At 50.1% G+C, this 57,523-nt stretch carries 57 protein-coding genes, 1 tRNA gene, 2 pseudogenes and 1 other annotated feature (1 of these 61 cut by a window edge); of the genes and pseudogenes, 10 read left to right on the top strand and 50 right to left on the bottom strand.

Annotation, left to right across the window (positions count from 1 at the left end):
* On the top strand, window positions 1-562 hold the 3' portion of the coding sequence (locus WMO41_RS03310; RefSeq protein ID WP_349228552.1) for a GntR family transcriptional regulator. The gene continues 95 nt to the left of window position 1, outside the view; only the last 562 of its 657 coding nucleotides appear in the window; its start codon lies off the left edge, out of view; it ends in the stop codon at window positions 560-562.
* Between the two features lie 77 nt (window positions 563-639).
* On the opposite strand, the gene WMO41_RS03305 is transcribed toward WMO41_RS03310, so the two are convergent.
* Window positions 640-2,013 carry an MATE family efflux transporter gene (locus WMO41_RS03305; protein ID WP_349228551.1) on the bottom strand — a complete coding sequence of 458 codons (1,374 nt, stop codon included), beginning with the start codon at window positions 2,011-2,013 and terminating at the stop codon, window positions 640-642.
* 218 nt (window positions 2,014-2,231) lie between these two features.
* Here WMO41_RS03305 and WMO41_RS03300 point away from each other — a divergent pair, with 218 nt between their 5' ends.
* Together WMO41_RS03300 and WMO41_RS03295 are read left to right on the top strand one after the other, a co-directional pair.
* Complete coding sequence (locus WMO41_RS03300; RefSeq protein ID WP_349228550.1) at window positions 2,232-3,029, top strand: SDR family NAD(P)-dependent oxidoreductase; 798 nt, start codon at window positions 2,232-2,234, stop codon at window positions 3,027-3,029.
* A 37-nt stretch (window positions 3,030-3,066) separates the two neighbouring features.
* Window positions 3,067-4,314, top strand: a complete 1,248-nt coding sequence (locus WMO41_RS03295; RefSeq protein WP_349228549.1) for a nucleotidyltransferase — start codon at window positions 3,067-3,069, stop codon at window positions 4,312-4,314.
* Window positions 4,315-4,467: 153 nt separating this feature from the next.
* On the opposite strand, the gene WMO41_RS03290 is transcribed toward WMO41_RS03295, so the two are convergent.
* The 8 genes from WMO41_RS03290 to WMO41_RS03255 form a co-directional block, all read right to left on the bottom strand.
* The gene (locus WMO41_RS03290) at window positions 4,468-5,652 is read right to left on the bottom strand and encodes a class I SAM-dependent methyltransferase (protein WP_349228548.1); all 1,185 of its coding nucleotides are present in this window, start codon (window positions 5,650-5,652) and stop codon (window positions 4,468-4,470) included.
* 21 nt (window positions 5,653-5,673) lie between these two features.
* On the bottom strand, window positions 5,674-7,038 hold the full coding sequence (locus tag WMO41_RS03285) for a PFL family protein (RefSeq protein ID WP_349228547.1): 1,365 nt from the start codon (window positions 7,036-7,038) through the stop codon (window positions 5,674-5,676).
* 30 nt (window positions 7,039-7,068) lie between these two features.
* Window positions 7,069-7,341 carry an ACT domain-containing protein gene (locus tag WMO41_RS03280; protein WP_349228546.1) on the bottom strand — a complete coding sequence of 91 codons (273 nt, stop codon included), beginning with the start codon at window positions 7,339-7,341 and terminating at the stop codon, window positions 7,069-7,071.
* Between the two features lie 36 nt (window positions 7,342-7,377).
* A complete protein-coding gene (locus WMO41_RS03275) occupies window positions 7,378-8,175 on the bottom strand; it encodes an MBL fold metallo-hydrolase (protein ID WP_349228545.1) in 798 nt (265 codons plus the stop codon).
* A 13-nt stretch (window positions 8,176-8,188) separates the two neighbouring features.
* Complete coding sequence (coaE, locus tag WMO41_RS03270) at window positions 8,189-8,794, bottom strand: dephospho-CoA kinase (RefSeq protein WP_349228544.1); 606 nt, start codon at window positions 8,792-8,794, stop codon at window positions 8,189-8,191.
* A gap of 1 nt (window position 8,795) precedes the next feature.
* Window positions 8,796-9,251: an SseB family protein gene (locus WMO41_RS03265; protein WP_349228543.1), complete on the bottom strand. Its 456-nt coding sequence runs from the start codon at window positions 9,249-9,251 to the stop codon at window positions 8,796-8,798.
* A gap of 104 nt (window positions 9,252-9,355) precedes the next feature.
* On the bottom strand, window positions 9,356-12,004 hold the full coding sequence (gene polA, locus WMO41_RS03260) for a DNA polymerase I (protein WP_349228542.1): 2,649 nt from the start codon (window positions 12,002-12,004) through the stop codon (window positions 9,356-9,358).
* Window positions 12,005-12,028: 24 nt separating this feature from the next.
* On the bottom strand, window positions 12,029-12,370 hold the full coding sequence (locus tag WMO41_RS03255) for a zf-HC2 domain-containing protein (protein WP_177292225.1): 342 nt from the start codon (window positions 12,368-12,370) through the stop codon (window positions 12,029-12,031).
* A 251-nt stretch (window positions 12,371-12,621) separates the two neighbouring features.
* On the opposite strand from WMO41_RS03255, the gene WMO41_RS03250 reads away from it, so the two are divergent.
* From WMO41_RS03250 to upp, 4 genes are all read left to right on the top strand, one after another.
* Window positions 12,622-13,818, top strand: a complete 1,197-nt coding sequence (locus WMO41_RS03250; protein WP_349228541.1) for an LL-diaminopimelate aminotransferase — start codon at window positions 12,622-12,624, stop codon at window positions 13,816-13,818.
* Between the two features lie 83 nt (window positions 13,819-13,901).
* Window positions 13,902-13,984, top strand: a tRNA-Leu gene (locus tag WMO41_RS03245).
* A gap of 200 nt (window positions 13,985-14,184) precedes the next feature.
* Complete coding sequence (locus tag WMO41_RS03240) at window positions 14,185-15,033, top strand: hypothetical protein (protein WP_349228540.1); 849 nt, start codon at window positions 14,185-14,187, stop codon at window positions 15,031-15,033.
* A gap of 23 nt (window positions 15,034-15,056) precedes the next feature.
* The gene (gene upp / locus WMO41_RS03235) at window positions 15,057-15,686 is read left to right on the top strand and encodes a uracil phosphoribosyltransferase (RefSeq protein WP_177292228.1); all 630 of its coding nucleotides are present in this window, start codon (window positions 15,057-15,059) and stop codon (window positions 15,684-15,686) included.
* A gap of 81 nt (window positions 15,687-15,767) precedes the next feature.
* Here upp and WMO41_RS03230 read toward each other — a convergent pair whose 3' ends face one another.
* The 17 genes from WMO41_RS03230 to WMO41_RS03150 form a co-directional block, all read right to left on the bottom strand.
* The gene (locus WMO41_RS03230; RefSeq protein WP_349228539.1) at window positions 15,768-16,439 is read right to left on the bottom strand and encodes an acyltransferase; all 672 of its coding nucleotides are present in this window, start codon (window positions 16,437-16,439) and stop codon (window positions 15,768-15,770) included.
* 101 nt (window positions 16,440-16,540) lie between these two features.
* Window positions 16,541-18,592, bottom strand: coding sequence for a DNA topoisomerase (locus WMO41_RS03225; RefSeq protein ID WP_349228538.1), 2,052 nt, complete (start codon window positions 18,590-18,592; stop codon window positions 16,541-16,543).
* Between the two features lie 20 nt (window positions 18,593-18,612).
* Complete coding sequence (locus tag WMO41_RS03220) at window positions 18,613-19,356, bottom strand: peptidoglycan recognition protein family protein (RefSeq protein WP_349228537.1); 744 nt, start codon at window positions 19,354-19,356, stop codon at window positions 18,613-18,615.
* 126 nt (window positions 19,357-19,482) lie between these two features.
* Complete coding sequence (gene xerA / locus WMO41_RS03215; RefSeq protein ID WP_494338423.1) at window positions 19,483-20,334, bottom strand: site-specific tyrosine recombinase/integron integrase; 852 nt, start codon at window positions 20,332-20,334, stop codon at window positions 19,483-19,485.
* A 262-nt stretch (window positions 20,335-20,596) separates the two neighbouring features.
* Entirely contained in the window at window positions 20,597-21,121 is a 525-nt protein-coding gene (locus WMO41_RS03210; protein WP_349228535.1) for a hypothetical protein, read from the bottom strand.
* Window positions 21,122-21,190: 69 nt separating this feature from the next.
* The gene (locus WMO41_RS03205) at window positions 21,191-21,781 is read right to left on the bottom strand and encodes an NUDIX hydrolase (RefSeq protein WP_349228534.1); all 591 of its coding nucleotides are present in this window, start codon (window positions 21,779-21,781) and stop codon (window positions 21,191-21,193) included.
* A 27-nt stretch (window positions 21,782-21,808) separates the two neighbouring features.
* Complete coding sequence (proC, locus tag WMO41_RS03200; protein WP_349228533.1) at window positions 21,809-22,606, bottom strand: pyrroline-5-carboxylate reductase; 798 nt, start codon at window positions 22,604-22,606, stop codon at window positions 21,809-21,811.
* Between the two features lie 115 nt (window positions 22,607-22,721).
* Entirely contained in the window at window positions 22,722-24,410 is a 1,689-nt protein-coding gene (locus tag WMO41_RS03195) for a DEAD/DEAH box helicase (RefSeq protein ID WP_349228532.1), read from the bottom strand.
* A gap of 268 nt (window positions 24,411-24,678) precedes the next feature.
* Window positions 24,679-25,515 (bottom strand): hypothetical protein, encoded by an 837-nt coding sequence (locus tag WMO41_RS03190; RefSeq protein ID WP_349228531.1) that lies wholly within the window; start codon window positions 25,513-25,515, stop codon window positions 24,679-24,681.
* 21 nt (window positions 25,516-25,536) lie between these two features.
* Window positions 25,537-26,229: a response regulator transcription factor gene (locus tag WMO41_RS03185; RefSeq protein ID WP_118533675.1), complete on the bottom strand. Its 693-nt coding sequence runs from the start codon at window positions 26,227-26,229 to the stop codon at window positions 25,537-25,539.
* Complete coding sequence (locus WMO41_RS03180; protein ID WP_349228530.1) at window positions 26,204-27,319, bottom strand: sensor histidine kinase; 1,116 nt, start codon at window positions 27,317-27,319, stop codon at window positions 26,204-26,206. Before WMO41_RS03180 ends, WMO41_RS03185 begins: the two co-directional genes overlap by 26 nt.
* A gap of 74 nt (window positions 27,320-27,393) precedes the next feature.
* Entirely contained in the window at window positions 27,394-28,167 is a 774-nt protein-coding gene (locus WMO41_RS03175) for an ATP-binding cassette domain-containing protein (protein ID WP_177292156.1), read from the bottom strand.
* Window positions 28,160-29,044 carry an ABC transporter permease gene (locus WMO41_RS03170; protein WP_349228529.1) on the bottom strand — a complete coding sequence of 295 codons (885 nt, stop codon included), beginning with the start codon at window positions 29,042-29,044 and terminating at the stop codon, window positions 28,160-28,162. Before WMO41_RS03170 ends, WMO41_RS03175 begins: the two co-directional genes overlap by 8 nt.
* A 44-nt stretch (window positions 29,045-29,088) precedes the next feature.
* Window positions 29,089-30,180: an ABC transporter substrate-binding protein gene (locus tag WMO41_RS03165; protein ID WP_349228528.1), complete on the bottom strand. Its 1,092-nt coding sequence runs from the start codon at window positions 30,178-30,180 to the stop codon at window positions 29,089-29,091.
* Window positions 30,181-30,330: 150 nt separating this feature from the next.
* Window positions 30,331-30,583, bottom strand: a binding site (T-box leader).
* A 95-nt stretch (window positions 30,584-30,678) separates the two neighbouring features.
* Window positions 30,679-32,754 carry an ATP-dependent DNA helicase RecG gene (recG, locus tag WMO41_RS03160; RefSeq protein WP_349228614.1) on the bottom strand — a complete coding sequence of 692 codons (2,076 nt, stop codon included), beginning with the start codon at window positions 32,752-32,754 and terminating at the stop codon, window positions 30,679-30,681.
* Window positions 32,755-32,832: 78 nt separating this feature from the next.
* Window positions 32,833-34,530 (bottom strand): DAK2 domain-containing protein, encoded by a 1,698-nt coding sequence (locus tag WMO41_RS03155; protein ID WP_349228527.1) that lies wholly within the window; start codon window positions 34,528-34,530, stop codon window positions 32,833-32,835.
* 13 nt (window positions 34,531-34,543) lie between these two features.
* Window positions 34,544-34,900, bottom strand: coding sequence for an Asp23/Gls24 family envelope stress response protein (locus tag WMO41_RS03150; protein ID WP_118732281.1), 357 nt, complete (start codon window positions 34,898-34,900; stop codon window positions 34,544-34,546).
* A 317-nt stretch (window positions 34,901-35,217) separates the two neighbouring features.
* On the opposite strand from WMO41_RS03150, the gene rpmB reads away from it, so the two are divergent.
* On the top strand, window positions 35,218-35,403 hold the full coding sequence (gene rpmB, locus WMO41_RS03145; RefSeq protein ID WP_118533668.1) for a 50S ribosomal protein L28: 186 nt from the start codon (window positions 35,218-35,220) through the stop codon (window positions 35,401-35,403).
* A 107-nt stretch (window positions 35,404-35,510) separates the two neighbouring features.
* Here the strand turns inward: rpmB and WMO41_RS03140 are convergent, their stop codons facing one another.
* From WMO41_RS03140 to WMO41_RS03095, 10 genes are all read right to left on the bottom strand, one after another.
* Window positions 35,511-35,723, bottom strand: coding sequence for a hypothetical protein (locus WMO41_RS03140; protein WP_349228526.1), 213 nt, complete (start codon window positions 35,721-35,723; stop codon window positions 35,511-35,513).
* A 102-nt stretch (window positions 35,724-35,825) separates the two neighbouring features.
* A complete protein-coding gene (locus WMO41_RS03135; RefSeq protein WP_349228525.1) occupies window positions 35,826-36,254 on the bottom strand; it encodes a GerW family sporulation protein in 429 nt (142 codons plus the stop codon).
* A 39-nt stretch (window positions 36,255-36,293) separates the two neighbouring features.
* A complete protein-coding gene (locus WMO41_RS03130) occupies window positions 36,294-37,289 on the bottom strand; it encodes a hypothetical protein (RefSeq protein WP_349228524.1) in 996 nt (331 codons plus the stop codon).
* The gene (locus tag WMO41_RS03125) at window positions 37,283-37,609 is read right to left on the bottom strand and encodes a hypothetical protein (protein ID WP_349228523.1); all 327 of its coding nucleotides are present in this window, start codon (window positions 37,607-37,609) and stop codon (window positions 37,283-37,285) included. The genes WMO41_RS03130 and WMO41_RS03125 overlap by 7 nt, the downstream gene beginning before the upstream one ends.
* Window positions 37,610-37,650: 41 nt before the next feature.
* A complete protein-coding gene (locus WMO41_RS03120) occupies window positions 37,651-38,898 on the bottom strand; it encodes a competence/damage-inducible protein A (protein ID WP_177292149.1) in 1,248 nt (415 codons plus the stop codon).
* Entirely contained in the window at window positions 38,899-39,441 is a 543-nt protein-coding gene (gene pgsA / locus WMO41_RS03115) for a CDP-diacylglycerol--glycerol-3-phosphate 3-phosphatidyltransferase (RefSeq protein WP_177292148.1), read from the bottom strand.
* Window positions 39,425-40,765, bottom strand: coding sequence for a 30S ribosomal protein S12 methylthiotransferase RimO (rimO, locus tag WMO41_RS03110; protein ID WP_349228522.1), 1,341 nt, complete (start codon window positions 40,763-40,765; stop codon window positions 39,425-39,427). Before rimO ends, pgsA begins: the two co-directional genes overlap by 17 nt.
* A gap of 85 nt (window positions 40,766-40,850) precedes the next feature.
* Entirely contained in the window at window positions 40,851-41,183 is a 333-nt protein-coding gene (gene rpoZ / locus WMO41_RS03105) for a DNA-directed RNA polymerase subunit omega (protein ID WP_349228521.1), read from the bottom strand.
* Between the two features lie 70 nt (window positions 41,184-41,253).
* Window positions 41,254-41,877 (bottom strand): guanylate kinase, encoded by a 624-nt coding sequence (gene gmk / locus WMO41_RS03100; protein WP_349228613.1) that lies wholly within the window; start codon window positions 41,875-41,877, stop codon window positions 41,254-41,256.
* A 20-nt stretch (window positions 41,878-41,897) separates the two neighbouring features.
* On the bottom strand, window positions 41,898-42,776 hold the full coding sequence (locus WMO41_RS03095; RefSeq protein WP_349228520.1) for a YicC/YloC family endoribonuclease: 879 nt from the start codon (window positions 42,774-42,776) through the stop codon (window positions 41,898-41,900).
* A 223-nt stretch (window positions 42,777-42,999) separates the two neighbouring features.
* Here WMO41_RS03095 and WMO41_RS03090 point away from each other — a divergent pair, with 223 nt between their 5' ends.
* Entirely contained in the window at window positions 43,000-44,745 is a 1,746-nt protein-coding gene (locus WMO41_RS03090; protein ID WP_349228519.1) for an Rqc2 family fibronectin-binding protein, read from the top strand.
* An 84-nt stretch (window positions 44,746-44,829) separates the two neighbouring features.
* Here the strand turns inward: WMO41_RS03090 and WMO41_RS03085 are convergent, their stop codons facing one another.
* The 5 genes and pseudogenes from WMO41_RS03085 to WMO41_RS03065 all read right to left on the bottom strand — a co-directional run bounded on the left by WMO41_RS03085 (window position 44,830) and on the right by WMO41_RS03065 (window position 50,953).
* Window positions 44,830-45,363, bottom strand: coding sequence for a methylated-DNA--[protein]-cysteine S-methyltransferase (locus WMO41_RS03085; RefSeq protein WP_349228518.1), 534 nt, complete (start codon window positions 45,361-45,363; stop codon window positions 44,830-44,832).
* 116 nt (window positions 45,364-45,479) lie between these two features.
* The gene (locus WMO41_RS03080; protein ID WP_494338420.1) at window positions 45,480-47,072 is read right to left on the bottom strand and encodes an AAA family ATPase; all 1,593 of its coding nucleotides are present in this window, start codon (window positions 47,070-47,072) and stop codon (window positions 45,480-45,482) included.
* A gap of 182 nt (window positions 47,073-47,254) precedes the next feature.
* A pseudogene (locus tag WMO41_RS03075) lies at window positions 47,255-47,529 on the bottom strand (metal-sensing transcriptional repressor).
* Between the two features lie 32 nt (window positions 47,530-47,561).
* Window positions 47,562-49,226 carry a thiol reductant ABC exporter subunit CydC gene (gene cydC / locus WMO41_RS03070; protein WP_349228517.1) on the bottom strand — a complete coding sequence of 555 codons (1,665 nt, stop codon included), beginning with the start codon at window positions 49,224-49,226 and terminating at the stop codon, window positions 47,562-47,564.
* On the bottom strand, window positions 49,223-50,953 hold the full coding sequence (locus WMO41_RS03065; RefSeq protein ID WP_349228516.1) for an ABC transporter ATP-binding protein/permease: 1,731 nt from the start codon (window positions 50,951-50,953) through the stop codon (window positions 49,223-49,225). The genes cydC and WMO41_RS03065 overlap by 4 nt, the downstream gene beginning before the upstream one ends.
* A 248-nt stretch (window positions 50,954-51,201) precedes the next feature.
* Between WMO41_RS03065 and WMO41_RS03060 the strand changes: the two genes are divergently transcribed.
* On the top strand, window positions 51,202-51,738 hold the full coding sequence (locus WMO41_RS03060; protein ID WP_349228515.1) for an HD domain-containing protein: 537 nt from the start codon (window positions 51,202-51,204) through the stop codon (window positions 51,736-51,738).
* A 32-nt stretch (window positions 51,739-51,770) separates the two neighbouring features.
* Here the strand turns inward: WMO41_RS03060 and WMO41_RS03055 are convergent, their stop codons facing one another.
* The 9 genes and pseudogenes from WMO41_RS03055 to WMO41_RS03015 all read right to left on the bottom strand — a co-directional run bounded on the left by WMO41_RS03055 (window position 51,771) and on the right by WMO41_RS03015 (window position 57,415).
* Window positions 51,771-52,145, bottom strand: coding sequence for a sensor histidine kinase (locus WMO41_RS03055; RefSeq protein WP_349228514.1), 375 nt, complete (start codon window positions 52,143-52,145; stop codon window positions 51,771-51,773).
* Window positions 52,146-52,204: 59 nt separating this feature from the next.
* A complete protein-coding gene (locus WMO41_RS03050) occupies window positions 52,205-52,777 on the bottom strand; it encodes an NUDIX hydrolase (RefSeq protein ID WP_349228611.1) in 573 nt (190 codons plus the stop codon).
* Between the two features lie 28 nt (window positions 52,778-52,805).
* Window positions 52,806-53,243 carry a GNAT family N-acetyltransferase gene (locus tag WMO41_RS03045; protein WP_349228513.1) on the bottom strand — a complete coding sequence of 146 codons (438 nt, stop codon included), beginning with the start codon at window positions 53,241-53,243 and terminating at the stop codon, window positions 52,806-52,808.
* A gap of 48 nt (window positions 53,244-53,291) precedes the next feature.
* A complete protein-coding gene (locus WMO41_RS03040) occupies window positions 53,292-54,266 on the bottom strand; it encodes a Gfo/Idh/MocA family protein (RefSeq protein ID WP_349228512.1) in 975 nt (324 codons plus the stop codon).
* A 269-nt stretch (window positions 54,267-54,535) separates the two neighbouring features.
* Window positions 54,536-54,604, bottom strand: a pseudogene (locus WMO41_RS03035) (IS200/IS605 family transposase); the annotation flags it as partial.
* 185 nt (window positions 54,605-54,789) lie between these two features.
* On the bottom strand, window positions 54,790-55,314 hold the full coding sequence (locus tag WMO41_RS03030) for a hypothetical protein (RefSeq protein WP_349228511.1): 525 nt from the start codon (window positions 55,312-55,314) through the stop codon (window positions 54,790-54,792).
* A gap of 84 nt (window positions 55,315-55,398) precedes the next feature.
* Window positions 55,399-56,352, bottom strand: a complete 954-nt coding sequence (locus WMO41_RS03025; protein ID WP_349228510.1) for a DUF1848 domain-containing protein — start codon at window positions 56,350-56,352, stop codon at window positions 55,399-55,401.
* An 18-nt stretch (window positions 56,353-56,370) separates the two neighbouring features.
* A complete protein-coding gene (locus tag WMO41_RS03020; RefSeq protein ID WP_349228509.1) occupies window positions 56,371-56,955 on the bottom strand; it encodes an L-2-amino-thiazoline-4-carboxylic acid hydrolase in 585 nt (194 codons plus the stop codon).
* Between the two features lie 58 nt (window positions 56,956-57,013).
* Window positions 57,014-57,415: an HAD family hydrolase gene (locus WMO41_RS03015; RefSeq protein WP_349228508.1), complete on the bottom strand. Its 402-nt coding sequence runs from the start codon at window positions 57,413-57,415 to the stop codon at window positions 57,014-57,016.
* Between the last annotated feature and the right edge of the window lie 108 nt (window positions 57,416-57,523).

Here is a 57,523-nt window from a genome sequence, read left to right as displayed (position 1 = left end):
GCCCAATATGATCCTCCATGAGAAAAAACTCATGGAGCAGTATGGCGTCAGCCGTTCTCCTGTACGGGAAGCCCTGATCCAGCTCTGCAGCGAAAGTATCCTCTGCAATTATCCCAAACGCGGATACGAAGTCTCCACCATCAGCGAGAAAGAGATCCAGGATATCGTGCAATTCCGCATTGCGGTAGAATGCACCTTTCTCATGCAGTACGGTCCCAGCATCACAGACGAAACTCTGCAGAAGTTGGAGGAACACATCGCCGAGCACGCGGCACTTCAGGTCAACGGCCTGACTGCCCTGCAGTACTGGACTGCCAACATGAGATTCCATCTTCTGCTCTTTTCCAGCTATGACAATACCTACACTTACCAGAAGCTCAAAGACGCACTGACAATCCAGACCCGTTTCTACGCCCAGAAGCGTTCCCAGAGATGGCAGAGCCCCGTATTCACTGAACGGGATGTCCTGCACCGGGCAATTCTGGATTACCTGAAACAGAAAAATTACACCATGGCCTCCAGCATTCTTAAAGCGGATATCGAGGACCGCTCTACCGTCTAGGCAGCTTTTGTTTCAATTTTCACAGCAAAATGCACCGGGTTCTGCACCGGTGCATTTTTCTGTCTGAGCAGAATTCTTTATGTCATTCTCTCTTTTAACGTTCCCATATACTGTTCAAATACTGCAAATGTAATGATTGTGGTCAGTGGATTTGACACAGCCTCTGCCGCATAGATTCCCCAGACACCGATAAAATGCGGCAGAATCAAAGCCAGCGGCACCAGAATCAGTACCTTTCTCATAATTCCGAATAAGAAAGAATACCAGGTATTGCCCATGGCCACAAAGGCATTCTGGTTGATCATCTGAAATCCCAGGACCAGAACGGTGGAAAACATAATCCGCATGGTCTTTTTGGTCAGCAGGATCAGTTCCGGATTGCTCGAAAACATTCCGCAGACGGCTTCCGGAAAAAACACCAGCGCTGCCCACATCAAAGTCGCGCATCCCATACTTAAGATCCGCGCGTAGTGAATGGTCTGCCGGATCCGAGAATAATTCTCCGCGCCGTAATTATAGCTGAGCAGCGGCTGGGCCCCAGTCACAATACCAAGAAGCGGCATGAAAAATACCTGGCTTGCGCTGCTTAAGATTGCCATGGAGGCAAGGTGCAGATTTGCCTGGTCTCCGCCATAGGTCAGGAGCAGTCGGTTGAGCAGGATCACTACAATGGATTCGTTGATGCGGAAGGTGCAGGGCGAGATTCCCAGTGCGCAGGTAGACACCAGAATCTGGCGGTCCGGCTTCATATCTTCCACACAAATACGGATTCCCGACTTTTCCGATGAAAGGAAATGAACAATCCACACACAGGAAATAAACTGGGCCGTCACCGTTGCGATGGCTGCTCCGCGCACTCCCATGTGAAGCACGTAGATCAGAATCGGATCCAGAATGATATTTACTACAGCTCCGATCACCACCGACATGGTTCCAACCACCGTATGGCCCTGGGTATTGATAAAGGGATTCAGGCCCAGCGCAAACTCCACAAAAACGGTTCCGAGCAGATAGATGGTCAGATACTGGAATGCATAAGGCAGAGTCTCAGCATCCGCGCCAAATAAAACCAGCAACGGTTTCAAAAAGACCAGGCAGACGGCCATCATGACCACGGAAATCGTAAACAGCAGCGTAATTGCATTGCACAGATATTTCTGTGCTTTTTTCTGATTGCCCTCCCCCAGGGCAATGGATGCCAGCGGCGCTCCGCCCATACCAGGCAGACAGCTGAAGGCAGAAATCAGCATCGTGATGGGAAATGTCAGGCCAATCCCGCTTAACGCAAGGGTTCCATCTCCCGGCATATGTCCGATGTACATGCGGTCCACGATGCTGTAAAGCGCATTGACCAGCTGGGCCGCTGTTGCCGGAATGGCCAGCCGGACCAGCAATGGCAGAATCTTCGCCTGTGCCAGCTGTTCGTTCATCGCATCTTTTGTTTTATTCATCTTCCCCCTCCTGATTGTCATACAAACATCTTTCCACTAATCATATCACACTTTTTGCAAAGTTCACTCGCCTTTTTCCATTTTTATTAATTTTGTATGTTTTTTCGTGTCTTTACGCGTATCGCTTATGCAGAATATCCGCTATTTTCTTGTGTGCCGCTGTCAAATGTGGTATGATTACTTTAACATAAAAATAAAAACCAGAGGAGGAATCTGTCATGGATCTTGGATTAACCGGAAAAACCGTCGTAGTCACCGGAGGCAGCAAGGGAATCGGATACGCTGCCGCGGAGGCATTCCTGAAAGAAGGCGCCAAAGTTGCCATCTGCGCACGCCACGAAGAAGAACTGAAAGAGGCCGCAAAAACCCTCTCCCAGTATGGTCCTGTGTACTATGAGGCCTTTGATGTTGTGGATGCGGAGTACAATTACCGTTTTGCAGAACACGTAAACCAGAAGTTTGGCAGCCTGGATGTCTGGGTCAACAATGTCGGTGTATCCGGCCCCAAGAAAGGAGACGAATACGATGATGAAGAAATTGATTTCATGACCGGAGTCTGTTTCAAATCCGTTGTCTACGGATGCCAGGCAGCATTCCGTTATATGAAAAAGCAGCATTCCGGAGCCATTGTCAATGTAAGCTCCCTTGCTGCCCGCTGTCCTTCCGCCGGACGCAGCACCCTGTATGGCCCGTTAAAATCCGCCATCAACAACCTGACCAATACCTTTGCGGGAGAATACTGTCCGTATAACGTGCGCGTCACCTGCATCATGCCGGGATTTACGCTAACGCCGGCAGTCAAACGGACCATCAGCCCAGAAGAACTGAACATGAATACCCAGGCCACTCTGCTGCGCAGGGCAGCGAATCCGGAAGAAATCGCCCGCCCTATCGTCTTTCTTGCCAGCAGCGCAGCCAGCTACATGACCGCCACCACCATTGAGGTTTCCGGCGGCCGCAGCATGACACTCAATCCATCCTTCGCTTACGACCGGCTTGCCGCAGAGCAGAAATAGCGGTATAATGTTCCTTTAACAGAAAGGAAGCAAAACGATGGATCCGATCAAAACCGCAGGCATCATTGCCGAATACAATCCGTTTCACAACGGCCACCAGTACCAAATAGAAGAAATCCGGCGCCAGACCGGAGCAGATTATATCATCGCAGCCATGAGCGGAGATTTTGTCCAGCGCGGAGAACCCGCCATCTTCGACAAATACACCCGCGCCCGCATGGCACTGTGCGGCGGCGCAGACCTGATTGTAGAGCTTCCTGCAGTGTTTGCCACTGCCAGCGCAGAAGACTTTGCCTCCTGCGGTGTAGCACTGCTTGACAGCCTCGGCACAGATATTTTGTGCTTCGGCAGCGAATCCGGGAATCCCACACACCTGCAGAAAGCCGCAGACATTCTGGGCGGGGAATCCCGGGAATGGCAGGACCTGCTGCAGGCATATCTGAAGCAGGGAGAGACCTACCCTTCCGCCAGAAGCCTTGCCGTGGCAGAGCTCACGAAAAACCCGGAGCTTTCCACACTGCTCGCTTCGCCCAACAACATCCTCGCGGTAGAATATCTCAAAGCGTTAAAAAAGCAGAAAAGTTCCATGGTTCCGGTTACCATCCAGAGAAAAGGGGCCGGATATCATGACACGAAATGTTCCGGTCCTTACGCCTCGGCATCTGCCATCCGCCTGCTTTTAAAGCAAAGCCCGGAATCCTTGCGGGAAGAACTTTGTAAGCAGATTCCGCCGGCCGCTTTCGACGCGCTGCAGAAAGAAGGCGCTCTTGCCGCTCCAGTGTTCCCGGATGACCTCACGGAACTCTTTCAGTTCCGGCTGCTTTCCGCCATCCATGAGCAGGAGGACCTCAGCCGCTTTGCGGATCTTTCGCCCGAACTTGCCTCAAGGCTCACCCGGCAGGTCCTGCAGTTTGCTCCCTTCAGTGAACAGATCCTGCAGTTAAAAACAAAGGGCTACACCTACACCCGGGTCAGCCGGGCCCTGCTGCATCTGCTCCTTGGCATTACCAAAGAGCAGACAAACCAGGCCAGAAGCCTGGGCTATGCGCCGTATGCCCGGATCCTGGGATTTAAAAAATCAGCGGGACCGCTGCTCTCCCGCATCCGCAGGCAGAGCCGTATCCCGCTGATCACCAAAACCGCAGATGCCGCAAAGATTCTCACGCCGGAAGCCATGAAGGTCCTGGAAACCGATTTTTACGTTTCCCATGTTTACCAGTCCCTTCTTGCGTCTCGTGGAAGACACATCCGCAACGAATACACAAAATCCGTCATAGTCCTGTGACCATGACGGATTTTTTCTTATATGATAGGAAATTGCGTCCTATCATACAAAAACGCTCCGCGAGGATGCGCACTCGGCGCAATGGCAGATGGTTGCTGAAGCAACCGCGCCTCGGCGCGAGAATCCGGCAAGCCGGATTCTTTTTCATTGTTTCTAACCCAGCAGTTCATACAGCGTCGGCTTAATCTGTAAGAAGTCCAGAATCTCTTGTATTTCCTTCTCGTTGTGCTTCGGTTTCCCCTCGTACACAGCCCGCAGAAGGATATTCTTCGGCGTGTGTTCCATATCGATAAACTCCAGGATCTGGGTACGGTAGCCCTGCTGCTCCAGAAGTTCCGCCCGCAGCGCATCGGTATACAGCGCTGCCATCCGCTCCTTAATCAGGCCGTAATGCAGCACCGGCTCCAGCAGATCATTCTTCATCTGCTTATTCAGCTCATGCTGGCAGCACGGGACGGAAAGGATCACTTTTGCGCCCCAGCGCACGGCCTTTTCCAGCGCGTAATCGGTCGCGGTATCGCAGGCGTGAAGGGTCACCACCATGTCCACATGGTCTACACCCTCATAGGAGGCAATGTCTCCATGATAAAACTGGAGCTTGTCATAGCCGTAATGCTCCGCCAGTTTACCGCAATGGCGGATAACATCCTTCTTTAAATCCAGGCCAATGATGCGGATCGGATATCCTTTCATCTCATGCAGGTAATAGTACATAGCGAAGGTCAGATACGACTTGCCGCAGCCGAAATCGATGATGACATTCTCCCGGGTCTTATCTAACTTCGGCAGGATATCCTCGATAAATTCCAGAAAACGGTTGATCTGCCGGAACTTGTCATAACGGCTTTTTACGATTTTTCCGTCCTGGGTCTGCACACCAAGATCCACCAGAAACGGCACGGCATGGCCTTCCGGGATCACGTAACGCTTCTGGCGGTTATGCTGCAGCTTTTCCCGCAGTTCTTCCGAAATCTGAGTTTCCGTCTTCGCCGCCTGAATCTTGGCAGGCGCGTGCTTCCTGACCTTTACGGTAGTTGTACCCTTCTTGCTGACCAGTACCGTGGCACTGCCCAGTTCTGACAGCACTTCCGCCTGCTTAAACACGCCGGAAAGCTGCTCTGTCAGATACGCTTTCAGCTCTCCGGCATTCAGATTCTTATGAAATGCCTGGGTTTTTGTAAATTCTTCTGCCTGAAAAACCAGTGCGCCCTTAATGAGCATAGGGCGCACTTTTACTTTCTGCAAAAGATCTTTTTCCACCGGATTGCTTAATACAATCTGGTTTAACTGTTCATTGATAAAATCGTCCAGCAAGGACGCTAAGGTTTCTTTTGCCATAATCTCTCTTTTTGCTTCTGCTTAGTTCTTGAAGCTGTGGATCGGAGCCGGGATACGGCCGCCGCGGGTCACAAACTTCTCGCAGGAATATTTGTTGACCGGAATAACCGGAGCATAGCCTAAAAGGCCGCCAAACTCTACGGTATCGCCTACAGTCTTTCCAATAACCGGAATCAGACGGACTGCCGTAGTCTTCTGGTTGATCATGCCAATGGCCGCTTCATCCGCGATGATACCGGAAATGGTGGTAGCCGGAGTATCGCCCGGAATGGCGATCATGTCAAGGCCAACGGAGCAGACACAGGTCATGGCTTCCAGCTTCTCAATGGTCAGGGCTCCAAGGGTTACCGCGTCGATCATGCCCTGGTCCTCACTGACCGGAATGAACGCGCCGCTTAAGCCGCCCACATAGGAAGATGCCATAACACCGCCCTTTTTCACCTGGTCATTCAGCATAGCCAGGGCTGCGGTGGTTCCCGGTGCGCCTACACGCTCCAGGCCAATCTCCTCCAGGATTTCTGCCACACTGTCGCCCACAGCCGGGGTCGGAGCCAGGGACAGGTCAATGATGCCAAACGGAACACCAAGGCGTTTGGAGGCTTCCTGGGCCACCAGCTGTCCGACACGGGTGATCTTGAAGGCAGTCTTCTTGATGGTCTCACAAAGTACCTCAAAGTTCTCGCCGCGGGCTTTTTCCAACGCTACCTTCACCACGCCAGGGCCGCTGACACCGACGTTGATGATGGCATCGGCCTCAGTCACACCGTGAAATGCTCCTGCCATGAATGGATTATCGTCCGGCGCGTTGCAGAATACCACCAGCTTTGCACAGCCCAGGGAATCATCTTCTTTGGTTGCTTCCGCGGTCTCCTTTACAATCTCACCCATCAGGCGGACTGCATCCATATTCAGGCCGGTTTTGGTGGAACCCACATTGATGGAGCTGCAGACGCGCTCAGTCTGAGCCAGCGCCTGCGGGATGGAGCGGATCAGGTTCTCCTCTGCCGGAGTCATGCCCTTGGAAACCAGGGCAGAATAGCCGCCGATAAAGTTTACGCCAACCTCTTTTGCCGCTTTATCCAGAGTTCTTGCAATGGTCACAAAATCCTCCGGCTTTTTGCAGGCACAGCCGCCCACCAGCGCAATCGGAGTAACAGAAATACGCTTATTTACGATTGGTACGCCAAAATCCCTTGCGATTTCCTCACCGGTCGATACCAGGTTCTTTGCGTATGTGGTGATTTTTTTGTAAATTTTTTCATTCAGGGCCTGCAGGTCATCATCGCAGCAGTCCAGAAGACTGATACCCATGGTAATGGTACGAACATCCAGCTTCTCATGTTCGATCATATTGTTGGTTTCAATTACTTCAAACATATTCAACATGGCTGTATCCTCTTTCCTTCTGTCTTTTGATTAAATACGGTGCATTTTGGTGAAGATTTCCTCGCGCTGGCACTTAATGGCTACGCCGATCTCCTCGCCAACTGCTTCCAGTTCCGTTGCGATTTCATCAAAAGAACCCGTTGCATGTTCCATGTCTGCGATCATCATCATGTTAAAATAGTCCTGTACGATGGTCTGGGAGATATCCAGGATATTTACCTGTTTTCCTGCCAGATAAGTACATACCTTTGCGATGATTCCTACGGTGTCTTTTCCTACAACTGTGATAATTACCTTGCTCATGTGGCTATCCTCCATTTGTATAAAAGTATTTATGGTCTACAGATTGATAATCTGTGACATCTCATCCCGTTTTGCAACTTCAATCGGAAAATCCTTCGCCTTGTATGGCGTATCCCCCTGATCAATCTCGAAACGGACGGTCTCATAGGCCAGCGCTTCGTAATTGTTTTCCTTGCTCAAATGCCCCAGTAAAATGTGTTTTAATTTGTCATTCAGAATATAGTTCAAAAGGCGCCCCGCATTCTCATTAGACAAATGTCCATGGTCCCCTAAAATGCGGCGCTTTAAATAGTATGGATAAGGCCCTGTCTCCAGCATGTTGACATCGTGATTCGCCTCTAAAAGAAGCGCGTCCAGATTCTGGAGATGGTCAATGATGTACTGGTCAAAATGACCCATATCCGTTGCCACCGCCACGCTTTTATTCTCATAGCTGACCCGGTAAGCCACCGGATTGGCCGCGTCATGATGGATGGAAAACGGTTCCACGGTAAGATCCCCGATCTGAAAATCCGCATCCGGCAGAACCGGATGCAGAAGCTCCTTCGGATACTCCCCCAGTTTGGTGTTGGCAGCTACTTCTTCCAGAGTCTCTTTTGTTCCGTAAATCGGCACATGGTGCTTTCTGGCGAGAACGCCCAGCCCCTTGATATGATCGGAATGCTCATGGGTGATGACCACTCCGTCCAGCTCTGAGCCCTTCAGGCCAATCTCATTTAATCCCTGCTCAATACGCTTGTTGCTGATTCCGGCATCCACCAGGATGTGGGAATGGTCAGAGCCTACGTAAATGCAGTTTCCGCTGCTGCCACTGGCAATGCTTACTAATCTCATCTGTATGTTTCCTTTATACTTCTTCCGGACCGTTATCATAACCGGTCTTTTTCAGGATCTGCCGGATCTGCTGCCGGGATTCTTCCAGGCTGCCACTGTTATCAATGACAAAATCCGCCAGTTCCAGAAAGCGGCTCCGGTCCGCCTGGTTTTTCATGATATCCAGGCATTTTCCCCGGGAATAGCCGCGATTTTCCATCAGCCGCTGAATGCGGATCTCATCCTGCGTATCCACATAGAGCAGATACTGACAGACCTCCCGGCTGCGCTCATCAAAGAGTGCCGCCTCCACAACAATCAGGTCTGCGCTGCTTTCCCGGATCTGCCGTTTGATCTCATTCCAGGTAAGCGGATGGATCAGGGCGTTGACACGTTTTAACGCTTCCGGATTTCCAAAGATCCGCTCCGCGAAGCCCTTGCGGTCCAGCGTGCCGTCCTTCTGCAAAATCCCGGTGCCAAAGAGACTGACCAGGCCGGCCAGTCCCGGCTGACCGGGATCTTCCAGTTTCCGGGCCACAAGATCTGCCTGGATCATCTGCGCGCCGTAATCTTTTGAAAACAGCTCAAGGATCCGGCTTTTACCGGCTCCTACTCCGCCGGTGAGGCCAAGTACCATCATATTAGTTGCCCATCTTCTCTCTCATTTTGGTTTCATGCTGCTGCAGTAAGGATAACAGAAGCTGCTTGGAAATGCTGATATTCTCGCCATAAGGGTTGATTACAAAACCCTTTAAGTCATTGACCTGACGGATCAGGATGTTTCCAAAGTCTTCCATGGTCATGATCAGTGCCTGGTCATGGCTTCCGTCCTCATTCCATTTGGAATATTCGTCCATATCGGTAAAAGCAAGATAATATTTCTCTCCTGCGGTGTTGGTAATGCTCTCGAAACGGATCCAGGTAGACGGTCCCTTCTTCTCAGTCAGAACAGTCTGCTTCTGGATCGGAGAAAGCAGGCGTGCCTCCATCAGGGCTGCGGCCATCTGGCTGCGGGTGATGAAATCGTCATGCTTTAACATCTCCTGAAGCGCTGCTACCAGCTTCGGATTCTTAACATTCTCAGAATTTTGACTCATTTTATTCATAGGAAAAACCTCTCTTTTCTTCTTGCTTGTGACTTCGCCCAGCTCGTGATACGTCACTCGCTTTCCTCGCCGTTCGCCACATTATAACACATAATTTATTTTGCGTCCAGCCAGTTATCTCCAGTGTGGGCTTCTACCTCCAGGGATACTTTTAAGTCTGCTGCATGCTTCATGCGGTCTGTCAGAATCTGTACCACCTGCTCTGCCTCATCCCGGTGGGTCTCCACCAGAAGCTCATCGTGAACCTGTAACACAATGCGGGAGCGCAGGTGTTTCTCTCTCAGTTCCCGGTCCACCGCGATCATGGCCAGCTTCATGATGTCTGCTGCCGTTCCCTGAATCGGGGAGTTCATGGCCACACGCTCGCCAAAGGAGCGCTGCATGAAGTTGCCGGATTTCAGTTCCGGAATGGGGCGTTTGCGTCCGTACATGGTGGTGACATAGCCCTGCTCTTTTCCAAGCTTTACCTGTTCATCCAGAAACTGCTTGACACCCGGATAGGTCTCAAAATATTTGTTAATATACTCCAGTGCCTCCTTCCGGCTGATGCTTAAGTCCTCGCTCAGTCCAAAGGCGCTGATGCCATAGACAATGCCGAAGTTGACCGCCTTGGCGTTGCGGCGCTGCAGCGGCGTTACCTCTGCAAGCGGTGTGTGGAACACCTCGGAAGCCGTGATGGCATGAATATCCTGGGCATCCCGGTAGGCGTTTATCAGGCGTTCATCGCCGGACATATGGGCCAGGATACGAAGCTCAATCTGGGAATAGTCCGCGTCCACAAACACATAACCATCCTCCGGCACAAAGACCTTGCGGATAGCCCGGCCAAGTTCCATGCGCACCGGAATATTCTGCAGGTTCGGCTCCGTACTGCTGATGCGGCCCGTGGCCGTGATGGTCTGGTTGAACTTTCCGTGGATCCGTCCGTCCTCTCTTATAAATCCGGCCAGCCCCTGGGCATAGGTGGAATTTAATTTGGTCAGCTGACGGTACTCCAGAATCTTCTGAACCACCGGATACTCCGGTGCCAGCTTCTCCAGCACATCCGCCGCCGTGGAATAACCGGTCTTGGTCTTCTTTCCATGAGGCAGCTGCATCCGTTCAAAGAGGATTTCTCCCAGCTGTTTTGGCGAATTGATGTTAAACTTCTCTCCAGCCAGCTCGTAAATCTCCTGCTCCAGCGTAGCAATCTTTCCTTCCAGCTGCTCTCCGTAAAGCTTTAACTGTTCCTTATCCACCCGGACGCCGGCCTGTTCCATGTGATACAGGCTGTAGATCAGCGGCATCTCCATCTCGCGGTAAAGCTTCAGCATGCCTTCCTTTTCCAGCCGTTCTTTTAATACGCCTGCTGCCTTGCAGGCCACATAGGCCATGTAACAGCCGCAGGTCACAGCTTCCGGAAGCTCCTCCTCCAGTGCCTTCGCAAGGCTCTGTTTTCCAAGTAAATCCGTTTTGGACGGCACGGTCATGCCAAGGTAATCCCTTGCGAGATCATCGTACTCGTAGGTATCTTTTAATGGATTGAGCAGATATCCAGCCACGCCCATATCCACCACTGCGCTGCCGTAATCCAGATTCAGATACGGAAGCTGGGATTTTAAATCCAGCACAGCCACCGGCTCCAGTGCCGGATCACGCTTTGCGATCAGTTCTTCCAGATGATCGCAGAGATAGTTTCCGGTCAGAAACCCGGCTGCCGGGATGGTGTAGATTTCTTCCTCACCAATGCAGACAGTAAGGCCCGCCACCTGATTTTCAGCCAGAATCAGCTGACAGCCCACCTGTTTTGCGCCTTTCGCCTTCTCAAAAATCTGCTCTGCTCCGGACAGATCCTCCACGCTCCAGAAATGCTCCTCCACCGAGTTTCCGCCCATATCCTGCACATCAAAACGGGCCAGAATGGATTTAAATTCCAGACGCTTCATGTACTGGTAAGCTTCCGGGGTATAGAGATTTTCAATTTTCGCATCTTCATATGCAAAGGGGATCGGACAGGTAATGCAGATCTGAGCCAGTTCCTTGCTCATGACCGCCATATCGTAATGCTCCTCCAGTGCCTTCTTTGCCCGCGGCGGCTTCACCTCTTCCAGGTGCGCGTAGGCATTCTCGATGCTTCCATAGGCCACGATCAGGTTCGTGGCCGTCTTTTCTCCAATGGAAGGAACGCCTGGAATGTTATCGGAAGTATCGCCCATCAACGCTTTCACATCGATAAATTCCGTCGGAGTTACCTGATATTCCCGTTTTACATCCTCCGGATAATAATCGTGAATCTCCGTCGTACCGCGGCTGGTCTTCGGAATCCGGATCTTGATGTGGGTATCGGCAAGCTGTAACAGATCCCGGTCCCCGGATACTACGGAAACCTCCTCACCCTCTGCCTGGCAGCGCTTGGCAATGGTTCCCAGAATATCATCCGCCTCGTAGCCAGCCATAGTCAGAATCGGCACACCCATAGCCGTAAGTACCTCTTTCATCAGAGGCACCTGCTCATGCAGCTCCTGGGGCATCGGCTTTCTGGTTCCCTTATAGTCCGCGAACATCTTGTGGCGGAAGGTCTGCTCCTTTAAATCAAACGCCACCGCCAGATGATCCGGCTTCTCCTCCTCCAGAATCTTAAACATAATATTGAGGAACCCGTATACCGCATTGGTATGAAGTCCCTCAGAATTTGTCAGTTCCGGCACCCCGTAAAACGCACGGTTCAAAATGCTGTGCCCATCTATTAAAACCAGTTTTCCCATGGTTTCTCCTTTTCCTGTTTGTTACTATCCCTGAATCCAGATACGGATCTGCATAAAAAGCATGATCAGAACAGAAGCCACGTTCAGTGTGTTGGCTGCATAGCAGATAACCTTTCGGAGCCGTGCGGTGCGCACCGTAAGCCAGGCATTCTCCATGCTTTCCTCCAGAGATCCCGTAATGTCGTAGACACCGTTTCCGCTGTCCAGCTGTCTTAAACCCACTGATACCGTGTAGTAGATCTCCAGTTCTTCCCTGCAGGCCGGGCAATTCTTCACATGCTTCAAAAACTGTTCCAGCTGCGTTTCATCCAGCTGATGGTTGATATAGGGCATGACCATTTTTTCAATTTCCCTGCATGAAGCCATCCTGCCGCCTCCCGTCTCTTTATGGTTCTTTCCGTCCGCTTCTTTCCCGGCGTTTCGGAAATGCCCACCATATTTTCTTCACTTCTGTTCCCGTGAATACATACCATCATACAATACTCCGCTTAATTTTTCAATTTCTTCCTTTATTTATTTTGCGCCAGATTGACTTGATTTTTATTCTTTGCTAAAATTACTTTCATTATGAATACCGGTCCCCATTTATCCGGTCATACGAAAGGAAGGATCCCCACATGCCTAAATTAAATGAACATTATCAGGATTTAAAGGAAAGTTATCTTTTTGCGGAAATTGCGCACCGCGTTGCTGCCTACGAGGCCGAGCATCCGGACGCTAAAATCATCCGTCTCGGAATTGGCGATGTTACGCTCCCATTAGGAGACCTCGCCATCAAAGGCCTGCACGAAGGTGTGGACGCCATGGCTTCCGCTGAAACCTTCAAGGGCTACGGCCCGGAACAGGGCTACAGTTTCCTGCGCGATGCCATCTCTGCTTACTACGCAAGAAACGGTGTCTCTGTAGACACAGCCGACATCTTCATCTCCGACGGGGCCAAGAGCGACACTGGCAACATTTCCGAACTGTTTGACACCGACAATGTCATCCTGATTCCGGATCCGGTTTACCCGGTTTACGTGGATTCCAATATCATGAATGGAAAGAACGTCACCTACTTATCCGGAAACGCAGAGAACAACTTCCTTCCGATGCCGGATCCATCCGTGCATGCAGACATCATCTACCTCTGCTCCCCGAACAACCCGACCGGCGCTGTCTATAATAAAGAACAGTTAAAAGAATGGGTCGATTACGCGCTTGCCAACGAGGCAGTGATCCTCTTCGACTCTGCTTACGAGGCCTTCATCTCCGATCCGGAGCTTCCACGCAGCATTTACGCCATTGAGGGTGCAAAAAAATGTGCCATCGAGTTCTGCTCCCTGTCCAAGACCGCAGGCTTCACCGGAACCCGCTGCGGCTACTGCGTAGTTCCCCGTGAGCTGGTGTTCACCGCGTCCAACGGTCAGGAGATGTCCCTGCACGCTATGTGGAACCGCAGACAGTCCACCAAATTCAACGGCACCTCCTACATCATCCAGAAGGGCGCCGCTGCAGTCTTCACGGAGGAAGGCATGGCACAGTGCCGTGAAAACATCGCCTACTATCAGGAAAATGCCCGCATCATCGCAGACACCCTGAAACGCAGAAATATCCGTTTCTTTGGCGGCGTGCACTCTCCTTACATCTGGTTTGAATGCCCGGACGGCATGGAGTCCTGGGAGTTCTTTGACTATCTGTTAAACAACGCCCAGGTGGTCGGAACCCCTGGCGCAGGCTTCGGAGAAAATGGAAAGAATTACTTCCGCCTGACCTCCTTCAACAACCACGAGAACACCATCGCAGCCATGAAACGCTTCGAGCATCTGTTTTAATTGTAGATTCAATAGACACAAATATTTGAAAAATCTCTTGCAAAGCGCTGTTACTTATGCTACAATATTTTTTGCGTAAGCAAGCCGGCGTGGCGGAATGGCAGACGCATCAGACTCAAAATCTGACGGGGGCGACCTCGTGCCGGTTCGAGTCCGGCTGCCGGCATCCTTGGCAGGGGCAGGAGCTTCGGACCACTGTTTTCAGTGGTTCGGAGCTCTTTCTTTTTGATTCTGTTTTCTTTCCTCTTTTTACGAATTTCTTATTTTGTTTTCCACACCTGTATTTCTTCCGGACTTTGCGTTATAATGTAAGGAACACACAAGAACCAGAAAAAACCAATCATTTTCTACATGAAGGAGAACACAATGATACCAAAGAAATTAAAATACACGCTGGCCATTACCCTGCTGGCGCTCAGCACAGCCTGCCTCGCCACCGGGTGCAAAAAGAAGCACGATAAGATTGACCTCTCCGGAAGCCAGGCATCGGAAGGCACGGTTCAGACCGCTCCGGCTTCCGCCACAATTGCAGAAACAGAAAGCAGCTCCAATATCACCATTGAACCAGGCATTGAAAACGCCCAGTCCCAGGGTACTTCCGCAGGTGGCTCTGCCGCTGCCCTTTCCCTGTCTGTTCAAACAGACACCTATCAGAATGGAAACATTTCCATTCAGTATCCGGTCATTTCCGACCATTCTGTAAAGGCTGGCATCAATGAATATCTGAAAGAAAATGCCCTTGCCATTTTAAAGGCCTGGGAAATAGATGAAGCCAGAGACACCATGAATATTACCTGTAAAATCCTGTCTGCCACCAAAAACCGTATCACGGTCCGCTACGATGGCAGTGTTATGACCGATGGCGGCATGCACCCCACCGCTGTGTTCTACACAAACACGGTAAACTTAAGCTCCGGCTCTGATATCGGCCTTTCCTATCTGGCTGATCCGGCCACCCTCGCCTCCTATGTGCTGTCCGACGACTGCACCTTCCCGGAAGCGGATGCCGAAACGATAGCCGCAGCGAAAACATTTCTGAAAGAGGAAAATCCAGCTTACTATACCGGCCTCTTCCAGAACGCAGATTTTCCTTATCAGGGAACATTCCCGGAATCTTTCAGCTATGAATATGAAGGTTCTGTTTACTTCTCCCTTCCAGTGCCGCACGCTCTGGGAGATTACATTCTGGCTGCCTACACTCCGGAAAACAAATAAAAGAAAGACGAGGATTTTACCTTATGGAAAACGTAACCATTTTTGACCACCCGCTGATCCAGCACAAAATTTCCATTCTTCGGAATAAGAACACCGGAACCAACGAGTTCCGTTCCCTGATTGAGGAGATTGCCATGCTTATGGGCTATGAGGCCCTGCGCGACCTTCCAACCGAGGAAGTGGAAATCGAAACTCCGATTGAAACCTGCATGACCCCGATGATTGCCGGAAAGAAGCTGGCCGTTGTCCCAATCCTGCGTGCCGGACTCGGCATGGTAAACGGTATCCTGGCTCTGGTACCAAGCGCAAAAGTCGGACATATCGGCCTGTACCGCGATGAAGAGACCCATGAGCCGCACGAATACTACTGTAAACTCCCAACTCCAATTGACCAGCGAACCATCGTAGTCACCGACCCGATGCTGGCCACCGGCGGATCCGCAGTGGCTGCGGTAGATTTCATCAAGCAGCACGGCGGAAAAAACATCAAGTTCATGGCCATCATTGCAGCGCCGGAAGGACTGAAACGCCTGCATGAAGCACACCCGGATATCCAGATTTATGTAGGACATCTGGATCGCTGCCTAAATGAAAACGCCTACATCTGCCCAGGACTGGGAGATGCCGGCGACCGGATCTTTGGAACCAAATAAAAATTTAATTTGTGTACAGAAAATGCCGGAAGGCGCCATTTGGCGCCGCCCGGCATTTCCGTTGCTTTCCAATATTGTTATTTACTGTCTCTTCGCAACCTCTCCCTGCTGTTTGTAAATAGAATCTGCATCTACTGCGGTGCGGACGCTGGAGAGCGGGTAGACGCTGCTATTCTTACCGATAACAGTTCCCGGATTTAATACAGATCCGCAGCCTACTTCTACGCAGTCACCGATCATGGCGCCAAATTTCTTTAAGCCGGTTTCGATGTCGCCATCTTCTGCGTGTACTTTCACCAGCGCCTTATCGGAGCGGACGTTGGAGGTGATGGAGCCTGCGCCCATGTGTGCCTTGTAGCCCAGAATGGAGTCGCCCACATAGTTGTAGTGCGGTACCTGAACGCCATCAAACAGGATGACATTCTTTAACTCGGTGGAGTTGCCTACCACAGCACCCTTGCCAACAATAACTTTTCCGCGGATGAATGCGCAGTGACGCACTTCTGCCTCCGGTCCGATGATCACCGGTGCGATAATGCCTGCGGTCGGTGCGATATGGGCGGATTTGTGGATCCAGATGCCCTCTGCCGGGTTTGCGTACTCGTCCTTCGGAAGAGTCTCGCCCAGACGCTCTACAAAATCACCGATGTGTGCCAGAGCCTCCCACGGATAGGTAAACTGCTCTAACAGTTCTTTCGCCATGGTGTTCTCCAGGCTGTACAGGTCACTGATTTTCATTTCTTCTTTTTTCATGATCATATCCTCTTTTCTTTCTTAAAGATATATACTCAGCTGCCTTTGAAAACTGCAGGAGATTTTCTGTTCTGTATGATTCTTTTTCAGACCAGGGCGTCTTACTTTTTCGAGTAGTTCTGCCCGGCTGCCTCAAAATATTCCCTAAGCTGATACTGATTATTCAGGCGCAGAACCCCATAAGTCCGTCCTGCCACAAAGCGTTCCAGCTTTTCCATATATTCATCCTGGGTGATGGAGCCTTCCGCCACATAGGTAAGGCCCTTCTCCCAGCTTGCCGTCAGTTCCGGGTTCAGAAGCTGGCGGATGGACGCGCCCACCACATCAAAGACCAGCTCTCCCAGAAGCGTCGGTGTGATGATCTGAGTCTTGCCGTTTAATGCCAGATATTTGATATTGACCAGCTTTTTCAGAATTTCCGCGCGGGTCGCGCTGGTGCCGATGCCGCTGCCCTTGATCTGGGCGCGGAGTTCTTCATCTTCAATGAGCTGTCCCGCGTTCTCCATAGCCAGGATCATGGAACCGGAAGAATAACGCTTTGGAGGAGAGGTCTCCCCTTCCTTGATGGCAAAGCCGTCCACCGGAAGCTGCATGCCCTTTTTCAGGGAAGCCAGCATGGCAATGAACGCCGGATTCTCCAGATCTTTTTTGTTGGTTTCCGATTCGTCCCTGTCATCGCTCTCTCCATCCGGTGCCTGACTGCCGGAAGCTGCGGCATCATCCGCTTTTTTACGCTTCGGCACCTCTGCCACCTTTAAGTAGCCCGGCTCGGTAAGCACGCGGAAGCTGGTAAAGAAATGCTCCTGTCCGCAGGTTAATTCCAACGCATACTTCTGGTAAATGGCCGCCGGATAAAAGATGCTTAAGAATCTTCTGGCGATCACCTCGTAGATTTTCATGCACAGCGGAGAAAGGCTGCGCATGGCACCAAATCCCTGACCGGTCGGCACAATAGCATAATGGTCGGTGATCTGCTTATCATTGACATACCGGGTCTTCGCAAGCCCCTGATAGGAACCCTGATCCAGAACTTCCTGGGCAAAACCGCGCATCGGCTCAAAGTTGCGCAGGCCACCGATATTCTTGGTAATTTCTTTCGCCACTGCGGTAGACAGAACGCGGGCATCGGTACGCGGGTAGGTCACCAGTTTTTTCTCGTACAGTTCCTGCACGACCTTCAAAGTCTCATCCGGGCTGATCTTGAACATTTTGGAGCAGTCATTCTGAAGCTCCGCCAGGTTATAAAGCAGCGGCGGATTTTTCGTTTCTTTCTTGCGCTCCACTTTGCTTAAGGCACCCGCCAGCGGGTCTGTTTCCTTCAGCCGGGCAATGAGTGCTTCCGCATCCTCCCGCTTCTTAAAACCATTTTCCTTATATAACTTCGGAGACTGGAAACAGCAGGAACCATCCACGCTTCTCCATTCCGCGTCAAACTTCATATCCTGGGATAAAAAGGTACCGATCACCCGGTAGAATGGTGTCTTCACGAAATTGCGGATTTCCCGTTCCCGGCGTACCACCATGCCCAGCACGCAGGTCATGACACGGCCCACGGAAAGCACCGTGCGGTCCGCTTTTAAAAAGGCTGAGATCGTGGGACCATACTTTAAAGTCAGCAGACGGGAAAAGTTAATGCCCATCAGATAATCTTCTTTCGCCCGAAGATAGGCGGAGGCCGCCAGATTATCGTACTCGCTCCAGTCCTTTGCTTCCCGGATACCGCGCAGGATCTCCTCCTCCGTCTGGGAATCGATCCAGACACGTTTTCTGGTTTTTCCCTTCACTCCGGCCATCTGGTCCACCAGGCGGTAGATGTACTCTCCCTCCCGTCCGGAGTCGGTGCAGATATAGATGGTATCCACATCCGGCCGGTTTAACAGGCGGCTCACAATGGCAAACTGCTTTGAGACGCCATCGATCACCTGGTATTTAAATTCCTTTGGCAGAAACGGCAGCGTCTGCAGGCTCCAGCGCCGCAGAGCCGGGTCATATGCCTCGGGATAGCTCATGGTCACCAGATGTCCGACACACCAGGTCACCACCGCGGTATCGGACTCAATGTAGCCGTCCGACCGTCTTGCGGAAATCTTCAGCGCGTCCGCAAACTGCTGGGCCACACTGGGTTTCTCCGCTATGTATAATGATTTTCCCATAAAATCAGGATTCCTTTCTGTTATTCTGCCTTTGCTTCCTTAATGCCGGCAGCCAGCTTCTTTTTCAGTGCTCTCCAGGCATCTTCGTGCTCTACATAATATTTTGGACAATTCTTTCCGCTCACATCGTGATGGCGGATGATATGCTTCTCATTCAGGGACAATTCTTTACAAAGCCATCCCGTCAGTTTTGCCAGGGATTTGATCGTGGCATCAGTAAAACGTCCATCTGCATCCGGATGGCAGCACTCGATTGATACCGTATCGTCATTGCGCGGATAATTGCCATACGCCACTTCATCCAACGGAATGCACTGCAAAATCGTTCCGTCAGATCCAATGATGTAATGGCTGCTGGCCGATACCGTCTTTGATCCGCTCTGGTCTTTCAGGCCCTCAAAATAATCCCGGTTCTGTTTTGCGCCCGTGCCCGGATTGGCCACATAATGGATAACGATGTCCCGCACACGTTCCCGCTTCGTTCCTGGTCTGGAGTAAGGATTTACGGTCAGGAAATCCTGGGTATACCAGTCCGGCGCCTGAATTTCAGAAAGATGCTGCTCCGGTTCCCGGTTCTGGCTCCGGTAAAGCAGCATGCCTCCCGCAATCAGGATGGCCAGAAGCAAAACCGCGTCCACGGCAATGAGAAGCCTCATGGAACGACCGCTCTGCCTCTTACTTTGCCGTACCGGCTTTGCGTCTGGTCTGAAACGCACCCGCATATCCGACTTTCTGCCTCTTTCGTTTTCATCCTCCCGTGCCATACCACATCCGCTCCTTTGTATACAAACCTTGTTTCAGTATATCACAATTTCCAAGTCGCGAGAACTGTTTTCCCGGGAAAAGAATACAGGCGCACGAATCCGCGACGCCTGTAAGTTTTATTTCACTTAATGCTGTTTCTGGATATAGCCCTGATAAGCCAGTGTAGTTGCCAGATCCGCATGTCCGAGCATAGTCTGCACTGCCTGAATATCCGCGCCACTGCTGATGAGATGCGCAGCAAAGGAATGGCGCAGGGTGTGAGGCGTGATATCCACCTGGATTCCGGCCTTGTCTCCGTAATATTTTACAATTTTCCAGAAGCCCTGACGAGACATTTGCTTTCCGCTGCAGTTGGTAAAGAGCCAGGAGGACTCATTTCCTTTTAAAAGTTCCGGTCTGGCCTTCTCCAGATAGGCCCGCAGATACTGGTTTACCTTTTTGTCAAAGGGAATCACCCGCTCCTTCTCCCCATCCCGGCAGGTAAGAAAGCCCACCGCCAGATTCACGTCCTGAAGCTCCAGTCCGATCAGCTCGGATACCCGGATTCCCGTGGCGTAAAGGAGTTCCAGCATAGCCTTGTCCCTCACTTCTTTGGTTCCCTCTCCCTCCGGCTGCTCCAGAAAACGGTTTACTTCTTCCACCGTAAGGATAACCGGAACCTTTTTCTCGATCTTCGGTGTTTTCAAAAGCTCAGCCGGATCCCGGCGGATGTTTCCCTCCATCAGTTCATAGTGGAAGAATGCTTTTGTCGAGGCCAGAATGCGGGAAATGGTGGTGGTAGCCTTTCCTTTTCGTTCCAGATAGGAAATGTAGGAGTTCAGACAGGTTCTGGTTACCTTGGCCGGTTCTTCAATTCCCTGGCGCTCCAGATACTCCTTAAGCTGCCTTAAGTCTCTCTGGTAAGATACTACAGTATTTTTAGATGACTGTTTCACATCCTCAAGATAATGGATAAAAGACTCTATCTCTGTCGTCATATTCTTAAACTCCAACTCCCCAAAAACGGTATTTCCCGCCGCTTCCGCAGTGATGGGCCAGAGCTGTTTCCCACCCCAAAAATCCCATAAAACCTGCATATTCCGGCAATGTGAATACCATTATATCCGCATTTTCCTATAAAATCAAACACATATTTCCCACTTTTTTGACCGTTCCGGCATGATTGACATAAAAAATACAACATGTTGGAGACGTGGTTCTTCCTATCTCAACATGTTGTAAGTTTTGCATTGTATTTTTTTAAAACAATTTTAAGATCAGCGGACTGATGTAAAGCTCCATCCAGATTCCGGCCGCCAGCAAAAAGACCGTGATGCAAAACAGGCGTTCTTTCTGTACCGGCCGGTCCGATCTCCCACGAATCAGCAGCAGAAACAAACAGGGCAGATAGGCCAGATCCTGTGGAAAACCACAAGCCAGAAATAACAGCCCTCCAGACACACCGCGGCTCCACACCAGAAGGCTTAAAAGCACTCCTCCGCAAAAACCTGCGGCAATACCAAGAAACAGACTGCCTGCCCTCCGAATCCTGCAGCGCATTATGCCATATACAGCTGCTGCCTGCAAAACGCGCAATGCCAGAAGGCTGATCCGCCCGGTACGGCCCCGCTCAGAGACCTTTGCCCAGCAGCCAGCCATCCCCTGATAAAGCACTTCATAATTTACGATATCCCGGTAAAACAGGCCATTGCACAAAAGCACTGCAAGCAGCCATCCGGCCAGAACTGCTGCTGCAAGGACAGTTATGGAACGTTCCAGTCTCATAAAAACTCCATCGTTTTTTCTATCCTATGCGCCTTCCCGAACCCGGTATTCAGATTTTTCAGGATGACCTTACTTTCCGTATTTCGCCGCGTAAGCCATAATCGCCGCTACGGTCTTGGCATCGGTCATCTTGCCGGCATAAATAAGCTTCTGGAGGTCCTCCACGCTCCAGCGCTCCACGTTGATGACCTCATCCTCATCCAGATGCTGATGGGACGGAATCAGGTTACGGGCTACAAACACGTCAATGGCCTCATCGCAGAAGGCAACGGTGGTATTTAAGCTCATCAGATATTCCAGCTTCTCGCAGCGGTATCCGGTCTCCTCCTCCAGCTCCCGGTAAGCGCACTCAATCTTCGGTTCATCCGGCGCATCCAGCTTGCCAGCCGGAATCTCCAGCGTCTCCCGGTCCAGGGCATTGCGGTACTGGCGCACCATGAGAAGCTGCCCGTCATCTGCCACAGCTACCACAGCCGCTGCCCCGTCATGATGGATGTAATCCCAGTGGGCCTCATGTCCATTCGCGATCACGGTGTCCTCATATATCTTTAAAATATTTCCGGTATATTTCAGCTGACGGTCTTTGCGGATGACCGGTTCAATTTTTGCCTTGTTCTCCGGCTGGCCTGCCTTTTGATTCTGTTTTTCTTCCACACTCATGATGAATTCCTCCGTTTTCTGAATTTCCTACTGGATTCCCTTACATTTTGCGTAACAGGCATCCGTTGCCTTGATCACAGCATTGCGCATGCCATATTCCTCCAGAGCCGCCACACCGGCAATGGTAGTTCCGCCAGGTGAGCAGACCTTATCTTTTAACAGACCAGGATGTTCTCCCGTCTCCAGCACCATCTTCGCGCTGCCAAGCACCGTCTGGGCCACCAGCTTATAGGCATCTGCCCGCGGGATTCCATATTTTACGGCACTGTCTGCCAGTGCCTCAATGAACATGTATACATAAGCCGGCGAACTTCCACTGGCACACACCACCGCGTCCATCAGCTTTTCATCCACCACGGTCATGCGGCCAAACGAGGTAAACAGCTGCTCGATCCGCTTTTCTTCCTCTGCGGAAAACAATGTTTTGTCGTAGCAGACTCCGGTCATGCCCTCTCCCACCAGAGCCGGTGTATTCGGCATAGCCCGGACAATGCGGCATTTCTTCCCAAAACGTTCCTGAAGATTCGCAATGGTAATCCCCGGTGCAATGGAAATGATGATCTGGTCTTCCGTCACTGCATCCCGGATTTCCCCGATGACCGTATCAAACTGCTGTGGCTTTACCGCCAGCACCAGGCAGGAACTCTCCTTTGCGCAGGTTTCATTGTCCGCTGCGTAAGAAACTCCGGTTTCTGCTGCCACCTGTTCCATATGTGCTTTATTCCTCGCTGAAAAAATGAGCTGATCCGGCGCTGTGGTCTTTAAAAGGCCTTTTAAGATCGCGTAACCCATGTTGCCCATGCCAATAAATCCAAACTGTTTCATGTCCGTGTCCTCCTGTCTATATATAATAACTGATTGTAACATAAAAGGCGCGTAGTTTCCATACGCGCCTTCGTGTTTCTCTTTGTATTCTGTTTTCCGTTCAGAAAATTCCTGCTTATCTTCCGTTTGCCGGTTCCATATGAATGGATTTTCCTTTGATGCGGGCATTCTTCATGCACTCAAGTACTTCCTCTGCGCAGTCCTGCGGAACTTCTACAAAGGTGTACTTATCGTACATGTCAATGCTTCCCACCAGACGGCCGGAAATGCCAGACTCGCCTGCGATGGCGCCCAGGATATCACCCGGTTTTACCTTCTGGTCTTTTCCGATATTGATAAACAGGCGGGCCATATCCGCGTCATCCTGATTCTTTCTGCCGCGGCCATTTCGTCCGTCTCTTCCCTTGCCATCTTTTCTGCCACGACCATTTCCGCGGTCACCACGGTCACGTCTGGAATCCAGATCATCTAAAGATCTTGCCGGACGGTTGTCGAAGATGATGTCCTCGTTCTCCTCGCCCATGTTCATGCGAAGCAGTGCTGCTGCCAGCTCCAGGGAAGTGTAATCCTCCTCTAACAGCTTCTTCTCGATGATATGGGAAATGCGATTTAAATCCATATCTGCCAGAACTTCCTTCGCCTGATCCAGGATTTTCTCTGCCTTAATTTCGGTGATGTCATCCAGAGACGGGATTGCCTGCGGAATGATCTTGGTCTTGCAGTAACGCTGAATATCGCGCAGCTTGTATACCTCACGGCCTACGACAAAGTTAAATGCGATACCCTCGCGGCCTGCACGGCCGGTACGGCCGATGCGGTGTACATAGTACTCGTCATCCTGCGGGATGTCATAGTTGAATACTGCCTCTACATCATCTACGTCGATACCACGGGCTGCCACATCGGTTGCCACCAGAATCTCAGTGCGGCCGTTACGGAAGCTGTTCATAACACGGTCACGCTGTACCTGCTTTAAGTCACCATGCAGTCCCTCGGCAAAGTAACCGCGGCCCTGCAGCTCCGTTACCAGCTCATCTACCTGCTTCTTGGTATTGCAGAACGCTACGGAAAGCTTCGGCGCATACATGTCAAGCAGACGGCACATCACCTCGACCTTGGTCTTCGGCTTTACTTCATAATAATACTGGGTTACCTTCGGTACGGTCAGCTCTTTCTTTACAACCTTCACGATCTGCGGATCCTTCTGGAAGTTCTCCGCGATCTTCTGGATGGCTGCCGGCATGGTAGCGGAAAACATCACGGTCTGGCGCTCCTCCGGAAGCTGGCTTAAGATGGTCTCCATATCCTCTAAGAAGCCCATGTTCAGCATCTCATCTGCCTCATCCAGCACAACGGTATGTACCTGATCAAACTTCACGGTCTTGCGGCGCATATGGTCCATAACACGGCCCGGAGTACCGATAATGATCTGGGTACCGTCCTTTAAGCCGCGGATCTGGCGCACGATGTCCTGTCCGCCGTAAATCGGCAGAATCTTGATGCCATGCATATATTTTGCCAGGTTGCGGATCTCATCTGCCACCTGGATAGCCAGCTCGCGGGTCGGGCAAAGAGCGATGGCCTGCAGTTTTTTCTTCTTCGGGTCGATCTTCTGAAGAAGCGGGATACCAAAGGCTGCGGTCTTACCGGTTCCGGTCTGAGCCTGTCCAATGATGTCATGGCCTTCCATCTCCACCGGGATGGCCTTCGCCTGAATCGGGGAAGCCTCCTCAAAGCCCATGTCGGTCACGGCGCGCAGGATGCGGTCATCTAACTGTAACTCTTCAAATTTTACTGTTTCCATTCATTTTCCTCATTCTATTTACAATCTGTTTTCGGGTTTCCGAAAGTTTGTTCCAGTGGGGGAACACCTCGGTCTCAGGCATGCAAACACCTGCCACCGACAGATTTTTGCACACAATCACATGAAAAAAGAAGATTCAGGATGGTATTCTGAATCTTCTTCAGCACAATTTTGTATTCTAACATACGGATTTTGGAATGTCAATTTTCTTTTCGAGTGCAATCTGGCAGTGTGCAATCTGGCAGAACACTCCGGATACTGCTGGTTTTCACAATTCCTGGAAGTTTCCCTCCGGCGACAGTCCCTGGTTCGTTCCATAGGTATTATAAATCTGCTCAAATGTTCCCTTCGGCGCCTGCGCGATAAACGACGCGCCGCTGCCATACTTACCGTACAGCTTCATGATCTGGGCCATCTGATCTTTCTCGATGGCTACACAGCCGGAGGTGTAATTCTTAAACTCACCGGAGCAGTGTAAGAACAGCGCGGAACCCTGATTTTTAATGCCGTTCGGATTGAATCCGGCATCTATGGCGTAATCGTAATATCCGGCATAGCCGCTGCTGCCGACCCGCTCGCCTTCTTTGGAAAGGTCACGGCTCATCTTGTTGGTGTCATCCTCCCAAACATAAGTGTCATCTACCTGAATATAATCGGAAGGGAACCCCTCCAGGGCTTTGGCCTGACCGAAGGGGGTATTCATTTTAAATACACCGATTGGCGTGGTCTTGTCACCGGAATGGCGGTGGCTGCTCATGCCGTTCATGCCGAGATGCCCGGTGGTCTCCAGCCGTTTCTCCCAGGTTCCTGCCGCGCTGCTCCGCTCAAAAGCGTAAACATTACAGCCAGTACCGCCGGTTCCTTCCACGATCACCAGTACCCTTGCTTCTTCCGGAAGCACAAAGCGTGATGCGTCCGCTGTTCCTGCCTGGGCTGATACTGCTGCCGTATCTGTTTTATTTTCCATCTGATTTCCTGCCTCCCCGCTTCCGCTCTGCTGCGGTGCGTCAAAACTAATATTTGCCTGGCTCTGTCCGCCTCCCGCTGTCAAAACCGGCGCGGACAAAATTGCCGCTGCCATATAAATTCCTGCATGGATTCCCATACGTTATCCTCCGTTTCCTTATTATACCTTGAACCGGTATCCCACGCCCCAGATGGTCTCAATATACTGCGGTTTCGCAGTATTGAACTCGATTTTTTCACGAATCTTTTTGATGTGCACGGTTACCGTAGCAATATCTCCGATGGAATCCATATCCCAGATTTCCCGGAACAGTTCTTCCTTCGTGTATACATGGTTCGGATTCTGGGCCAGGAAGGTTAAGAGGTCGAACTCCTTGGTGGTAAAGTTCTTCTCCTCGCCGTTCACCCAGACTCTGCGGGCGGTCTTGTCGATTTTCAGGCCGCGGATCTCAATGATCTCGTTCTCCGGGCTTCCGCTTCCGATCAGGCGCTCATAGCGGGCCAGATGGGCTTTGACCCGAGCCACCATCTCACTGGGGCTGAAGGGCTTGGTCATGTAATCATCCGCTCCCAGGCCCAAGCCCCGGATCTTGTCGATATCGTCCTTCTTTGCGGAAATCATGATGATGGGCGTGTTCTTGACTTCCCGGAACCGCTTGCAAATCTCAAAACCGTCCATGCCCGGAAGCATCAGGTCCAATATCAGAAGATCAAAATCTTCGTTCAAGGCCCGCTCCAGGCCCACATCTCCCTGCTCCTCCAGTTCTACTTCAAAACCGCTTAACTCCAGATAATCCTTCTCAAGCTCCGCGATGCTGGTCTCGTCTTCAATGATCAGAATTCTGCTGCTCATTTTGTATCACCTCCTGATATTTTCTCAGCACAAAATGCATCTCCGTGCCGATTCCTTCTTTGCTGGTGGCCCAGATACGGCCGCCATGATCTTCAATGATCTTCTTCACAATGGAAAGGCCGATGCCGCTTCCGCCCTTGGACGAATTCCGTGAAGAATCCGTGCGGTAGAACCGGTCAAAAATATAAGGCAAATCCTTCGTGGCAATGCCCCGGCCGTTGTCCTCGATCTCTACCTGAATGAAATCGCCCACATCCTTGATGCGGATGTTGATGATACCCTTTGGCTTATCCAGATATTTGACGGAGTTGCTGATGATGTTATTGATGACACGCTTCATTTGCTCCGCGTCGGCAATAACCTCCACGTCTTCATTGACATAGTTAAAATACCCCAGTTCGATGCCCCGGGATTCCATATCCAGACCAACCTCCTCCGCACAGTCACGGAAATAGCTGTTGACATTGATCTTATTGAACGTGTACGGAATCTTGTTGGTGTCGATTTTGGAATAAAAGGTCAGCTCGTCAATCAGCCGGTCCATGTCGTTGGCCTTGTTATAGATGGTGCGGATATATTTGTCCAGCTTCTCCGGTGAGGAAGCCACGCCGTCCAGAATCCCCTCCACATAGCCTTTGATGGCCGTAATAGGCGTTTTTAAATCATGTGAAATATTGCTGATGAGCTCCTTATTTTCATTATCATACTGGATTTTCTGCTCCGCGCTCTCCTTTAAGCGGATGCGCATCTCCTCAAAATCCTGGCACAACTCCCCGATTTCATCATCTTCCTCGATATCCAGGGTGAAATCCAGATTGCCGTCCCGGATCTTGCGGGTCGCTTCCTGAAGCTTGCTTAACGGCCGCAAAATGGATCGATACACCCAGATGGTCAGGGAACCACAGATAAACATGAGCATCAGCACAGCCGTGATTATCAGCTGAGCCACCATCGTTTTTACTTCCGGTCCGAACTCGTCCATCCGGTAGACCATAAACAGACGGCCTACCGATAGCATGAGCCCCACAAACAGAATGGGAAGGACGCTGAATGTTACAAAAGCAATGGCAAGACGCGTTTTTAATTTCATAAAAAATACACCTCTCTCTACTAAATAACAGTATAGCACAAGAGGTGTATTCCGTGTATAAAAGTATTCTAAACTCAGTTGCCGCATTCAATGCTGATTTCATTGAACTTATCCAGGATGTGCTCAATCTGGATCTGTTTCTTTTCCTCACCGGCCTTGTCAATGATGGCGTGCCCCTGATGCATCATCAGCAGGCGGTTGCCGTACTCCACGGCGTAACGCAGATTGTGGGTAACCATGATGGTGGTGAGATGTTTCTCTTTTACCACCTTGTCGGTCAGTTCCATAATGATGTCTGCGGTTTTCGGATCCAGCGCTGCGGTGTGCTCATCCAGAATCAGGAACTCAATCGGAGTCATGGTGGACATGAGCAGTGCCATAGCCTGGCGCTGGCCGCCGGAAAGCACACCAACCTTCACATCCATCTTATCCTCCAGTCCCAGTCCCAGCATATGAAGCTGTTCCCGGTAAAACTCCACCCGCTGACGGTTGGTGCCCGGGCGCAGGTTAAAGGGCTTGCCCTTGTTATCTGCCAGAGCCATATTTTCCAGAATGGTCATGGACGGACAGGTTCCCATAGCCGGGTTCTGGTACACGCGGCCAATGCGTTTCTGCCGCTTAAACTCCGGCATGTTCGTGATATCTTCATTTCCGATTTTAATCTGTCCTGCATCCAGCGGAATGCTTCCGCAGATTAAGTTCAGCATAGAGGTCTTGCCGGAACCGTTGGATCCCACCACCGATACAAACTGCCCGTCTTCAATAGAAAGGGAAAAATCGTTGAACAGGCACATCTCATTGACCGTACCCGCATTGTAATATTTATGAATGTGGTTTAACTCAAGCATGTGCCTTTACCTTCCTTTCCTTTCGGTTGCTGGCAACCAGAATAATCAAGAACAGGACTGCTGTGATCAGCTTTAAGTCCGATGCCGCCATACCCAGGGCAATAGCCAGGGATACGCAGGCCTTGTAAACGATGGAACCGAAAATCACTGCAGTGGTTGCCTTCACGCTGCGGAACCGCTTTAACAGTTTGGTTCCGATGATAACGCTGGCCAGGCCGATGACCATAGTGCCGGTACCGGTGCTGACTTCGAAGAATCCTTTCTGCTGGCAGTATACACAGCCAGCCAGAGCTACAAAGCCATTGGCCAGAGCCAGGCCCAGAATCTTGACCATGCCCTTATCCTTTGCCAGGGAAGTAACTAACACCTCGTTGTCGCCAACTGCCCGCAGCAGATATCCGGCGCGGGTCTTTAAGAAGAGGTCCAGCAGCAGTTTGCAGATCAGAACGATCACAAACAGGATGATGCTCACCAGATACGGATCCAATGCCGCTGGTACAACTGACTCCAGAAACGCGTTCTCAAAAATGGTTTCCTTGCTGAAGATCGGCAGGTTTGCCTTTCCGGCAATCCGGAGGTTCACAGAGTAAAGCGCTGTCATCATGATGATGCCCGAGAGAAGATCCCGCACCTTCAATTTAACATGGATCAGGCCGGTGATGCATCCGGCCAGCAGTCCTGCCGCAAAGCTTAAGACCAGAGTCAGGGCCGGATGTACGCCCTTTAAGATCAGCATGGCTGTGACAGCCGCTCCCATCGGGAACGTGCCGTCCACAGACAGATCCGGGAAATCCAGGATTTTGTAGGTAATATATAAGCCGAGTGCCATGATCGCGTAGATCAAACCTTCCTCGATGACGCCAATGATGATAGACATGTGTTTCCTCCGATTTCTAAGGACTTCTTTCTATTATATAAGTCCTAGTTGGTTGTAATCTCATCGAACAGTGCTGCCGCATTGTCGGAAAGCTCTGCCGGAATGGTGATGCCAAGATTTTCTGCTACTTTGTTGTTGCCGTAGAAAGCTGCCTCTTCGATGACTTCGAAATTCATCTCGCTTGCTTTCTTCTCACCCTTTAATACTTTTGCTGCCATCTTACCGGTCTGCTCGCCAAGGCTTACATAGTCCAGTCCAACTGCTGCCAGGCAGCCGATCTTAACCTGCTCGATCTCACTTCCGAATACCGGAATGTTTTTCTTTGCTGCCTTATCCAGAATAACCGGAAGGGAGCTTACTACGGTGTTATCGGTTAAGTTGTTGATGCAGTCTACTTTCTCTACCAGGGCATCTGCTGCTAACGGGATGTCTGCGGTAGAAGAAATGCCGCTCTCTACGATCTCAAAGCCATACTCCGGTGCTGCTTCCTTGTATTCTTCGATAGCGGAAACAGAGTTGATCTCGCTGGTGCTGTACATGATGCCGATGGTCTTTGCATCCGGAAGCATGGTACGGATCATCTGTAACTGGCTCTCAACCGGAAGCTTATCACTGGTACCGGTGATCTCACCAACCGGAGTTCCGTCTGCGTTTGCAAGCTCTGCCAGAACCGGATCAGTCACTGCGGTGTAGATAACCGGAACGCCTGCGTCCTTCGCTGCGCTGTAAGCGCTCTGGGCGATCGGAGTTGCAATGGCACAGATCAGATCTGCTTTCTTGGAAAGGAAGTTGTTCATGATCTGGCTTGCGGTGCCGCCGTCTGCCTGTGCGTTCTCGTAAAGGACAGTCAGGTTCCTGCCTTCCACAATGCCCTCATCTGCCAGGCCCTGTAAAAATCCGGTACGGCAGTTGTCTAAGGAGCCGTGCTCCGCGAACTGGCCAATGCCTACGGTGTATTCGCCATCTGCAAGCTCCACACCTGCTGCTTCTGTGGTAGTCTCCTCGGATGCTGCCTCTGCGGTGGTCTCTGCTGCTGTTGTATCTGCTGCGGTGGTCTCTGCGGTCTTGCTTCCGCATCCTGCTAACGCCATCATTGCTGCCATTGCTGCTGCCATAACCTTCACACTTTTTCTCATAATCTTTTCCTCCTGTTTGCCTTTCGGTTTTTCATTGTTTTCGTAACTCTTTCGTTTCTTCACAAGGACAACCTTTTTCGGCCGGATGCTTATTTTTCCAACCGGTGGTTTATGGAACAAAAAAAGTCTCAAATACAGATTTCACTCTGTATTTGAGACGAATTTACTTAATCCGCGGTACCACTCAAATTGGTTTGCACCCACTCACCCATATACTAACATATACGCCGCCAGGTAACGGTTGCGGTTTCCGTCAGTCCCTACTCCCTGCTATGTGTTTTACTCCGGTTTCAGATCTGCCCTCGAAAGTCCATTCAGCAATTCCGTCCATACTGCAATCCCACCGCCTGCAGCTCTCTGTGATATCAGCGAAGTGCTTACTCCTCTTTCTCATCGGTTTGTCTTTGTTGGTACTTATCATAATGCGGCAGAACGGATTTGTCAACCACTTTTTTCAGACAATGATCAATCAGTCCTCTGTCTACGTTACTGGCTAAACTACAGATTCAGTTTGTCGTAACTTTTACTTAAATATACATCCAACCGATCTCTTAACGCCCGGTAGTCCTCCTGCTCCAGGTTTGGGTCACGCTCCAGGATGCGGTTTACTTCTTCGGATACAGTCTTTAACAGATTGGCATCGGTGAAGATATCTGCGATTTTGAATTCCATGTCGCCACTCTGGCGCAGGCCGAAGAAGTCGCCGGGGCCGCGCAGTTTCAGGTCCTCAGAAGCAATGTAGAAGCCATCGTTGGAGCGATTTAAGATATCCAGCCGCTCCTGGGTTCCATCCTGATCGGAGCAGTTAACCATAATGCAGTAGGACTGATGCGCGCCGCGGCCTACGCGGCCGCGAAGCTGATGAAGCTGGGCCAGTCCGAACCGTTCCGCGTTTTCGATCATCATAACTGTGGCATTGGGCACGTTAACACCGACCTCTACAACCGTGGTGGAGACCAGCACCTGAATCTCGCCGGAGGCAAAACGCTCCATGATCTGATTTTTTTCTTTGCCCTTCATCTTTCCGTGCAGATACTCCACGGTAATGCCGGCGGGCAGCTTTTCCCGCAGAAGCCTGGTGTAATCCAGAACATTTTCCGCCTCGATCATCTCACTCTCTTCTACCATCGGACAGATGACATAAGCCTGGCGCCCGGCGGCAATCTCCCTGGCAATGAACTGGTACGCCTTATCCCGGTACCCGGTGTCCACCACACAGTTTTTAATGGGGAGACGCTCTGCCGGCATCTCATCAATGATGGAGATATCCAGATCCCCGTACAGAATAATAGCCAGAGTCCGCGGAATCGGGGTAGCACTCATAACCAGCACATGGGGTGTCAGTTCCGGATCTGTCTCGCTGCCCTTGTTGCCCAAAGCTTCCCGCTGTCCCACGCCAAACCGGTGTTGCTCATCGGTGATGACCAGGGCCAGGCGGTCGTAATGCACCTTGTCCTGGATCAGGGCATGGGTTCCCACGATGATATCTGCCTCATGGGAAGCAATCTTTCCATAAGCCAGCCTCTTTTCCTTTGCCGTCATGGAGCCGGTTACCAGCACCACCTGTTTGTCGATGCCGTATGTGGAAAACAGGCTGGTAATGGACTCGTAATGCTGTTTTGCCAGGACCTCGGTCGGTGCCATCATGGCACCCTGGCAGCCGTTCATGGCGGTCTCCAAAAGGGCCAGCACCGCCACTATGGTTTTGCCGGATCCCACGTCTCCCTGCACCAGACGGTTCATGACCAGACCGCTTTCCAGATCCTTCCGCACCTCTTCCAGCACCTTTTTCTGGGCGCCGGTAAGCTCATAGGGCAGAGACGCCAGAAGGTTATCCACCTCCGGCGACCGCGGAATCACATATTTGCTTTTCAAATCCTGGCGTTTTTCTTTTAAGCGGCGCACGGAAAGCAGAAAGAACAAAAACTCATCAAACACCAGGCGTTTTCTGGCAAAAAGCAGTTCTTTTTTATCTGCCGGAAAATGAATATGCTCAATGGCATAGTTGTATTCCGCAAGCTCATAGCGGCTGCGAAGTTCCTCGGGTAAGTATTCCCGTTCCATCTGCCGCTGCTCTAACGCCTGCTGTACGGCCCGGGTGATGGCCTTATTACCCAGTCCCTTTGTCTGGCCGTACACCGGCTGCATGGAATGCATGACGCTCCGGTACTGTTCCGGTGTGAACACCTCCGGATGCTCCATGGTCAGCCGGCCGCTTTTCTTCACCACGCGGCCGCGGAACACCAGGATCTGTCCCATCTGCAGGACATTGCGCAAATAGGGCATATTGTACCAGGTCAGCTGCAGAGTTCCCGTCATATCCCGCACATCGGTGATAATAACCTGGATATTCTGAAACCGGCGCACGGACGGCGTCTTCATAAGCTGGCCGGATACCGCAAACATACCCTTCTCCCGCAAATTTCCAATGGGAACCGGTTCCTCATAGGCATCATAAGCGCGCGGGTAATCGTGAAGCAGTTCCTCCACGGTCTCCACGCCCAGCTTCGCAAATAATTTCGCGGTCTTCTCTCCAATTCCTTTCAGGCTGGTAATTGGCTGCTGATTCATAATCATTCTCCTATATCACAAAAGGAGAGTCATCTGCACAGACAACTCCCCTCATATTTTTACATCACAATTTATTTCTGATTACTCTACAGAAATCAGGTAATAATAGATCGGCTGGCCGCCTTCCTGAAGCTCGATTTCTACATTCGGGAAGTTTTCCTGAAGTTTTGCAGTCAGAGCTTCTGCATCCTCTGCGGTAACATCACTTCCGTAGTATACAGTAACCAGCTCAGAATCCTCATCCAGCATTGCCTTTAAGGTGTCAACGGTGGTCTTCTCCAGACTGGTGCTGACAGCCAGCATGCCGTGATCGCCGATTCCCATGATATCGCCTTCGTGTATTTCCATGTCATCGATTACGGTATTGCGAACTGCGTAGGTGATCTGACCGGTCTTGACACGGCCCATCTCCTCCACCATGGTCTCCAGATTTTCCTCCGGAGTCTGGTCCGGAATGAAGTTGATCAGCGCGGTAATACCCTGCGGCACAGTCTTGGACGGAACAACAATGATCTGCTTGTCCTCTACCAGGTACTTTGCCTGCTCTGCAGCCAGAATGATATTCTTGTTGTTCGGCAGGATGTAGACAGTATCTGCGTTGACATGCTCAATGGCGTTGACCATATCCTCGGTACTCGGGTTCATGGTCTGACCGCCCTCGATCAGATAATCTGCTCCAATACCCTTGAAGATTTCGCCCAGTCCGTCTCCTACGGATACAGCAATGAAACCATACGGTTTTCTCGGCTCTGCCTTGGCTGCCTCAGCCTTTTCTTCCTCGGCCTTCTGCTCTGCAGCTTTGCGCTCTGCATCCTGAATCACGCGCTCCTGATGCTCCTCACGCATGTTGTCGATCTTCATGCGGGACAGGGAACCATAGGTCAGTGCCTTCTGAATGGCAAGACCCGGATCGTTGGTATGAACGTGTACTTTTACGATGTCATCATCCGAAACAACTACGATGGAATCACCGATAGACTCCAGATAAGCCTTAAACTCATGCTCGCTGTTCTCATCGTAATGTTTTTCCAGGTTGATGATGAACTCCGTGCAGTAACCATATTTGATGTGAGCCGTGTCGATGTCGGTGGACGCTGCGCCCTTTGCCTCAGATGCGGCTGCGCTGACCGGTTTTGCGTCCGGAACCGTGATGTCTACTTCCTTTCCGCTTAAGCCGTCAAAAGCACCTTTTAATACCTGCATCAAGCCCTGGCCGCCGGAGTCTACCACACCGGCCTGCTTTAATACCGGAAGCATCTCCGGAGTCTGGCTTAATACATAGTCGCCGTGCTCAATGACCTTTCCGCCAAACTCTAATACGTCATCCGTCTCCTCAGCCACTTCCACCGCTTTGTCTGCCATGCCCTTCGCAACCGTAAGAATGGTACCCTCTTTCGGCTTCATAACTGCCTTATATGCAGTCTCTGTCGCATGGACAAAAGCCTGTGCCAGAGTCTTGACATCAACAACGTCTTTTCCCTTGATTTCCTTGGTAAAACCACGGAACAGCTGGGATAAGATTACGCCGGAGTTACCGCGCGCGCCGCGCAGGGATCCGGAAGAAATGGCCTTCGCCAGAGAATCCATGGTCGGATTCTCTACTGCTGCCACTTCTCTTGCCGCAGACATGATCGTCATGGTCATGTTGGTTCCAGTATCACCGTCCGGCACCGGAAATACGTTTAATTCGTTGATCCATTCTTTTTTTGCTTCTAATCCCTTTGCTCCGGCAAGAAATGCCTTCTGCATCAGACGGGCGTCTACTACCTTTACACTCACCGTCAGGTCCTCCTTAATCGATAACTCGTACACCTTCTACATAAATGTTGATCTTGTCAACCTCCATGCCGGTGAATTCTTCTACTTTGTATTTTACACTTGCGATCAGGTTGTCTGATACCGCACAGATGCTGACGCCGTATGCCACAATCACGTGAAAATCGATGGAAATATGGTTGTCCTGCACTTCTACGGTAATTCCGTGGGTCAGACTCTCACGTTTTAACAGCTTAACCAGTCCGTCTTTCATGCTGACAGCTGCCATACCAACAATACCAAAACACTCTACTGCCGTCATGCCTGCATACATGGCGATCACATCGGAGCTAATCTGAATCTCGCCCAGTTTGTTGTTGATGCGTCCCTTCATAGAAACCCCTCCATATCTATCTTATTTGCAGCAGGACGAAAAACACCACTGCATTGCTTTCTGTTATGCCAATCGGAAAAAGGCATTATTTAACTAATTAATCATACCATATATCCTTATTTATGTCCATTACGACTTTTCTCGAAAACATTTACCCCCAAAAACATTTTTTCCACGTTTTCCTCAATTTTTTCCGGGCCTTTCATAATTTTCTCAAAAAAATGTGAAATTTCACTTGCCAAAATGAGGACTTTCTGCTATCATACTTTATGTTGTGGTTCCTTACGGGACCAAGTACCGGTTAAGGAGGTGCAATCATGGCTAAATGTGCAATCTGTGAAAAGGCTGCTCACTTCGGAAATAACGTGAGCCACTCCCATAGAAGATCCAACGCGATCTGGAAAGCAAACGTTAAATCCGTTAAGGTTAAAGTTAATGGAGGAGCTAAGAAGATGTATGTATGTACTTCTTGCTTACGTTCTGGCTTAGTTGAAAGAGCATAATTGGAACTGAATGCTGAGGACATGTCGTTTGACATGTCCTCTTTTTCGTTTTAGATTTTCCGTAAATCTTCTAATTTCGCAGGGTTCTGTGTTTTTTCACATTTTTCTCACCCACAAAACAGATAATATCCCAAAGTCAGGCATCCGATAATAAAAATCAGCGTCGACAATGTCTCCGGAATAAACAAAAGAAGCGTCATGCCGATCCCAAAACAAAAAAGCATAAGCCCCAGAACACGCCTCATGGCGGCCTCCTGATATGAAAACGCAGCCATTTCCGCATCATCGTCTGACGCAGAAACAGCAGCGTAAGTTTTCACTATCAGTATATGCCGTATCCCACAAGGTATGAACCGGGGCTTATACGATACGCCTATTGCTCTTTTCTCATTCTGTAACCCGTGCAGGATGAACCACACCGATTATTCGGTCTGTTCTTCCGTCTTTTTTTCTGTCTCCTCACTGGCCGCAGCAAGCTCCTGCGCGCTTTCCATGGCCTTTTCCGAAACCTCTTCCTGCTTTCCGCCAACAAACTTGTTCACGAAATCCGGCACCATGTCAAGAACCTTGGTTACCGCATCCTGCTGTTTGATGTTGACCAGCTTCGTCACGCCGTTCTGGATCACAAGAACTGCGCTGGGGCTCATCTTGGCGCTCATGCCGCCTCCGCCGTTATGCTTTGCGTTGTCCGCAAAGGAACCGGCTGCCATGCCACAGGTCACATCCACCAGCGGGAGGATGATGGCATCGTCCACCTTCACGGCATCTCCTACCACCGTCTTTGTCGTTACAAACTGATCCATCCCCTTAAACAGGGCTTCTACTGTTGAAACAAATTGATTCTCTGCCATATTGTCCTCCTTCATGCGGACGGCCGGGAATTCCAGGCCTTAAGATTCCCGCCATTTTCTGATCCACAAACGGATCTGTTTATTCTGAAGCATCCGGAATACCAGAAACAAAAGCGTTCCCAGGCGGATGCGTCCTTTCAGTTTCAGTTCTCCCTCCAGGCACGGTTCCAGAAAATCCGGGATCACCTGGACATGCCGTCCATACAGGCCGTAAAACGGACTGATCCAGGTAAGGACCTGGCCGCTCGTGTACGGATCATCAAAACCAAAATGCACTTTTCCTTCCAGTTTCCGCGGCAGGACATGCCGGATAACCGCGAAAATCTGCTTTTTTGCCAGACGGAATGCTTTTTTGTTTTCCTCATCCCGGATAAAGGCCCGGATTGTCTCCCACCGGGCCTTGCCATGCCTGAATTTCCCGGCAATCCCTTTGAGCCTTTGGGAAATTCTGTGGATTCTGGCTTTCATTCCTGCTATCCATCTGCAAATCCGTTCCGGAATCGCAGACAGGCGGAAACGTGATTTTTTCGGTTTTGAATCTGCGTCATCCGGTGTCTCTGTTTCAGGATTTTCAGGAGTTTCCGAAGTTCCCGGCACTTCCGCGGTTTCCACCCGCTCCGCCAGTTCGTCTTTCAGATCCTGTTTTCCTGTCTCCGCTCCTGCAGTGTTTTCCTTCACCGCTTCAGCCTCATCCATTCGAGGTTCTGCCTTGTCTGTTTTTCCCCCGCCTGTTTCACATTCTGTCCTGCCGGATTCTGCCTGGTCCGTATCCTCCTCATTCGTTTCCCGTCCCGGATGGAACCAGAGAATCCGAAAATCCGTCTGCATTTTTTCATCATAAGAAACCTTCAGGGAAATCAGATGCAGAAACCAGCTGACCGATGCCTTTGCTTTCAGGCTTTCATAAAAGCTGCCCTCCGCCCGGTACCGGACCGGCACAAACAGCACGCTTAAGATCACAAACAGAAGCAGTCCCAGCACCACCAGAAGCAGGATTCCGATTATTTTTAAGATTCCCAGTACGATTGCTACCATACATCATACCCTGTAAAGCGGGCAAAGGACGCCGCTGATACCTCTCCTGTTTTCTGATACAGATCATCTACCATCCCGCGGACCACCTCCAGGGCTTCCCAGTATGTAACCGCGATTCCCAGGATCATGCGCTCTTTCTTCTTTTCCGATGGGACCAGAAGCATGGCAGAAGGATAGATGTCACAGAGATTCTCTCCATTTTGCGGGGAGGTAATCACATAAACCTCTGGCTGCAGCTTTTCTTCCCGGATGCCCTGAATGATGGCATACCGGTGCCGCTTTGCCTTTTTCCCCACATACAAATGACTGTACCACTGCATCGCATTTTCTCCTTTTTGCCATCATCTGCTTTCCGGTGATTTTACCGGTAATTGTCGAGAATGGAACGGCGCAGAAGATCCAGTCCCTTTACCACTGCCTGCTCCCGGATTTTTGCCCGGTTGCCCTTAAACTGATACTTCTGGACATTGACCTTGTCCTTCATGTAAGTCGCAATGTAAACCAGACCCACCGGTTTTTCCTCGCTGCCGCCGTCCGGACCAGCCAGGCCGGTCACAGCCACACAGGCATCGGAATCGGTGGCAAACACGCCACCGGTCGCCATCTCCCTTGCGGTCTGCTCGCTGACAGCACCGTATTTCTTTAACGTACTCTTGCTGACATCCAGATATTTGCGTTTTGCTTTGTTGGAATAGGTGATAAAGCCCTCGTTGTAAACCTCGGAAGCCCCCGGCACATTGATGATGCGTCCGGCCAGCAGTCCGCCGGTACAGGACTCCGCCGTGGTCACCGTCAGCTCGTATTTCTTTAACAGCTTAACCACAGCCTGTTCCAGGGTCTCCTCTTCCTTCGTGGAGTAGACACAGTCACCGAAACGGTTCTTGATTTCTTTTACCACCGGTTTCACCAGTTTCTTGGCTTCTTCCTCGGTAGCTGCCTTTGCCGTCACGCGGATGTGAACTTCTCCGGTCTTTGCATAGGTGGCAATGGTCGGATTCTGCTGTTTATCGATGAGGTCCAGCAGCTTGTCCTCCACCTGACTCTCTCCGATGCCGCAGACCTTGACCATCTGGGAACGGATGACTTCCGGCTGCAGCTTCTGCAGATATGGGTATACCTGATTCATAAACAGCGGATACAGCTCATTCGGCGGTCCCGGAAGAAGGATGGCGGATTTACCGTATTTCTCCAGGATCAGGCCCGGCGCAGTGCCGTTATCATTGTCCAGGACAATGCAGCCCGCCGGAACAATGGCCTGTTTCCAGTTATTATCGGAAATCACCTTGTAAATGTTGTTGCGGAAATACTCCTCGATCCGTTCACGGGTATGCTTGTCTTCCACTAACGGGAAGCCCATAACCTCCGCGCAGACCTCCTTGGTCAGGTCATCCTCGGTCGGTCCAAGGCCGCCAGTCAGAATGATGACATCCGAGCGCTTTAACGCGGTCCGGATCACCTCGGCCAGACGGTCATGGTTATCTCCAACTGTTACCTGATGGTACATGGTCAGGCCCAGCAGCGCGCATTTCTCCGCGAGGAACTGGGTATTGGTATTTACAATATTGCCAAGCAAAAGCTCAGTACCGACTGAAATCAGTTCTACTACCATTTAAATTGCCCCCTCTGTAAGCACTTTATGATTCTTTGCAATGTAATCTACAAGCGAAACTACGGTCAACACCAGGGCAATCCAGGTGCAGGCCACCGTCAGAATATGAAGCACCGGAAGATTCACGATCATTAAGATAACCGCGATCATCTGGAATGTGGTCTTAAATTTGCCCCAGTAGCTGGCAGCGATCACAATGCCCTGCTCCGCGGCAATCAGACGGAATCCGCTGATGATGAATTCCCGGCTGACGATGATGATGACCATCCAGGCTGGAAGCTGTCCCAGTTCAATGAGACAGATCAGTGCGGAACAGACCAGAAGCTTGTCCGCCAACGGATCCATGAACTTTCCAAAATTTGTCACCAGGTTATACTTTCTGGCAATCTTTCCATCCAGCATATCCGTCAGACTGGCTACAATGAAGATGGCCGCCGCCAGATTGCGCAGCAGGCGTACTTCTCCTTGAAATGCCAGCAGACTGATTACAAAAAACGGGATCATGATCACCCGCATTACGGTAAGTTTATTCGGCAGATTCATCGTATACCTCCCCGATCAGGTCATAATCATTGGAACCGGTTACCTTCACCCGGACAAAATCACCGGACATAAAAAGCTCACCACTGTTAACAAAGATATATCCATCTACATTCGGGGCATCCATATAGGTTCTTCCTACATAAGCGGCTTCATCGGCCACCTTGCCCTCGATCATCACATCCAGAACACGTCCAACCATGGACTCGGACTTTTCAAAGGCAATCTCCTGCTGAAGCTCCATGATCTCGTCACGGCGTTCTTCCTTCACTTCCTCCGGGATCTGATCCGGGAAAGTTGCTGCCGGAGTATCTTCCTCCGCGGAATACGTAAATACACCAAGACGCTCAAACTCCATTTCATCCACAAACCGCATGACCTCTTCATGGTCTTCCTGGGTCTCTCCCGGGAATCCGGAGATCATAGTGGTACGGATTGCAATATCCGGCACTGCGGCACGAAGCTTTCCAATGATCTCGCGAAGCTGTGCCTGATTGGTGCGGCGTCCCATGCGCTTTAAAATGCGGTCACTCGCGTGCTGGATCGGAACATCCAGATAGTGGCAGACCTTTTCTTCCGTACGGATTGCTTCGATGAACTCGTCGGTGATTTCCTCCGGATAGCAGTACTGAACGCGGATCCAGTAAATGCCCGGGATCTCTGCCAGCTTGTGAAGCAGCTCCGGAAGCATTTTCTTTCCATATAAGTCCACGCCGTAAAGAGTGGTCTCCTGTGCCACCAGAATCAGTTCCCGTACGCCCTGGTCGGCCAGCTGGTTTGCCTCTTTTAACAGGCGCTCCATCGGCACACTGCGGTAATTGCCGCGCAGGCTTGGGATGATGCAGTAGGTACAGTGCTTGTCACAGCCCTCTGCAATCTTCAGGAACGCATAATGTCCGCCAGTGGTGATGATACGCTCGGTTTCCACCTCCGGGAGCGCATTCAGGTCATGGAAACAGCTGACATGCTCCTCACCACCAAGGGCCTGCTTTAACACGTTGGAAATCTCATCGTAAGTGGAGGTGCCAAGAATACCGTCTACCTCCGGGATCTCATCGATGATCTCCTGTTTGTAGCGCTGGGCCATACAGCCAGTCACGATCAGTGCCTTGCACTTGCCGGTCTTTTTCAGTTCCGCCATCTCCAGGATGGTGTTGACGCTCTCTTCTTTCGCGTCGTTGATGAAACAGCAGGTATTAACCACAATGATATCTGCCTCGTTTTCATCGTCTGTAAAGGTGTGACCATCCCGGTTTAAGAGACCGAGCATCATCTCGGTATCCACCAGGTTTTTGTCACAGCCAAGGGAAACACATAAAATCTTCATAAATTTCAAACTCCTGTTTTATGGAAAAAGCCATCTCCCCCAATCGTGAGACGGCCTTCTCCTTTCTTTTATCGTATCCTAATTTTTACTCTTCTTCCTCAACCTGCTCCGCTTCGGTCTCGAATGCTTCCGGATCTCCGTCTGCTGCAGCTTCGATGGCCTTTGCCTCTTCCTCTTCTTCCACATCGTTATCGCCAAGAATTTTTACCTTACCCTCGTAAAGCTCCTGAACTGCGATGGAAAGCGGCTTTTTGCCTGCTGCCTTTGCGATGAGCGGCTCATCTCCGCCGATGATCTGTCTTGCACGCTTGGAGGTTGCAAGAACGATGGAATAACGGCTCTGTACGACCGGCTGCTCGCCCGGCTCAACCTCGCTGTTTACTGCGTTGATCAAATCTGTATAGGATGGATGTAACATAATAAAACTCCTTTCTGGGGGATAATATCTTCTTTTCTTGTATAATGTTTTATGATAAAAACAGTCTCATTTAAAACTGCTTTAAATCCTCTTTCATTTCTGCGATGAACTCCTGGTTCTGGGAAGTTTTGTGGCGCTGTGCCTGAATGAGCTCATGCATTTCCTGTACACAGGTTTCCAGATCATCGTTTACCAGAATGTAGTCATAGTGGTCCATGAACTCAGCCTCTTCCACCGCGCGTTTTAAGCGGCTCCTGATGACCTCATCTGTCTCGGTGCCGCGGCCCCGCAGTCTGTGCTCCAGCTCCTGGGCACTTGGCGGTGTTACGAATAACAGCAGAGTATCTGGGAATTTTTTCTTTACATTCAAAGCACCCTGGATCTCAATTTCCAGAATGACATTCTTTCCGGCTTCCAGCTGCTCCATAACATAGCTCTTCGGGGTTCCATAATAGTTACCCACGTAGCAGGCATGTTCGATCAGTTCACCATCTTCGATCATCTGCTCAAACTGCTCTTTTGTCTTGAAGAAATACTCTCTGCCGTCCACTTCCCCCTCGCGTGGTCCGCGTGTGGTGGCGGAAATGGATAACGCGTACTGGTCTGCATGTTCTGAAAGCAGTGCTTTCATCAAAGTTCCTTTTCCTGCTCCCGAAAAGCCGGAAACAACCGCTAAAATTCCCTTACGGCTCATACTCATTCCTCGATTCTGTATTATTCAATATTCTGAATCTGTTCTCTGACTTTTTCAATCTCAGTCTTTAACGCGATGGCCTTGTCGCAGATTTCCAGATCGGTGGATTTGGAAAGCGTGGTATTGGCCTCGCGGTTCATCTCCTGGGCAATGAAGTCCAGCTTGCGGCCTACGCTGCCGCCTGCTTCCAGCTCTTTTCTGGTGGCGTCAATGTGGCTGTGAAGACGGACCATCTCCTCATCCACGCAGATCTTGTCCGCATAGATGGTAACCTCGGTGGCAATACGGCCTTCATCCATCGGCGTGCTTCCAAGAAGCTCTTTGACCTTGTCCTCCAGTTTCTGGCGGTACTCCGTTAAAATAACCGGGGAACGCTCCTCAATAAATGCCACCAGACTGCTCATGTAGTCCAGTTTGCCCAGTAAGTCTGCCTTTAATTTTTCGCCTTCCTGGACACGGGAGTCTACGAACTTCTTTGCGGCTCCTTCCACAGCTTCGGAAAGCTGCTGCCAGATGCGGTCTTCATCTTCCGGAACCTGATCCATGGTCAGGATCTCCGGCATACGGGCCAGGCCCGATACGGTAATATCGTTTTTGATGCCGAACTGCTCTTCCATCTGTTTGAAGCAGTTCATATATTCTGCGGCAAGGGAACTGTTGTACTTTAAGCACATTTTCTCTTCTGTGTAGTCTTCATAGTTAATGAATACATCTACTTTTCCGCGCTGGATATAGGTTTTTAACAGGTTGCGGATGCCCGCCTCAAAGTAATTGAACTTTTTTGGCAGCTTGATGCTTAAGTCGAGATAACGGTGGTTGACTGCCTTCATTTCTACGGAAATCTTGTATTCCGCAGTGACGATCTCGCACCGGCCGAATCCGGTCATGCTCTTTATCATGATGTCATCTTCTCCTTTGCCATAGATAAAATACATTATAAGTCAAATGGAAAAACAAGTCAACGGCTTCGCATTCCAAATTGGCAAAAACCTAACCATCCTTGTCTCCGTGTCCTTGTAAATCAGGCAAAAATCCTGTATAATTGGAACGATTGTACCTGCCGGGCACTCTGGCAGGCATCCGAATCATTTATTTCATATTATAAAGGAGCTATATTGTAACATGGCATTTGACGGAATTGTGATCGCGAACCTGGTCCATGACATCCGGCAGAAATTAGAGGGTGGCAAGATCAATAAGATTGCCCAGCCGGAGAAGGATGAACTCATGTTCACGGTGAAAAACAATAAAGAAACTTTACGTCTCTCGGTATCGGCCAGCGCAAGCCTGCCGCTGGTGTACTTCACCGAGAACAACAAACCAAGCCCGCTTACCGCGCCGAACTTCTGCATGTTGCTGAGAAAGCACATCGGAACCGGACGCATTGTCAAGGTATCCCAGCCAGGCCTCGAGCGTATCATCGAATTTGAGATTGAGCACCTGGATGAGCTGGGGGATCTGCGAAAGAAGCGTCTCATCGTGGAGCTGATGGGCAAGCACAGCAACATCATCTTCTGTAAGGAAGATGGCACCATCTTAGACAGCATCAAGCATGTCTCCGCCCAGGTCAGCTCCGTGCGCGAGGTTCTGCCTGGCCGAATGTATTTCATTCCCCACACCACCGATAAAGAAGACCCCCTCACCATTTCTGAGGAGACCTTTGTCAGGGTCATCGGCAGCATACCGGCTCCGGTACAGAAAGCCCTGTACCAGAAGCTCACCGGCATCAGCCCCATCATCGGTACGGAAATCTGCCATATGGCCTCCATTGACGGAGACCGCTCCGCCAACGAGCTTTCCCCGGCAGAGCTGACCCATTTATACCACATGTTCGACATTTTGATGGAGGATGTCAAAACCGGCAAGTTCACGCCGAACATCATTTACCGCGGTGAGGAACCGGTGGAATTCGCTTCCGTGCCGCTGACCTGCTATGAGTCCGCGGAGTATCAGACAAAGCCGTTTGAATCCATCAGCCGCCTGCTGGACTCCTACTACTCCGAAAAGAGCGCTGTCACCCGTATCCGGCAGAAATCAGTAGATCTCCGCAAAATCGTGCAGACCGCGTTAGAGCGCAACTATAAAAAATACGACCTGCAGGAAAAACAGCTAAAGGATACCGAAAAGCGTGATAAATATAAGGTATACGGGGAACTGTTAAATACCTACGGCTATGAGTTAAAAGGCGGGGAAAAAGAGCTGAAATGCCTGAATTACTACACCAATGAGGAGGTAAAGATTCCGCTGGATCCACAGCTTTCCGCCCAGGAAAACTCCCAGAAATTCTTTGCCAAGTACAACAAGCTGAAACGTACCTATGAAGCCCTGAGCGACCTGACGCTGGAGACGAAACAGGAAATCGACCACCTGGAATCCATCAGCACCGCCCTGGATATCGCGCTGAAGGAGGATGATCTGGTGCAGATCAAAGAAGAGCTGATGGAGTTCGGCTTTGTAAAGAAACGCCCCTACGGCGCCAAAAAGCCGAAGATCACCAGCCGCCCGTACCACTACCGCTCCACCGACGGGTTTGATATCTATGTTGGAAAGAACAACTACCAGAATGAGGAAGTCACCTTCAAGATTGCCAACGGCAATGACTGGTGGTTCCACGCCAAAGGCATTCCGGGTTCCCACGTGATAGTCCGCACCGAGGGCAAAGAGCTGCCGGACCGCACCTTCGAAGAGGCCGCTGCCCTGGCTGCCTGGTACTCCAAAGGCCGGGAGAATGATAAGGTCGAGATTGACTATATCCAGAGAAAGCATGTGAAAAAGGCCGCTGGCGGCGCTCCGGGATTCGTTATCTACCATACGAATTATTCGCTGATGGCAGAACCGAAGCTGGTGCTGCAGGAAGTGACCGGTTAAGAAAAGCCGTCCCATGGTTTTCATGAACCATGAGGCGGCTTTTCCTGTCATCCCTTATTCTTTCGTTTTGGATTCGCCGGGAACTTACAGTGCCGTTCCTTTCTTTGGAATGAAAAAGTGGCTCATATCAGTATGTTCCAGCTTAAGAAGCGCTACTTTTTTCTCCATGCCGCCTGCATATCCCGTCAGGCTCCCATTACTTCCGACCACCCGGTGACAGGGAATGATAATGGAAATCGCATTATGCCCCACCGCACCGCCTACTGCCTGCGCAGACATACGGGAAGTTCCCTGTTTGACAGCAAGCTGTCTGGCAATCTCCCCGTAGGTTATGGTCTGTCCATAGGGAATCTGCAATAAAATCTGCCATACCGCCTGACGGAAATCGGAACCAGCGGGATGAAGCGGCGGAGTGAATGTTGGCTCTTTACCGGAAAAGTAAATGTCCAGCCATTTTTTCGCTTCTGCCAGAATCGGGGTTTCCTGAGAAATATGTTCGTCCAGAAGTGTATTAGCATAATATTTCTGCCCGGTAAACCATAAGCCGGTAAGCCTGATTTCATCAGCGGCCAGTAAAATATCCCCCAGTTTTGATTTGTATGTGCAAGTGTATACCATAATTCTCCAATTAATTATATCTGTTTTCTTACATTTTTCTTTTTCGGTGCTGGCAGCTCCTCATACATGGCCTGAAAAAGTCCGGTTAAATATTCTTTGCTGGATGCCATCGTTTCTCATCCTTCTTTTTCGTATTTTTCTATCAGGCACTGATGCACTTTTGTTTTCTTGTCATAATTTACTGCTACAAGAAGAATTTCTCCTGTATAGGCCTTCAGAGAATCTGGATAATGCCGCTCTTTTATCTGCTGCATTGCTGTTTTTGCACTTCGATTCCATTTTAATTCCACCACCATGGCAGGATAATCCTGTATATATTCTGGTTTTGGAATAAAAACAAAATCCGCAAAACCACGCCCTGTCGGTAATTCCCGGACTGGTTTAAAATAGTATTGCATCGCACTCAAATACGCAATTGAAAGCACGCTGCTCAAAGAATTTTCGTTATGATACTGAATAGCAGACGCATAATCCATATGAATCTTTTCTATCTGCTCTGCCACGGTTTCTGCATCCATATCCAGTGTCGCGTCCAGCAAAACAAACGATTCTCTCTGAAAATCTAAAAACTCATTCCACTTTTTCCTCTGGGTTGCTTTGATTAATTCCTGACGGATTTCCTCATTCGGAACAAATGCACGCTCTGTGTTCTGATCATACGCCAGATATCCCAGATGAATCAGATACGTCAGCACGTCATCTTTATTCGCAAAATTCACCACATCGTTCTGGAAAGTTCCCACCTGAACTTCCACCGAATTACCGGCAATCATCTCGATCAGAGCAGATTTCAAGCCATCAAAATCCATATTCAATAACGGAACAATGGCCTCATAGGATCCAGTTTCCGACCAGTAGCTTTTAAACTGTCCATTCAGCATCAAAGTTACAACAGCCCTGGGATTATAAACCTGATAATTCCCCAGCAGATACCCGTCATACCACCGCTTTACTTTTTCAAAATCTCTCTGATATTTCCCACAAAGTCTCCGTACTTCGTCTTCCGTGAAACCAACATAGGGAGCCAATGCTCCTGCAAACAGCATCGTGTATTCATCAAAATTATTTAAAGCCGACTGGGTTTTCACTTTTTTGATTGGAAGGATTCCTGTCAGATAAGCCAGCTGGATATATTTTGTTGGCTCCGTTCCCTTAAACAGCGCACGCAAAAACCGAATATAGTCTTCCTGGATTTTCTGATTATCCGCTTCATCACGGATCAGCACATCCCATTCATCAATAATCAAAATGAATTTTCTGCCCGTAGCTCCATTCACACAGGACAATGCTTCCGGTAGAGACTTTACATGTTCCGGAATTTCCGCAGGGTAATATTCCCTCAATTCTCCTACCGTTTTTTCAGTAATATAGGAAACTACCTTTTCTGCCCCGCCTGCCGGTTCTATACACCACTGGATATCCAGATGAATTACATCATACCGGTTCAAATGCGTTTTAAAATCTGGTGCCTGCCCTATCGTCAATCCAGAAAACATTGCTTCCGAATCACATCCCCGGCTGTAATATGCCGTAAGCATATTGGCCGCAATGGATTTGCCAAATCGTCTGGGACGGCTGTTGCAGATATATCCCTGTAATGTATTCATAACTTTATTGGTATAAGTTAATAATCCGGTTTTATCTACATAGATTTCGGAATTCACCGCAACCTGAAATGCCCCATTTCCAGAATTCACAAAAATCCCCAATGAACAAGCACCTCCCAATTCCTCGTTTTGCTCAAATACATTACATTCAGTATAGCAAAAATCCCTGCAAATTTAAATATTTCTTTCTTATTTCCCCTGATTTAAGAATTCAAGGGGTCTGGATTAAAATAAAAAAGCCCCACAGAATGGCATAAACACCATCCTATGGGGCGAAATCCGCGTCAGGTCATATTCGCGAAGCGCTCTACCGCTTTTGTGAAATTTTCAATGGTCTGGTCCGCACCGCCATGCTCAATGCCATCGCGGACGCAGTGTTTGATATGTCCCTCCAGAACCACCTTCCGCAGCCATGCAGCGCAGACTTTGCGGCGTTGATCTAGGACAGGATATCCTCACAGGGAACACCCTCATCAATCATGCGGTCAATGGCATGCACCTGACCGATGATCTTCTTTAACCGACGGTGAAGATTGTCGGAATCCATACACTGTTTCATATCCGAAACCTCCTGTTTTTCTTTCCCTGCATTTACCGGAATGTCTCCGCGTTTAAAATCCGCTCGCACCCTGTCAGCGTACTTGTACGGTGCGAAATCAGCAGCAGCGTCTTTCCCGCGTACTCTGTTTCCAGGGTATGCAGCAGTTCCTTCTCATGCAACGCATCCAGGGCACTGGACGGCTCGTCCATCAGGCAGACATCCGGGTTCCGAAGAAGAATCCGGGCAATGCCGATTCTCTGGCGTTCACCGCCGGAAAGTCTGGCGCTCATCTGGCCCATGTCGGTGTCATAGCCATCCGGCAGCGTGTCAATAAACTCCGCAATTCCGGCCCGCTTTGCTGCCGTACGGATCTCATCCATACCAGCTTCCGGCTTCGCGATGCCGATGTTCTCCGCAATGGTCGCGTCAAACAGGTACGTATCCTGCTCCAGAAACGCGATCCGCTGATGTAACTCCGTAAAGCTGATCTGCTCAATCGGAATGCCATTGATGAGAATCTGCCCTTCTGTCGGCGCATAGAACCGCAGGAGCAGGCGCAGGATCGTGGATTTGCCTGCGCCGGATTCCCCGGCAATGCCAACCCGGTCGCCCTTTTTAATCACGTAGTTAAAATGCTCCAGAATGTTTTTCCGGGTACCCGGATAAGCAAAGGTCACATCCTGAAATTCAATGGTCTCAATCTCGCCGCAGGATACCGGATGCTCCGGCTCCTTTGTCTCCGGCTCCGTATCCTCAATCTTAAAGATACGCTCTGCCGCCGCGTAGCTCTCTAACAGGCTCGTCACCACAAAAGTCAGGCTGAAGGTCGAGGACAAAGATGCCGTTGCCGCAAAGGATAAAGCAATGGTTCCCACCGGATGATTGATTCCGCGCGCGGCCAGCACACCGGCACACACCAGGATCAGAATTCTTGCCAGATACACGAAAAAGTTCGGGAAGGATGCTATGGTCTGACGATGCAGCGTTAAGCCCAGCGCCGCCTGATTGACCTTCCCATTGGCCTGTTCCACCACCTGCATCCGGCGCTGTCCCGCGCCGAAAATCTGAATATCCCGGATGCTGTAGACACTCTCCAGAATCTTGGATTTCAGATCCCCCAGCTGTTCCCGGTAGCGCATGCCGATGCCGCGGCCAGCCTTTAATGCCACAAGCGGAAGCACCACGCTGATGATCAGGTAAATTGGGATCAGCACCAATGCATACAGCGGGTTCACACACCAGGCAATCACCACCGTCGTTGTCGGGAGCAGGATGACCGTAAACATCGGCCCGATGGTGTGGGCAAAAAAGTATTCCAGTGTCTCAATGTCCGACACTGCAATGTTCATTACATCACCAGTCTCCCGCCCGATCAGATACGCCGGAGCGATGCGATCGATGGCATCGAACAAATGCACCCGCATTTTTGCCAGAATGCCGTAGGCCCCCAGATGGGAAAAGACACCTTCCAGATAACGGCAAACTGCAATCAGGATCGCACAGACTGCCGTCAGGGCCGCATAGATTCCGGCTCCATCACAAAATCCTGCCGCTGCCAGCAGCCACAGGGCTCCAAAGCCCATCAGTCCCATATGGGACAGGGCTCCAAGGGTACTGGCCAGCGTGGAGATGCCAATATATTTCCAGATTGGGCGTCCCATCATCAGAAGGCGGTAATTCATCTCTTTCATCGAATAACTGAATTTTCGCTTCATTCTGCCACCTCCATTGCCTGCTGGCGTACCACCAGTTCTTTGTAAAGTCCGCCCTCGTTCATCAGGGTTTCATGGGTTCCGTGCTGGGCCACCATGCCATCCTTCAGCACGTAAATGCAGTCTGCATTCTGCACAGAGGACATGCGGTGGGAAATGATGATGAGGGTCCGGGTCTCAGCCAGATGTCCGATAGTCGTCCAGATTTCTTTCTCACTCTGGGGATCGACACTGGAGGTTGCTTCATCAAAGATCATATACTCCGCCCTGGAAAGCAGTGCCCTGGCAATGCCCATCTTCTGGCGCTGTCCGCCGGATAAGGAGCTTCCCGCATTTCCCACGTCAGAATCCAATCCCTTACTCTGAGAATGAATAAATGAACCCAGTCCCGCTTCCTCCAGTGCTTCCAGTAACAACGCATCGTCTGCGTCCGGGTCAGCTAACATCAGATTTTCCCGGATCGTGCCGGAAAACAGATTGACCTGCTGCGGCACCATGGCAATGTGCTTTCGCAGTTCTTCCGGCTTCATGCTGCAGTAATCGTTTCCCTCTATATAGATGTTTCCGGATAACGGATCACAGAACCGCATCAGCAGGGATGCCGTTGTAGACTTGCCGCAGCCGGATAAGCCCACCAGAGCCACAGTCTTTCCCTTCGGAACCGTCAGGGACATATCCTGCAGCGCCCTGCTTCTGCCCTCATAGCCGTAGGAAACATGATCCATGCGGATTCCCGCAAACTGTTCCGGATCTTTCGGAAGGGACGGATCATACGGACGCGAAGTGTCGGTATCCAGAATTTCCTCCACCTTGCCCGCTGCCGCAATCGCCGTCAGCGCGCTGTGGGAAGCGTTCATCAGCTCCTTTGCGGCAGAGAAATAGCTGTAGGAAAGCATCAGCACGATCAGCGCCTGGGCAATGGTCATGCTGCCATCTGCAATACGTCCGGCAGAATTTACCAGCGCAAACAGAACCGCTGCGTAAATCATGGCTTCCGTTACCAGGAAGGAAGTAAAGTTGACCTTCATAAAGCAGTTGATGTTGTAATTTAACACATCTGCCTTCTCTCCCAGAACGCGGGAGTGCTCCTTATCCCGGTCAAACAGCTTTAAGGTAGTCAGGCCGCGCAGGCTGTCCATGTAGTAGCCCGTCATATCATCCAGAGATTTCCAGTAGCCCTTTCGAATTTCTTCAATCCGGCAGCGGAACAGGTTGTTCACCGGAAGCAGGATCAGAGACACTACTAATAAAAGCAGCGCCACCGGCATAGAAATGTTCTTTAAATGGAAGAACAGATAAATCGGTGCCAGGATACTGCAGATCAGACTCGGCAGATATGTGCTGAAATACATCTGCATCTGCTCCACTGCGTCTACCGATGCGGTAATTGCCGAAACCGGTCCGATCTTTTCGATGCCGCCTGCATCCAGATCCAGTACCTTGGAAAAAATCATCCGGCGCATGCTGGTCCTGGCTTTGGCTGCCGTCTTGTATTCCAGCAGGCCTTTCACCATCTGCGCACAGAAGGTAAACAGCGCCACCAAGAGTGCCGCGCGGATGGCACTTCCCGCCGATGAAAGGACCTCCTGCGGTTCAAACAGACTGCCCAGGAATCCGGCAATGATCTCCGCCAATGCTGTGGTTCCCACCAGCGTCAGAAAGCTCACTCCGGCAATGGCCAGAATCCAGAACCATAAGCCCCTGGTCAGCCGCAGCAATGTTTTGTTCATGAAAAGCATGGTTTTTCCCCCTGTTTTCTTTCGTTCGCAGCGAGGGGCTGTCGCAAAATAAAATCCAAAATGTTCGCCGGATTTTACTTCGCGGCAACCCCTCGCTGCAACGCATTTACTTACTAGTATATCCGTTTTCGCAAGATGTAGCAATATGCAATTGCAATCTCTCTAAAAACGATTATAATACAGGTTGTAAAAAATGTGAATCGTAACGAAACATCCATCCGCGAGGTAATCCGCACCCTATGAAAACAAAAATTTCCTTATCTCCCAAAAGACAGAAGCTTCTGGCTGACACCATCCGGGAGCTGGCACTGGAAGGAAGATTTTACGAAGAAAAAGAGGCCATGCAGCATGGCTGCACGACCATCTATCAGCACAGTGTTCATGTGGCGTACGTCAGCCTTTTTCTCATGGAAAAATGGCAGATCCCGCTGGACGAGGTCTCCCTTGTGAAAGGCGCTCTGCTGCACGATTATTTTTTATATGACTGGCATGAAAGCGATGCCTCCCACCGGCTCCATGGCTTTCGCCATCCGGGAACGGCGTTAAAAAACGCCACACGGGACTACGCCTTAAACCAGCGCGAGAAAAATACGATTGCCCGTCATATGTTCCCGCTGACCCCCATTCCTCCGCAGTGCCGGGAAGCCTGGCTGGTCTGCCTTGCGGATAAATGGTGCGCCATGGAAGAAACCCTGCGCCCGGCATACCACAGCCGAACAAATATGCTGGCCTTGCTTTCTCGCAGGCTTCCGAAAGTTCCTGTTCAAAAACAGTAACCTGCTTTTCATAAACCAGGAGTTTTTCACACTCAGTGCGTCCGTTCTCCTGCTGGCAACGTGACCGTGAACCGGCTTCCGCAGCCCACCTTACTTATAACCGTCACGGTGCCCTGATGGGCCTGGACGATGGCTTTCACGATCGCAAGGCCAATTCCGGCTCCTCCGGTCTTGCGGCTGCGGGAAAGATCGGTCCGGTAAAATCGTTCAAAGATCAGCGGCAAATCTTCCTCTGCCATGCCGATTCCCTGATCTTCCACAATCAGGACTGCCTTAAGTTTCTCCTGTTTCACCCGAATTTGAATCATTCCGCCTTCATTGGAATATTTTACCGCCTGTTCTATTTTATTCTGGCAGTTCACGCATGTCATACCGCCAATGTAAAGTCTTTTTCTGCTGATATTCACGTCTTTCGCACCTCCTGACGTGAATTTTAGCAGAAAGATGTGTGATTTTTATGTGGATTCTAACCGTGTTTCTTCATCTTCTCCACGAGCTTTCCATATACCCGCTCCACAAACCAGGGTTCCGTGGATTTTTTCAGTGCTTCTTCCGGCGAAAACCAGGCTACGCCACTGTTCTCATCTTCCTTCACCGAAACGCACTCCTCCGAATCTGCTTCCAACAGATAGGTGACATTTAAATGGAGATGACTGGATACATAGTTGCCCCGTTTCACATGTCCGTCTACCGTCAGAGATTCCAGAGAAAAGATTTCCTCTGATACCGGGCGCACACTGGAAATTCCGGCCTCTTCCTTCACTTCCCGGATTGCCACTGCAAGCAGGTCTGTCTCTCCGTCCGCATGTCCGCCCAGCCAGGACCAGGAATGATAAATGTTGTGATACACCATGAGGACTTTACTCCGGTCTTTGTTCACCACCCAGGCTGAAGCCGTCATATGCGCCACGGTGTTATCCCGGGAAAACGCATTTTCCTGAGTCTCGATCCAGTTCAGGATCAGCGCCTTGTCCATCTCTTCCTGCTCATTAAATGGCTGGTATGCCTTTATGGTCTCCATCAGTTCCTGTCGGTTCATTCCCATTCTGGTACGCTCCTTTGTTTTTCTAAAGCTTTAGCTGCATCTTGATATGTGGAATTCCATCTTCCAGAAATTCTTCCGAAATCTGTTCAAATCCAAGTTTTTCATAGAGACTCCGGGCATAGGTCTGTGCCTCAATGGTAATCGTTTCCGCAGAAAACCGGGTTTTTGCCACCTGAATCGCTGCCTTCACGATCTCACTTCCCAGTCCGCACCTGCGCTTCATGGCAATCACTCTCCCGATTGCTGCTTCCGGAAACATTTCCTCCGGCGGAAGTACACGGGCATACGCCTGGATTTTCTCCTCATCCTGCAGCCAGACATGGTACGCCACCTGATCCGCATGATCAACCTCCTGGTACGGACAGTTCTGCTCCACCACAAAAACCGCGACCCGCAATTTATAAATTTCATATAATTCTGCTGTACTCAGCTCTGAAAAATGCCGTATCATCAATTCCATAATCAATACCCCATGTTCCCCTGTTTTTCATTTCTTTTCTGCGTCTCTTCATTCTTCTTCCGGATATTTCAGTCCCCATTCTTTTCGGAATTCCGTCATCAGATCCATGACATCTTTTGTATAAGACAAATACATACAATCCGCATCTCCGCCGATTGCCTGCTCCATATCCGCAAGTTCATATGCCAACGCATCGGCATGCTCTCCGACTTTCACCACTTCTTTTTCCCCGGACTCTGTGTAGGTGATCACGGCTTCCCAGGCTCTCGGATATTCCATAATTTCGATGTAACCTTTCTCACAGGACACCATGCCCCGTTTCGGCTGTTTGGAATGCAGGGAAAGCATGACGGAAGCCATCTGTCCGTCTGAGTTTGTGAGAAGCAAACCTGCCTGCTCATCCACTCCGGTAGGAGCCGGTTTCATCTGCGACAGAATCTGATCTGGTTTGGAACTCATAAAATAGCGGATGAAGGAAAGCGCGTAAACTCCAATATCCAGCATGGCTCCACCCGCCAGTTTCCGGTTAAAAAAGCGGTTGCTCATATCATAATCCTTGAAGCTTCCAAAATTCATGGTAATCAAATTCACTTTGCCCAGTTTTCCGGAATTGAGAATCTCCCGAAGTTTTTTATAGAGCGGCATATGATAAATCGTCATAGCCTCTCCGATTACGACTCCATGTTCTTTTGCAAGCGCAATCGCCTCCTCCAGTTCACTGCTGTTTAAGGTAATGGATTTCTCCACCAGCACATGCTTTCCATTCCGGATTGCCTGCTTCATAAATTCGATGTGGGTATTGTGGGGCGTTGTGATATAGATGACGTCGATATCCGGATCGATAAACATCTCATGAAAATCATCATATACCTTTTCAATCCCGTATTTTTCCGCAAAAGCAACTGCTTTTTCCTGCGTCCGGTTCCCCACCGCGCTGATATTCCGGCCGTTTTTCTTCAATGCAGCCGCCATCTCATTGGCAATCACTCCGGTTCCCAGAACCGCCCATCTGATCTCTCTCATATTCAATCCCCCTCACATTCCTGCTTCACTTCAAACAATTTATACTCCGTCCAATCAGGATTTTTCTAATCCATCACTTTTGCCCGAACAAATCTGCTTCGTTCTGATCGTATGCCTTCAGTATAAATCACGCTCCGCTCCTGCGTCAACCGCTGTCAGTCCTGCATAATGTGTAAGTAACTATGAGTTTATGCAGGAAGGTCAGGATGAACTATCCAAATAATAAATCGAGAAATTACTGCAATAACAATAACTGCGAACCATACTGAATATTTTGGTGCAAAAACTATGTGATACTTACATTTCCATTTTGTATGGGCTAAACTATTATAGTCCATTTTGGACCTCCTGTGCTTTTATTTGTGGTTTTGCAGACCCACTTTTATTTTAGCACAGGAGTTTTCTTATATCTAAAGATCTTCCCTCCCCCTGCCGAGCAGGGGGTTTATTTTTACTGTGACACAATAAAAAAAGCTGCCTCATGATCCGGGCAGCTTTTCCTGTTTCTCCTGTATATCTTTCGCTATTTTCCGCGCACCTTTCTGGCTACATCACAGATTGACATCAGCGCATAATAATTAACCCGGTTCGGGTAATGTACCGCCGGATGATAATAATCGATCACCAGCGTATCGTTCCACCAGGCAAACATGGTATCCCAGGTGTATTCATTCTGCAGTTCCTCTCCCAGCACGATTTTCAGCAGGCTTAAATTGTTGCCGCAGACAATGATATCCGGGCGGATGATTTCCAGTTCCTGCTTTAATTCCGCCTTGTCTTTCTCTGCATATGCCTTCAGATCCTCGTAATCTGACCCATTTTCCCCATTGCTTTTCTTCACATTGACTACAGCAATCCGGTCAATGGTTTCCTTCTCCCGGAAACGCAAAAGTTCTTCATCGTATTCGCAGAAATTCCCGGAAAACGCCTGGTAAATGGCCTGGGTCCAGATGGCAATCTTCCGCCACATGGTCCAGGGATGGTCTGCTTTGTAAAGAGATTCTGTTAAGTGATATCCGTCCTCATCGGATGTGTAGGCTTCTTTCAAAAAATAGCACACTTTGGGCGTCTGTTGTGATTCCCAAGCTTCTTGGTACACCACTGTCCCTAAAGTTTCATAGAACGCAATTTCCTATGAAACAAAAAGTCCCTCCAGATCTAGCTTCATCTGCCGGTCGATCCAGCTTCTCTGATCTGCCTCATGAATCACATCTCCCGGCATGGCATTTCCAATCAGAAATGGAGAATTCGGATCGTGCTTTCTCCGGTTTTCCCGTACCAGCGCCGCATTGGAATTGGCATAGCAGTACCGGCACAGATGCCCACAGGTATCATAGGCTCCAATGTCCGCGGTAAGCATACAGCCGCATTGCCGGTTCTTCACATTCTGGTTCTTCTTTGGAACATCCAGACTGGCATGCAGGGCCGTCTCAAATGTCTCCACCGTCATGCAGCCCGAACAGTCCGCGCCGTATGCAGCCAGTTCACTGCCTTCCGCACAGGGTTTTACCGTCATTCCATACTGTCCGGCAATCTGAATCAGTTCTTTTCCGATTGCCAGACGGTCTTTTTGCGAAACCGTTCTGGCCTCCGGGAAATTCCGCTCCACTTTTTTGTAGAGATCAATGAAGCTGATCACACAGGTTTTCGTGTAACCGGCCAGTGTTCTGGCCATGGTTTCAAATTCTGAAATATGCCACGCTACGGAATGTTTTTCGTCAAGAAAAATGGGATCATACCGCCATCCAATGCTGTCTATGCCCACCAGCTCCGACAGTTTCTGAAAATCTTCCATCATGTTTTCCTTGCATGGCACATGCGGTTCAATGTCTGTTCCGTAAGGCGTGATTGTTACAAACCAGTATTGTCCATATGGTTTTAAAGCATCCATATGCGGCAGCATCGGCGCCGGATTCTTGGTGCAGAATGCAATCAAATCCACCACATCTGGCGAAAGACGGTATCTTGTTACCTGGTTTGGATTATACGGATTTCGCACCAGCACGTAACCTGCTTTGAGCCGGTTGAGGAACCATTCGCTATAAAATGCCGGTATATCGGTCCGCATTCCTGTATGTATAATCATAATCTGCCCCACAATCCACTATTTTTTATAAAAATGAAAATCACAGCAATCTCCGCCATAACCCAGAGTCTTAGTGCGCGAAAAACCTAATTTTTTCAGTCCGCCATAAGTTGCATTATCCACATCACAGAACAGCCGGCATAATTCCGGGCATCCGTTTTCCAAGCAGGCCGTATGCCAGAGACACTTTTTCATGGTTACATCAAAGGAATTCCGGTCATGTTTTTGAACGCTTTCCCATAAATCCATAGTACACACGATTTTCAGAAAAATTCTGCTGTACAGAAAGTAAAAGCCCGGTATCCATTCCATTTTTGCTGTGGAAGCATGCTTTTTTGCCCCGACTATATCCATCATGTATCTTCGCATGCATACCTCTAAATCTTCTCCAGAAAGGCCTGTCTCGGGCAGGATCTGATACAGGGCTATGCGGGGAAGAATCGTCTGAATCAGCGTTTTTCTCTGGTTCTCAGACTTATTTTCAATTTTTTCAATCAGCACGTCCAGTGTTTTTTCCTGCTGTTCAAATAGTTCGTTTCCACGTTCTTTTCCAAATATTTCCACCAAAAATTCCTTGATTTCTTTTTGCTGTGCGATTTTCATTGTCGTAACACCTCTTTATCCGCCCGTTCATCCAATCAACCTCAGAATTTCAGCTATATCAGATTGTAAATCTCATGCAATCACCCACGATCATAATCTGCGTTTTGTCCGTCAGCCCCGTCTGTGCAAATACCTGTTCAAAGAAATGAACATCCGGTTTCTCCACACCAAGCTGTTCTGAAAGGAAAATACCATCCATGAGTTCTCCCAGACCGGAAACTCTTAATTTTTTTGTCTGAGCCGTAATGGTTCCATTGGAAACCACATACTGCTTTACTTTCCCGCGAAGGGATTTCACAATTTCATAGCTGTCATCATAGAAAACGATCGTATCTCCAAGACTTGTCTGGTAGCATTCAGTGACATGCTCCCACCACTTAGCTAACGCTTGAAGCGGGGGCTTCTCGTTCGATTGCCCGATAGGGGCAAAGCATAAGCGAGCTATCCCCGTGTGTCCCACGGTTTTATTAGAATGATATTGTTGGAATTTTGGTTGCAAAGATCAGGAAATTTTCTTTTCTATATCAGGCATCATTCCGGATATTCGAATCCCTTCTCTGCATATATT

The sequence above is a fragment of the Ventrimonas faecis genome (assembly GCF_040096075.1).
In the GTDB taxonomy this organism is placed as follows: Bacteria; Bacillota; Clostridia; order Lachnospirales; family Lachnospiraceae; genus Brotaphodocola; species Brotaphodocola faecis.
The sequence above is the reverse complement of the archived record's forward strand: the minus strand, read 5'-3'. Positions and strand labels throughout refer to the sequence as shown.

Bases quoted from the DNA above. Each gene is read 5' to 3' on its own strand.
- WMO41_RS03305 (WP_349228551.1), bottom strand. From the start codon at position 2,013: ATGAATAAAACAAAAGATGCGATGAACGAACAGCTGGCACAGGCGAAG.
- WMO41_RS03300 (WP_349228550.1), top strand. From the start codon at position 2,232: ATGGATCTTGGATTAACCGGAAAAACCGTCGTAGTCACCGGAGGCAGC.
- WMO41_RS03295 (WP_349228549.1), top strand. From the start codon at position 3,067: ATGGATCCGATCAAAACCGCAGGCATCATTGCCGAATACAATCCGTTT.
- WMO41_RS03290 (WP_349228548.1), bottom strand. From the start codon at position 5,652: ATGGCAAAAGAAACCTTAGCGTCCTTGCTGGACGATTTTATCAATGAA.
- WMO41_RS03285 (WP_349228547.1), bottom strand. From the start codon at position 7,038: ATGTTGAATATGTTTGAAGTAATTGAAACCAACAATATGATCGAACAT.
- WMO41_RS03280 (WP_349228546.1), bottom strand. From the start codon at position 7,341: ATGAGCAAGGTAATTATCACAGTTGTAGGAAAAGACACCGTAGGAATC.
- WMO41_RS03275 (WP_349228545.1), bottom strand. From the start codon at position 8,175: ATGAGATTAGTAAGCATTGCCAGTGGCAGCAGCGGAAACTGCATTTAC.
- coaE (WP_349228544.1), bottom strand. From the start codon at position 8,794: ATGATGGTACTTGGCCTCACCGGCGGAGTAGGAGCCGGTAAAAGCCGG.
- WMO41_RS03265 (WP_349228543.1), bottom strand. From the start codon at position 9,251: ATGAGTCAAAATTCTGAGAATGTTAAGAATCCGAAGCTGGTAGCAGCG.
- polA (WP_349228542.1), bottom strand. From the start codon at position 12,004: ATGGGAAAACTGGTTTTAATAGATGGGCACAGCATTTTGAACCGTGCG.
- WMO41_RS03255 (WP_177292225.1), bottom strand. From the start codon at position 12,370: ATGGCTTCATGCAGGGAAATTGAAAAAATGGTCATGCCCTATATCAAC.
- WMO41_RS03250 (WP_349228541.1), top strand. From the start codon at position 12,622: ATGCCTAAATTAAATGAACATTATCAGGATTTAAAGGAAAGTTATCTT.
- WMO41_RS03240 (WP_349228540.1), top strand. From the start codon at position 14,185: ATGATACCAAAGAAATTAAAATACACGCTGGCCATTACCCTGCTGGCG.
- upp (WP_177292228.1), top strand. From the start codon at position 15,057: ATGGAAAACGTAACCATTTTTGACCACCCGCTGATCCAGCACAAAATT.
- WMO41_RS03230 (WP_349228539.1), bottom strand. From the start codon at position 16,439: ATGAAAAAAGAAGAAATGAAAATCAGTGACCTGTACAGCCTGGAGAAC.
- WMO41_RS03225 (WP_349228538.1), bottom strand. From the start codon at position 18,592: ATGGGAAAATCATTATACATAGCGGAGAAACCCAGTGTGGCCCAGCAG.
- WMO41_RS03220 (WP_349228537.1), bottom strand. From the start codon at position 19,356: ATGGCACGGGAGGATGAAAACGAAAGAGGCAGAAAGTCGGATATGCGG.
- xerA (WP_494338423.1), bottom strand. From the start codon at position 20,334: ATGACGACAGAGATAGAGTCTTTTATCCATTATCTTGAGGATGTGAAA.
- WMO41_RS03210 (WP_349228535.1), bottom strand. From the start codon at position 21,121: ATGAGACTGGAACGTTCCATAACTGTCCTTGCAGCAGCAGTTCTGGCC.
- WMO41_RS03205 (WP_349228534.1), bottom strand. From the start codon at position 21,781: ATGAGTGTGGAAGAAAAACAGAATCAAAAGGCAGGCCAGCCGGAGAAC.
- proC (WP_349228533.1), bottom strand. From the start codon at position 22,606: ATGAAACAGTTTGGATTTATTGGCATGGGCAACATGGGTTACGCGATC.
- WMO41_RS03195 (WP_349228532.1), bottom strand. From the start codon at position 24,410: ATGGAAACAGTAAAATTTGAAGAGTTACAGTTAGATGACCGCATCCTG.
- WMO41_RS03190 (WP_349228531.1), bottom strand. From the start codon at position 25,515: ATGGGAATCCATGCAGGAATTTATATGGCAGCGGCAATTTTGTCCGCG.
- WMO41_RS03185 (WP_118533675.1), bottom strand. From the start codon at position 26,229: ATGAGCAGCAGAATTCTGATCATTGAAGACGAGACCAGCATCGCGGAG.
- WMO41_RS03180 (WP_349228530.1), bottom strand. From the start codon at position 27,319: ATGAAATTAAAAACGCGTCTTGCCATTGCTTTTGTAACATTCAGCGTC.
- WMO41_RS03175 (WP_177292156.1), bottom strand. From the start codon at position 28,167: ATGCTTGAGTTAAACCACATTCATAAATATTACAATGCGGGTACGGTC.
- WMO41_RS03170 (WP_349228529.1), bottom strand. From the start codon at position 29,044: ATGTCTATCATCATTGGCGTCATCGAGGAAGGTTTGATCTACGCGATC.
- WMO41_RS03165 (WP_349228528.1), bottom strand. From the start codon at position 30,180: ATGAGAAAAAGTGTGAAGGTTATGGCAGCAGCAATGGCAGCAATGATG.
- WMO41_RS03150 (WP_118732281.1), bottom strand. From the start codon at position 34,900: ATGAAGGGACGCATCAACAACAAACTGGGCGAGATTCAGATTAGCTCC.
- rpmB (WP_118533668.1), top strand. From the start codon at position 35,218: ATGGCTAAATGTGCAATCTGTGAAAAGGCTGCTCACTTCGGAAATAAC.
- WMO41_RS03135 (WP_349228525.1), bottom strand. From the start codon at position 36,254: ATGGCAGAGAATCAATTTGTTTCAACAGTAGAAGCCCTGTTTAAGGGG.
- WMO41_RS03130 (WP_349228524.1), bottom strand. From the start codon at position 37,289: ATGGTAGCAATCGTACTGGGAATCTTAAAAATAATCGGAATCCTGCTT.
- WMO41_RS03125 (WP_349228523.1), bottom strand. From the start codon at position 37,609: ATGCAGTGGTACAGTCATTTGTATGTGGGGAAAAAGGCAAAGCGGCAC.
- WMO41_RS03120 (WP_177292149.1), bottom strand. From the start codon at position 38,898: ATGGTAGTAGAACTGATTTCAGTCGGTACTGAGCTTTTGCTTGGCAAT.
- pgsA (WP_177292148.1), bottom strand. From the start codon at position 39,441: ATGAATCTGCCGAATAAACTTACCGTAATGCGGGTGATCATGATCCCG.
- rimO (WP_349228522.1), bottom strand. From the start codon at position 40,765: ATGAAGATTTTATGTGTTTCCCTTGGCTGTGACAAAAACCTGGTGGAT.
- rpoZ (WP_349228521.1), bottom strand. From the start codon at position 41,183: ATGTTACATCCATCCTATACAGATTTGATCAACGCAGTAAACAGCGAG.
- gmk (WP_349228613.1), bottom strand. From the start codon at position 41,877: ATGAGCCGTAAGGGAATTTTAGCGGTTGTTTCCGGCTTTTCGGGAGCA.
- WMO41_RS03095 (WP_349228520.1), bottom strand. From the start codon at position 42,776: ATGATAAAGAGCATGACCGGATTCGGCCGGTGCGAGATCGTCACTGCG.
- WMO41_RS03090 (WP_349228519.1), top strand. From the start codon at position 43,000: ATGGCATTTGACGGAATTGTGATCGCGAACCTGGTCCATGACATCCGG.
- WMO41_RS03085 (WP_349228518.1), bottom strand. From the start codon at position 45,363: ATGGTATACACTTGCACATACAAATCAAAACTGGGGGATATTTTACTG.
- cydC (WP_349228517.1), bottom strand. From the start codon at position 49,226: ATGAAGCGAAAATTCAGTTATTCGATGAAAGAGATGAATTACCGCCTT.
- WMO41_RS03065 (WP_349228516.1), bottom strand. From the start codon at position 50,953: ATGAACAAAACATTGCTGCGGCTGACCAGGGGCTTATGGTTCTGGATT.
- WMO41_RS03060 (WP_349228515.1), top strand. From the start codon at position 51,202: ATGAAAACAAAAATTTCCTTATCTCCCAAAAGACAGAAGCTTCTGGCT.
- WMO41_RS03050 (WP_349228611.1), bottom strand. From the start codon at position 52,777: ATGAACCGACAGGAACTGATGGAGACCATAAAGGCATACCAGCCATTT.
- WMO41_RS03045 (WP_349228513.1), bottom strand. From the start codon at position 53,243: ATGGAATTGATGATACGGCATTTTTCAGAGCTGAGTACAGCAGAATTA.
- WMO41_RS03040 (WP_349228512.1), bottom strand. From the start codon at position 54,266: ATGAGAGAGATCAGATGGGCGGTTCTGGGAACCGGAGTGATTGCCAAT.
- WMO41_RS03025 (WP_349228510.1), bottom strand. From the start codon at position 56,352: ATGATTATACATACAGGAATGCGGACCGATATACCGGCATTTTATAGC.
- WMO41_RS03020 (WP_349228509.1), bottom strand. From the start codon at position 56,955: ATGAAAATCGCACAGCAAAAAGAAATCAAGGAATTTTTGGTGGAAATA.